Genomic DNA, 55705 nt, shown 5'->3' with positions numbered 1-55705 from the left:
GCGGCGACTGCGGGATCATCACGAACTCGTCCGGCTCGCTCGCGACGATCAAGAAATACGCGAAGTTCAACTTCGGCACCGGCATGATGCCGTACGACGCCAGCGTGAAGGGCGCGCCGCAGAACGCGATCATCGGCGGGGCAAGCCTGTGGGTGCTGTCGGGTAAAGATCCGGCGGTGTACAAGGGCGTGGCGAAGTTCCTGTCTTATCTATCGTCGGCGCCGGTTGCCGCGAAGTGGCATCAGGACACCGGCTATCTGCCGGTCACGACCGCCGCGTATCAACTGACGCAGCAGCAAGGCTTCTACGAGAAGAATCCGGGCAGCGATACCGCGATCAAGCAGATGCTCAACAAGCCGCCCCTGCCGTACACGAAGGGCTTGCGTCTGGGCAACATGCCGCAGATCCGCACCGTGATCGACGAAGAACTCGAACAGGTGTGGGCAGACAAGAAGACGCCGCAACAGGCGCTCGATTCTTCGGTGTCGCGTGGCGACGAGTTGCTGCGCCGCTTCGAGAAAGCCGCTAACTAAGCACTAACTAAGCACTAGCCGGCAAGGTTTCGGTGCGCCCGCACCGAAACCCGTTGTTGCAGCAAAACCTGGGAAACTTCGATGGAAAAGCGCTCTAGCTTCGGCACCAGCGTGCTGCCCTACCTGCTCGTTGCGCCGCAACTTCTGATCACACTGCTGTTCTTTCTGTGGCCGGCGGGTGAAGCGTTGTGGCAATCCACACAGAGCCAGGACGCGTTCGGCACGTCGAGCGAGTTTGTCGGCCTGGCCAATTTCAAGCAGTTATTCGCCGATCCGCTTTATCTGTCGTCGTTCAATACGACGCTGATTTTCTGTGCGCTCGTCACCGTCTGCGGATTGGTGATTTCGCTCTTGCTGGCAGTCTGCGCGGATCGCGTGACCCGCGGCGCCAGGACTTATCAGACGCTACTGATCTGGCCGTATGCGGTCGCTCCGGCGATCGCCGCCGTGTTGTGGTCGTTCCTGTTCAACCCGAGCATCGGCCTCGTCACCTATGCGCTCGCGAAGTACGGCATTGTGTGGAATCACGCGTTGAACGCGGGTCAGGCGATGTTTCTGGTCGTGCTGGCATCCGTGTGGAAACAGGTCAGCTATAACTTTCTGTTCTTTTATGCCGGCTTGCAGGCCATTCCGCGTTCGCTGATCGAAGCGGCGGCCATCGATGGCGCCGGTCCGGTGCGGCGTTTCTTCGGCATCGCGCTGCCGCTGCTCTCGCCGACCAGCTTTTTCCTGCTGGTGATCAACATCACGTACGCGTTCTTCGACACCTTCCCGGTGATCGACGCCGCCACCGGCGGCGGCCCCGCGCAATCGACCCGCACGCTGATCTACAAGATCTTCGCGGAAGGCTTCCAGGGGTTGGACATCGGCAGCTCGGGCGCGCAGTCCGTCATCCTGATGGTGATCGTCGTCGCGTTGACGGTCGTGCAATTCCGCTTTATCGAACGCAGGGTTCAATACTCATGATCGAGAACCGCCGCGGTTTCGACCTCTTCTGCCATGCGGTGCTGATTCTCGGCGTCGTGCTGGTGGTGTTTCCGGTGTACGTCGCATTTTGCGCGGCGACGATGAGCGAGCACGAGGTGTTCAGCGTGCCGCTGTCGCTGGTGCCGAGCACGCATCTGTTCGAAAACATCGCGACTGTCTGGTCGCATGGCAGCGGCAATGCGGCGGCGCCGTTCGGCCGCATGCTGTTCAATAGCCTCGTGATGGCGCTGGTGATTTCGATCGGCAAGATCGCCATCTCAATGATCTCCGCGTATGCGATCGTGTTTTTCCGCTTTCCGTTTCGCAATCTGTCATTCTGGCTGATCTTCATCACGCTGATGCTGCCGGTCGAAGTGCGGATATTTCCAACTGTGCAGGTCGTGTCGTCGATGCATCTGAGCAATACGTACAGCGGCCTGACCTTGCCGCTGATCGCATCGGCCACCGCCACCTTCCTGTTTCGCCAGTTCTTCATGACGCTGCCCGACGAACTGATGGAAGCGGCGCGTATCGACGGTGCCGGCGCAATGCGTTTCTTCTGGGACGTGGTGCTGCCGCTGTCGAAAACGAACATGGCGGCGTTGTTCGTCATCACGTTCATTTATGGCTGGAATCAGTACCTATGGCCGATCCTGATTACGAGCCAGCAATCGCTGACGACAGCCGTGGTCGGCATCAAAAGCATGATCGCATCCGGCGACACCGCAACCGAATGGCATCTCGTGATGACCGCCACGCTGCTCGCCATGCTGCCGCCGCTCGCCGTCGTGCTGACGATGCAGCGCTGGTTCGTGCGCGGGCTGGTGGACTCGGAGAAGTAACTCGCGCAGCTTCGGCGAGCTTCGACGCCGGACATGGAATCAAGAACACCGCGCGCTACGCGGCAAGCAACGAAAAGGCTAAAACGGCATGGCTGCACTGACTCTGCAAAGCGTTAAAAAGACCTACGACGGCAAACAGTTCGTGTTGCACGGCATCGACGTGGAGGTCGCGGACGGCGAGTTCGTCGTAATGGTCGGCCCGTCGGGTTGCGGCAAATCGACCTTGTTGCGCATGGTGGCCGGGCTCGAAGGCATTTCCGACGGCACTGTCTCGATCGCCGGCAAAGTGGTCAATCAACTGGAGCCGAAGGATCGCAACATCGCGATGGTGTTCCAGAACTACGCGCTGTATCCGCACATGAGCGTCGCCGAGAACATGGGCTACGCGCTGAAGATCGCCGGCGTCGATCGTGCGCAGATTGCGAAGCGCGTGCAGGCGGCGGCGCAGATTCTGGAACTGGAAGCATTGCTCACACGCAAACCGCGCGAGTTGTCGGGCGGACAGCGGCAACGTGTCGCGATGGGCCGAGCAATCGTGCGCGAACCAGCGGTGTTTCTGTTCGATGAACCGCTGTCGAACCTCGATGCAAGGCTGCGCGTGCAGATGCGTCTCGAAATCCAGCGCCTGCACGCGCGGCTCGCCACCACCAGCCTGTACGTCACGCACGATCAGATCGAAGCGATGACGCTCGCGCAACGCGTGATCGTGATGAACAAGGGTCACGCCGAACAGATCGGCGCGCCGACGGAGGTCTACGAACGCCCGGCGACGGTGTTCGTCGCGAACTTCATTGGCTCGCCGGGCATGAATCTGCTGGAAGGCCGGGTGTCGGATGACGGTTCAACATTCGAAGTGGCTGGCAACGGGCCGAAGCTGCCGCTGACAGGCGTGGCGGCAATTGGGCGCGAAGTGGCCAAAGGACGCGAATGGACGCTTGGCATTCGTCCGGAGCATATGACGCCGGGGCAAGCGGACGTTGCGCACGCCACGTTGACCGTCGATTCCTGCGAACTGCTCGGCGCGGACAACCTGGCGCACGGCCGCTGGGGCAAACACGACGTGACCGTGCGCCTGCCGCACACGCATCGGCCCGCAGCCGCCGAAACGCTGCAAGTCGCGCTGCCGGCGCAGCATCTGCATTTCTTCGATCCGTCGACAGGGCGGCGAGCAAACTGACGTCACCGCGCCCCCTCTGCCGCCTCACCCCCACCCCGAAGTACAATGCCACCTGATCCACCCGCCCGCGCGCGGGGCGTCGCGAAGTTCGACGCCGAGCTCGACGCCGCGCCGGCCGGCGCCGGGCGCACTGCCCGGCTACAACACCCATTACCCATCCACCCACGACCGCCCGCCCCCACGCGGCCGGCGTCGTCAACGTCTATTGCAAGCAAATGGCCCAATACGTCTTCACCATGAACCGGGTCGGCAAAATCGTGCCGCCCAAGCGTCAAATCCTGAAAGACATCTCGCTGTCATTCTTCCCCGGCGCGAAGATCGGCCTGCTCGGCCTGAACGGCTCGGGCAAGTCGACGCTGATCCGCATCATGGCTGGTGTGGACAAGGACATTGAAGGCGAAGCCACGCCGATGCCGAACCTGAACATCGGCTATCTGCCGCAGGAACCGAAGCTCGATCCGAGCAAGACGGTGCGTGAAGCGGTCGAAGAAGGTCTCGGCGACGTCTTCAACGCGCAGAAGAAACTGGACGAAATCTACGCGGCTTACGCGGAACCGGACGCCGACTTCGACGCACTCGCCGCCGAGCAGGCGAAGTACGAAGCGATTCTGGCCACCACCGACGGCAGCGCGGAACAGCAGATTGAAATCGCCGCGGACGCACTGCGTCTGCCGGCGTGGGATGCGAAGATCGAACACCTGTCGGGTGGCGAAAAGCGTCGCGTGGCACTGTGCAAGCTGCTGCTCGAAAAGCCCGACATGCTGCTGCTGGATGAACCGACCAACCACCTGGACGCGGAATCGGTCGACTGGCTCGAACAGTTCCTCACACGCTTCCCGGGCACGGTCGTCGCCGTCACCCACGATCGCTACTTCCTCGATAACGCCGCCGAGTGGATTCTCGAACTCGACCGCGGCCACGGCATTCCCTGGAAGGGCAACTACAGCAGCTGGCTCGACCAGAAGGAAGAGCGTCTGAAGCAGGAAGAGTCGTCGGAATCGGCGCGTCAGAAGGCGATCAAGAAGGAACTGGAGTGGGTGCGCCAGAACCCGAAGGGCCGTCAGGCGAAGTCGAAGGCGCGTATTGCCCGCTTCGAGGAACTGAACAGCCAGGACTATCAGAAGCGCAACGAAACGTCGGAAATCTTCATCCCGGTCGGCGACCGCCTGGGTAACGAAGTGATCGAGTTCAAGAACGTCACCAAGTCGTATGGCGACCGTTTGCTGCTCGACGACGTCAGCTTCAAGATTCCGGCGGGCGCAATCGTCGGGATCATCGGGCCGAACGGCGCCGGTAAGTCCACGCTGTTCCGCATGCTGACCGGCCGCGAACAACCGGATTCGGGCGAGATCGTGCAAGGCCCGACGGTCAAGCTCGCGTACGTGGACCAAAGCCGCGACGCACTCGACGGCTCGAAGACCGTGTTCGAAGAAATCTCCGGCGGAGCGGACGTGTTGACGGTCGGCAAATACGAAACGCCTTCGCGGGCTTACATCGGCCGCTTCAACTTCAAGGGCGGCGATCAGCAAAAGACCGTCGGCAATCTGTCGGGCGGTGAGCGCGGCCGGCTGCATCTGGCGAAGACGCTGATCGCGGGCGGCAACGTGCTGCTGCTGGACGAACCGTCGAACGACCTGGACGTCGAAACGCTGCGCGCGCTGGAAGACGCGTTGCTCGAGTTCGCTGGCTCCGTCATGGTGATCTCGCACGATCGCTGGTTCCTCGACCGGATCGCGACGCACATCCTGGCGTTCGAAGGCGATTCGCAAATCACGTTCTTCGACGGCAACTACCAGGAATACGAAGCGGATAAGCGCGCACGCCTCGGTGAAGAAGCTGCGCGTCCGAAGCGCCTGCGTTACAAGCCAATCGCGCGATAAATCGCGAGCCCGGTGGCCCGCTCGTTGGCTGATGAGCGGGCTGTTTTGCTGGCCGCTGTGCCGGTCATTTTGCTCACCACAGCGCGCACCGGAAACGCCTGACGTGCACAGGGTGGGCGGTAAGGCACACACATTGCGTCCCACGGACGTGATACACGTCGTCCCGGCCGGATGCACACGTTTCCGGCTTCAAATCAAGCGTCGGTCAAACCGGCGCATGCACGTGCCGATCAATGCCACACCGCGCCCCGCGCGGCGACGAGGAGGCAAGCATGGCGATGTCGAAGGGCAAGCGCTGGGCTATTGCCATAGGTGGCGTGCTGCTGGTGCTGATCGTCGTCGCGGTCGGTGCGCTGCAGTTCGCGCAGCGCGAAGTCAAAGAGCGCGTGATCGCGGCGCTCGGTCCGTTAGGCAGCGCCGAAAGCATCGACGTCGGCCTCACCGCAGTCCATCTCACCAACGTTCTGCTCAAAGCGCCGGCCGGATGGCCCGCTGGCGATCCTTTGCGAGCCGATGAAATTACCATCACGCCCGATATCCGCGATTTGCTCGCGCGGCGCATGCATATTCGTAGCGTGGTGGTGCGCGGCTTCGACATCGCCGTGCTGCGCACCAAGGACGGCACGATCCACCTGGTGCCGAATCTGCGCGAGTCAGTGAACAAGTCCGACGAAGAAGCCGGCGGCGGCGCAGCGACCGCCCCCCGCGAAAAGCTGATCGACCACATCAGCTTCGAGCAAGGCAACTTCCATTTCTACGATATGTCCGTCGGGCCGCCGCCATTCAAGGTGACGGTGAGCCATGCCAACGCGACGGTCGATCACCTGCAACTGCCCGCGCTTACCGAACCGACCAACGTCGACGTCACAGGCTCGATCAAGGGACCGTCGCACACGGGCACGGTCTCGTTCGGTGGCTGGATCAAGATCGCCAGCAAGGATTCGCAGACCACCAGCAAGCTGCGCGGCATCGATGTCGTGATGCTCGATCCTTACCTGCTGAAGAAGGCCGGTGCGAAGACGCAAGTGACAGGCGGCACGGTCGACCTGACCGTCGAATCGACGGTGCGCAACTATCGGTTACACGCGCCCGGCACGGTGACGATCCACCATCTGCAGCTCGCCGACAGCGACAATCCGCTGGACACCTTCATGTCGATTCCGACCAAGGCTGCCATCGCGGCGCTCAAGACGCACAACGGCGATATCACGCTCCATTTCGAGCTCGACGGAGACCTCCGCGACCCGAAGTTTTCAGTGCAGGAGGGGCTGATGAAGCGCCTCGGCGCAGGATTTGCAAATGCGCTAGGCGTGAGCGTCGAAGGCGTGGCAAAGGGCGCCGGGGAAACAGTGAAAGGCTTGGGTAATGCGTTGAAGAATCTGCTCGGGCAGTAGGAGTCGGCGCAAGGCGCCGACTCCTCACCGCTTAAACCGGCAACCCCAGTTCGCGCAATTTAGCTTCGGTTTGCGCGGCGCCCGTGTGATGCACGCCGTGCCAGCCAAGTGCCGTTGCGGCCTCGGCGTTTTTCAGATTGTCGTCGATGAAGACGAGTTCGCCTGGCTGGATGCCCGGCAGTTGCGCCTCGATGCGCTGACGCATGGCCGCGAAAATCGCCGGATCAGGCTTAACCAGCTTCACCCTGCCCGACACAACGATGTCGCGGAAGCGCCGCAGCACCGGGTAATGCTCCCACGCATAGGGAAACGTCTCTGCCGACCAGTTCGTCAGCCCAAACAGCGGCACATCGGCCGCCTCGAGCTTCTCCATGATTGCCACGCCCTCTTCCAGCACGCCGGCTACCATCTCGTGCCAGCGCTCGTAGAACGCGCGGATCAGCGGTTCGTGATCGGGAAACTTCGCGATCAACTCGTCTGTCGCCTCGACGATCGGCTGGCCGCAGTCCTGGCGGATCACCCAATCCATCGAACAGACGTGGGTGAGAAACCAGCGGCGCTCCGTTTCGTCAGGAATCAACTGACGATAGAGGTACTCGGGGCTCCAGTCGATCAGCACGCCGCCGAAATCGAACACGACTGCCTTGATGGCCATGCACGCTCCGTCAGTAAGGTCCTGGCGGCGAGATCAGACAGGTTGCGTACGCAGTTCCAGCCACGCCTTGGCCTCGCCCGAGACATGCGGCGAAAGGCGCATGCGCACCATCTCGTGATACGCGTTGAGCCATGCGCGCTCGTCATCACGCAGCAGCGGCAAGTCGAGGCAGCGCGTGTCGATCGGGCACAGCGTCAGCGTTTCGAACTTGAGGAAATCGCCGAACTCGGTTTTCTCCCCGGGCACGTTCAGCACCAGGTTCTCGATCCGCACGCCCCACTTGCCCGGCCGGTAAATGCCCGGCTCGACCGAGGTGATCATGCCTTCTTCCATCGCCGTCCATGGTTCGGCCGGCGCGTAGTGCGAAATCACCTGCGGGCCTTCGTGCACGTTCAGGAAATATCCCACTCCGTGACCGGTGCCATGACCGTAGTCGGCGCCGGCTTCCCAGATCGGCGCACGGGCGATCGCGTCGAGCATCGGCGAACGAATACCGCGCGGGAATGTTGCGCGCGACAGCGCCATGGTGCCTTTCAGCACGATCGTGAAATCGCGCCGCTGTGCCTCGCTGATGGTGCCGATCGGCACGACGCGGGTGATATCGGTCGTGCCGCTCAGATACTGCGCGCCCGAATCGATCAGCAACAGGCCATTGCCCTCGATCACCGAATGCGATTCCTCGGTCGCGCGGTAGTGCGGCATCGCTCCGTTCGCGTTGAAGCCGGCGATCGTGGCAAAGCTGAGCGACACGAAGCCCGGACGGCGCGCGCGGGTTGCCGTCAGGCGTTCGTCGATCGTAAGTTCGGTGATCGTTTCGCGGCCCAACGCGCCTTCGAACCACGCGAAGAATTCGGCGAGCGCCGCGCCGTCCTGTTCCATCGTCTCGCGCACATGCTCCGCTTCTGCCCCGGTCTTGCGCGATTTGATAAACGTGGACGGATTGACCGCCTCGACCACGTTCACCGTGGACGGCACGGATTGGAGCGAACCATATGTAATGCGGCGCGGGTCGATCAGCAGCGTGCTGCCGGCCGGCAGCGCGGCCAGCGCATCGGCCGCCTTGGCGTACGGCTCGACGCTGATGCCGTCGCGCGCGAGCGCGTCGGCCAACGCTTGCGGCACCTTGCCGTCGGCGACGAAGAGCGACACGCTCTGCGGACCGATCAGCGCGTGCGCCACGAATACCGGGTTGTAGCTGACATCGGCGCCGCGCAGATTCAAAAGCCATGCAAGATCGTCAAGCGTGGAAATGAAGTGCCACTGCGCGTCCTTCTCCGCCATTGCGCGGCGAATCTGCCCGAGCTTTTCCGAACGGGCGACGCTCGCGTGCGGCGCGGCATGCTCAAACACGGCGGCGGCGGGCAGCGACGGGCGCTGCGGCCAGATCGCGTCGAACAGATCGACGTCGGTGCGCAGCTTCACGCCGCGCGCGGTGAGCGCCTGGCTCAACGCACGCGCCGCCGACACACCGACCACGGCACCGTCCACACCGACCGTGGCGCCGGTCGCGACGTTCTGCGCAAGCCATTCGAAATGCGGCGCGGTCTGCTGACCGCCGGTCATCTTCATCAACTGAACACCGGTGCCGGCCAGTTGCGCGTTGGCTTGTTCCCAATAGCGGCTGTCGGTCCACACGCCGGCGAAATCGGCGGTCACGACCAGCGTGCCGGCCGAGCCGGTAAAGCCCGACAACCACTGTCGGCCTTGCCAGCGCCCAGGTAGATATTCGGAAAGATGCGGATCTGCGGACGGCACCAGATAGGCGGCTACGCCTTCACGCGCCATCGCATTGCGCAATGTCGCGAGCCGTTCGGGGATAGAGGAGGTTTCGGGGAGTCGGGCATTCATCGGAGTCACCTGCAAAAATTCATCGACGGGAAAGCAAGCCGACCGTCACGGCAACGGCGACCAGCGCGACGGCGGTACATACCGGCCATTCGAACGTATCGCCATCATGAAAGAGACCAACCACATTGCCGGCCATGCGCGCGACACCCGCGCCCAGCACGCCGGCCAGTAACGCTACCCACCATCGGGCGCGGCTCGAACGGCGCAGCGGATGCAGCAACCAGCCCGCGAGACCGATCCCCGCGCCCAGCACCAGGATTCCAGGCCACCCCATCAGCGGCAGGCCTCGCGCAGTTTCAGATTCGTCTCATGGGCGCAAGAGGCCGGGACAGCTAGCATTTTTGTCTCATTAACTATAGAGGTTCAGCACGGCGCTTTCCGCATAGCGGTTGAGTTTAGGGGTCGGGGTGATGTTAGGCAAGCTGTAAGCCTTACGGAGAAGCCTGGCCCGAGGTAATTGCCAAGCTGAAAGCGTGCCATGCGAATCGCCCTTATCGAGCCGGACCTACGGCACGCCACCCTGGTCGCCCGGCTGATCTTTGCCGGTGGCCATGTGTGCCAGCACTTCTCCGCGAGCGCACCGTTCCTGCGTCGCGCCGCCGACGAATTCTTCGATCTTCTCATCACAGAAAGCTGGGCGGGCGACCATTCCGCCGAAGACGTGATCCCGCGCGCCCGCTCCATCCTGCCGGGCTTGCCGGTGATTGTGCTGCTCTCGGAGCCACGCGAGAGCCAGATCGTTGCCGCGCTGCACGCCGGCGCCGACGACTGCCTCACCAAACCGGTCCGCGGTCCGGAAATGCTGGCCCGGGTAGACGCGCTGCTGCGGCGTGCGGGCCTGCGTCGACTACCCAACCGGCGACGCGACACGATCGGCGGCTATGCGTTCGACGCGGCGCAGTTTGCTGTCACATTCCGTAATCACACCGTCGCCCTGACGCCGAAGGAGTTCCGCTTTGCGCTGCTGCTATTTACCAATCTGTCGCGGCCGGTGTCACGCGCGCATATTCTCGAAACCGTCTGGACACGCCGCCGTGACGTAAGGTCGCGCACTGTCGACACCCATGCATCGCGCGTGCGGACCAAATTGCAACTGCGCCCGGAGCACGGTTATTGCCTGACACCGCTTTACGGCTACGGCTATCAACTCGACGCGGTCCCGCCGGAAGCCGTTGTGGAGGCCGATGACGCGCGCAGAATGAAAGAATCGTGAAAACGCTATAATATTGGGCTAAACCATAGCTCCCCATATGCAGCTTCTAACGATCGGAATCAATCACCACACTGCGCCCGTCGCCTTGCGCGAACGCGTGGCGTTTCCGCTCGAACAGATCAAGCCTGCACTGGACACCTTCAAGAGCGTCTGGCTTGGCCGCACCGCCCGCACGGCGCCGGAAGCGGCGATTCTGTCCACCTGCAATCGCACCGAACTCTACTGCGCGACCGACGACCAGGCCGCGCGAGAAGCCGCGATCGAGTGGTTCTCGAAGTACCACAACCTGCCCGTCAACGAACTTGCGCCGCATGTCTATGCGCTGCCGCAGTCGGAAGCCGTGCGCCACGCGTTCCGCGTCGCATCGGGACTCGATTCGATGGTGCTGGGCGAGACGCAAATCGTCGGACAAATGAAGGATGCGGTACGCACGGCGTCTGAAGCCGGTGCGCTCGGCACCTATCTGAACCAGCTGTTCCAGCGCACCTTCGCCGTTGCGAAGGAAGTGCGCAGCACGACTGAAATCGGCGCGCAGTCGGTTTCCATGGCGGCGGCCGCCGTGCGGCTCGCGCAGCGGATTTTCGACAAGGTGTCGAACCAGCGCGTGCTGTTCATCGGCGCGGGCGAAATGATCGAGCTGTGCGCTACGCACTTCGCCGCGCAGCAGCCACGTGAACTCGTCGTCGCCAATCGCACCGCCGAGCGCGGCACCCGCCTCGCCGAACGCTTCAACGGCCGGGCCATTCCGCTCTCGGAACTGCCCGCGCGCATGCACGAGTTCGACATCATCGTGTCGTGTACCGCTTCCACCCTGCCGATCATCGGTCTGGGCGCGGTCGAGCGGGCCGTGAAAGCGCGCCGTCACCGGCCGATTTTCATGGTCGATCTGGCCGTGCCGCGCGACATCGAACCCGAAGTCGGACAGCTCGAAGACGTGTTCCTGTACACCGTAGACGACCTCGGCGCGCTCGTGCGCGAAGGCAATGCGTCGCGGCAAGCCGCGGTCGCCCAAGCTGAAGCGATTATCGAGACGCGCGTGCAGAATTTCATGCAATGGCTCGACGCGCGCAGCATCGTGCCGGTGATCCGCCACATGCATACGCAGGCCGACGTGCTGCGTCGCGCCGAAGTCGAACGCGCGCAGAAAATGCTCGCGCGCGGCGACGACCCGGCAGCGGTACTCGAAGCGCTGTCGCAATCGCTCACCAATAAATTGATCCACGGGCCGACGCACGCGCTCAATCGCGCGAGCAGCGACAACCGTGACACGCTCATCGAACTGATGAGCGGCTTCTACAAACACTCCGGTTCTTCGGAGCGTTAGCGGCGCAGCCCCCGCCGCGCGGTTCGCGTGCGTCACCCGAAGGTGGCCCGCGACATGCTTCTGACCAGGGCATCTGCCCACTCCTCTAGTTGCCGTCCTTGCCGGAGTCCGCTCCGAAACCCGTCCGATGAAAACGAGCATGCAACGCAAGCTCGACCAGCTCACTACCCGGCTGGCCGAACTGAACGACCTGTTGAGCCGCGAGGACGTCACCTCGAATCTCGACCAATACCGCAAGCTCACGCGTGAACACGCCGAGCTGGGACCGGTCGTCGAGCATTACGCGCTATGGCGCCAGGCGATGAACGACGCGGCGACCGCGCAGGAACTGCTGGCGGACGCATCGATGCGCGACTTCGCGGAAGACGAAATTCGCACGTCGCGCGAGCGGATGGAAAAACTCGGCGCGGAATTGCAGAAAATGCTGCTGCCGAAAGACCCCAACGACGACCGCAACATCTTCCTCGAAATCCGTGCCGGCACGGGCGGCGACGAATCCGCGCTGTTCGCCGGCGATTTGCTGCGCATGTACCTGCGCTTTGCCGAGCGCAATCGCTGGCAAGCGGAGATGATGTCGGCCAGCGAATCGGACCTCGGCGGCTATAAGGAAGTGATCGTGCGGATCGCCGGCGAAGCGGCCTATTCCAAGCTCAAGTTCGAATCGGGCGGCCACCGCGTGCAACGCGTGCCGGCCACCGAAACGCAGGGCCGCATTCACACGTCGGCGTGCACGGTCGCGGTGATGCCGGAAGCGGACGAAATCGGCGAAGTCGAAATCAATCCAGCCGATCTGCGCATCGACACGTTCCGTGCGTCGGGCGCGGGCGGCCAGCACATCAACAAGACGGATTCGGCCGTGCGCGTCACGCACTTGCCGACGGGCATCGTCGTCGAATGTCAGGACGACCGGTCGCAGCACAAGAACAAGGATCGCGCGCTGAAGGTGTTGGCCGCGCGCATCAAGGACAAGCAGTCGCACGAGCAGCAGGCGAAAGAAGCCGCAACGCGCAAGAGCCTGATCGGCTCGGGCGATCGCTCGGAGCGGATTCGCACCTACAACTTCCCACAGGGGCGTCTGACGGATCATCGGATCAATCTGACGCTGTATCGCCTCGACGCAATCATGGACGGCGATCTCGACGAGTTGATCGCAGCCTTGGTCAGCGAGCATCAGGCCGAGTTGCTGGCCTCGCTGGGCGACGCGGACTAAGCACGGATGGATCCGGTCACGCCCGCCGCGCTGTTGCGCGCCTCGCCACTGCCGCCGCTCGAAGCGCGAATTCTGCTCACGCATGTGCTCGGCTGGCGGCATACGCAATTGATTACGCGCAGCGAAGAAGCGCTCAACGGCGCGGTCGTCGAGCGATACCGGACCCTGGAAGTGCGGCGTGTCGCCGGTGAGCCGGTGGCGCAACTGGTCGGCGCGCGCGAATTTTTCGGGCTCGATTTCGAAGTGACGCCGGATGTGCTGATTCCACGTCCGGAAACCGAATTGCTGGTCGAAACGGCGTTGGCGGCGATGGAAGACATCTCGCGGCCACGCGTGCTCGATCTGGGCACCGGCACCGGCGCGATTGCCATGGCGATTGCGTCGATGCGGCCCGACGCGCAGGTTTGGGCACTGGACCGTTCCGCCGAAGCGCTGGCGGTGGCCACACGCAACGCCGCACATCTGCTGGATACCCAACGCCCCGGCGGCGCCGTGGTATTGCAGCAAAGCGACTGGTACGGCTCGCTCGACGCAGCGTTGCGCTTTAACGTAATCGTCAGCAATCCGCCCTATATCGCGAGCGGCGATCCGCATCTGTCGGAAGGCGATCTGCGCTTCGAGCCGCGCGGCGCGCTCACCGACGAAGCCGACGGTCTCAGCGCGATCCGCAAGATTGTCGCGGGCGCGCCCGCACGTTTGACCGCCAACGGCGTATTGTGGATCGAACACGGATACGATCAGGCGGAAGCCGTGCGCGACCTGCTGACGTCGCAAGGTTTTGCACACGTCCGCTCGGAGCAGGATCTTGCCGGTATTGAGCGAATCAGCGGCGGGCAGTTACCCGGCTGACCTCGATGGATGGCCTTAATCGCCGGGGTGGCAAAGCGGCTCTCGGCCGATCTTACCGAAATCCGCTATCATTTCAGCCTATTCCCTACACATAACGGAACCGCAAGGTCAGTCATGGATACGCAACAACGCATCAAGCAAATCGTCGACGAAAACAATGTCGTGCTCTTCATGAAGGGCACCGCCCAGTTCCCGATGTGCGGCTTTTCCGGCCGCGCCATCCAGATTCTGAAGGCGTGCGGCGTCGGCGAAATCAAAACCGTCAACGTGCTCGAAGACGACGAAGTCCGCCAGGGCATCAAGCATTTCTCGAACTGGCCGACCATTCCGCAGCTCTACGTGAAGGGCGAATTCGTCGGCGGCTCGGACATCATGATGGAAATGTACGAATCGGGCGAACTGCAGCAACTGTTCGCAGCGGCCTGAACGTCCGCCGTCCGAACGTTTGTTGTCCTCCGATAAGACGCCGCGAGCCATGGAAACACGTGCTGCGGCGCCACGCCGGCTGATCGTCGCGATCACCGGCGCGACCGGCGCCATCTACGGCATCCGGTTGCTCGAGACGTTGCGCAGGCTCGGCGGCGTCGAGAGCCATCTGCTGATTTCGAGCGCGGGCTGGCTCAATATCCAGCATGAACTCCGGTTGAGCAAAGAAGACGTGCATCCGCTCGCGGATGTCGTCCATTCGGTCCGCGACGTCGGCGCGAGCATCGCGTCCGGCTCGTTTGCCACCGACGGCATGGTGGTCGCCCCCTGCTCGATGAAGACGCTGGCAAGCGTCGCACACGGTTTTTCCGACAACCTGATCACCCGCGCCGCCGACGTCACGCTCAAGGAGCGTCGCCGGCTCGTGCTCCTCGTGCGCGAAACGCCGTTCAATCTCGCGCACCTGCGCAACATGACGGCCGTCACCGAAATGGGCGGTGTGATCTTTCCGCCCTTGCCTGCTTTCTATAACCAGCCGGCGACGATCGACGAAATGGTCGATCACACGGTGGCGCGCGTGTTAGATCTATTCGCGTTGGGACCCGCCATGTCGCCGGCATGGCCAGGATTGCGCGAGAGCGATTAACAACAACTGCGACACAATCAATTCCGCTTTTACCCGTTTATCAAACGTCGGTATGGACCTATATTGATAGCAACCCCACTTCCGCGCCGCGTTCCCGCGGCGGCGTTGCTGCCATGAATCGCTTACCGTCGCTTTTCCTCTCCCACGGCGCGCCTACGCTGCCGATCGACCCTGCCCTGCCGTCCACCGAATTCGGCTCGCTATCGGCGCAATTGCCGCGCGCTGAAGCCGTGCTGATGCTGTCGGCACATTGGGGCACGGCGCAGCCTGTGGCGAGCACGTCCACGGCGCCGGAAACCATCCACGATTTCTATGGGTTCCCGCGTCAGTTGTATGAAATTCAATATCCGGCTCCGGGCGCGCCCGACGTGGCGCGCCGTGCCGCTGTGCTGCTCGGTGAACACGGCATCCTCACCACCACCCAGCCGCATGGGCTCGACCACGGTGCGTGGGTGCCGATGCTGCTGATGTTCCCGGAAGCCGACCTGCCGGTCGCACAGTTGTCGATCCAGCCGCACATCGACGCCGCCCATCACTTCCGTGTGGGTCGCGCGTTGCGCTCGCTGAAAGACGATGGCGTGATGGTGATCGGCTCGGGTCAGATCACGCACAACCTGCGCGCTGCGGATTTTTCCGCGCGCCCCGAAGACGCCGATCCGCGCGTGGCCGAATTCACCGACTGGTTCGAGGCCAGGCTCGCCGCGCATGACATTGACGCGTTGCTCGACTACCGCCGTCAGGCGCCGCATGCGGTGCTGATGCATCCGACCGACGAACACCTGCTCCCCGTATTCGCGGCGCTAGGTGCGGCGGACGATGATTATTCGCTGGCGATCCAGTCGCTCGGAACCTATCAGCGCTCGCTCGCCATGACGAATTACGTGTTCGGCACTGCCTGACTCAACGCCAACCCAACGCCAACCGCAGCGTCGGACCACGATCGAGGCGCAGTAAACAAAGCCGCCTGAGAAATGAACTGCACCCCAAAAGTTGGACACTCGCCCAACGATTTGGGGTGCAGCTCACAACTCAGGCAGGCTTTTTTCGTGCTTTGCCGGACAATGTCGATCCGACTGTCCGACGACCCGGCGCGAGACTCAGCGCAGCAACTTAATGTGCGCCCATGCCCTCGAGCACTTCGTCGTGCGTCTGACGCTCTTCCAGGTATTCCGAGCGATAGCCGCTATTCACGCCCCAGTAGTAGAACACCAGCGAAAACGCGATCACCACCAGCATGTCCCAGCCATACGGCAGAATGCCGCGGCCGCCGAATTCCTTGCTACCGATCAGCGACAGGATCGCCATCACCGGCAGGTAGGCCACGAGCCACCATGCAGCCTTCAGGTCACGTCCCCAGCCGCCGAAACCCGACTTCGCCTGGAAGTAGAAGTAGACCGGCAGCGCGACGACCATCAATAGAATGATTTCGCCCGTCAGCGGCCACTTCGCCCAGTACAGGATCAGCGACGCGCACACGAAAGCGAACGGCGCAATGATCTTCATGCCAACAATGTGCAGCGGGCGCTCCAGATCGGTCGCCGCGCGGCGCAGCGCCATCAGGCTGATCGGGCCAGTCAGGTACGAGATCACGGTCGCGACCGAGATCACCGCCGCCAACGAGCTCCAGCCGCGGAAGAAGAACAGGAAAATGAACGACACCAGCAGGTTGAACCACATTGCCTGACGCGGCACGCCGTAGAACGGGTGCACGTTGCCGAACATCTTCGGCATCGTGTTGTTGCGCTCCATTGCGTAGATCATGCGGGTAGTGGTCGCCATGTAGGTCGTGCCCGTGCCGCTCGGGCTGACGAATGCGTCGACGTACAGCAGGATCGCCAGCCAGTTCAGGTTCAGCGCGATCGCCAGTTCAGCGAACGGCGAGGCGAAGTTGAAGTGGCTCCAGCCCTTCATCACGTCGCTCGGGTTCACCGCGCCGATATACGCGATCTGCAGCAGCACGTAGATCACCAGCGCCAGCAGGATCGAGCCGATCACCGCGAACGGCACGCTCTTCGCCGGATTGCGCGCTTCACCGGCGAGGTTGATCGGGCTCTGGAAACCGTTGAACGCAAACACGATACCGCTCGTCGACACCGCCGTCAGCACCGCCGACCAGCCGTACGGCGCAAAGGTGCTCGCTTCGCCGAAGTTTTCCTTGTGGAAGCCCGTCAGCATCAAGCCGAGGATTGTCGCAGCCGGAATCAGGAACTTGAAGACCGTAATCGCCGAATTGGCGCGCGCGAACAGCTTCACGCCCCAGTAGTTCAGCAGGAAGTAAATGATCACGAGGGCTGCGGACAGCAACAGCCCATTGGTCGTTAATGACCCATCCACGAATAACGCATGCGCCCATGGATACGGCCAGGTGCTCATATATTGAATGGATGCTTCAGCCTCGATTGGAATCACCGAGACAATGGCGATCCAGTTGGCCCATGCACTGATGAACCCAACCAGCGCGCCGTGCGAATAGCGCGCGTAACGCACCATGCCGCCAGACTCCGGGAACATCGCGCCGAGTTCTGCGTAGGTCAAGGCAATCGCGAGAATCACAACCGCGCCGATGATCCATGCACAAATGGCAGCCGGCCCGGCAATTTTTGCAGCCTTCCACGCGCCGAACAGCCAGCCCGATCCGATGATCGAACCCAAGCCGGTCAGCAACAGCGCGACCGGTCCAATGTTCCGTTGTATAGAACTTTTCACATCTTCTCCTGTGTCGACCAGCGTTAGCGCTTTAGCACTTACTCTGGTCCCATACACCGTATGACGACCGGAGCCGGTGCTTTAGCACTGACTCCGATCCCATGCAGATTGCATCATAACCACGTCGGCACCACGTGACATCGCTTGTGGCGCTGGAGACGGGGTGACGCGCATGCATACGCGACGACTCATTCCAATGAGGTGCAACCGACGCGCGGCGCGTAGTTTAACGGTTGCACCCTCACGCTGCAGCGAAACCAAGGGTTCTCCCTGGCAAAATTTTCGGGCGAATAGCAAGCTTTGTAAGCAATTTTTACACCAATCCATCAAAACATTGTAAAAATGGGATAAGAGTGTTGACCTTCGCCCGAAATCGCCGTATAACGTTCGGGCAGGATTTCAAGCGGCGAGTGAATTGGTCTTTCGTAGTTCGCCCATCAACGGTACTCCGGTTGGTCCCATTACCCCCTTCCTTGATTTTCATGCGCACCCATTGGGCTTCGGCCTTATTTACCATCTTTAGGAACAAGTAATATGGAAACCGGTACCGTCAAGTGGTTCAATGACGCAAAGGGCTTTGGCTTCATCACGCCGGACGGCGGCGGCGAAGATCTGTTCGCGCATTTCTCGGAAATCCGCACGGAAGGCTTCAAGACGCTGCAAGAAAACCAAAAGGTTACGTTTGAAGTGAAGACGGGCCCGAAGGGCAAGCAAGCTGCTAACATCAAGCCGGTGTAAGCAAGCACGCTTCCTTCTGGACGCGAAAAACCCCGCCTCGGCGGGGTTTTTTTATATCCGTCGCAACTGAATGGCATCTACATGCGGCGATTATCTTCGCTGTATGCGATTGGTTAGTCTGGTTATCCGAACAGACGGCGCGCGTGAATACCGAGACCTGTCGCGACACTGGCGAGACGGTCTCCGAATACCGCTTTGGCACCCGGAAATGCCGCTGCCAACGCATCTGATAGAAACGCCAATCCGGTCGAGCCACCCGTGAAGTAAATCGCCTCGACGTCGCGCGGGGCTACGCCGGCCGCCTGCACCGTGTCGCGCGCCGCCTGCACGATGCGCTGCGTCTCGTCCTGGCCGGCCTTGATGAGCTGCGCTTCGTCGAATGCGAGGCGCAGGTCGTCTTCTACCTCGTCGAGGTCGATCAGGGTCTCGCCGCCTGCCGCCACGCCGATCTTCGCCTCTTCCGCATGAGCAGCCAATGCATGGCCCAAGCGGCGTTCCACGACGCGCATCAGGCGGTCGTGATGTTTGACCTGGGTAAAGAGATGCCGCATGAGCGCGAGTTCGCTGACGCGCTTCGGGGCGTAGACGGTGTTGATCAGGTGCCAGGTCGCGAGATCAAAATAGATGCGGTTCGGAATCTCGCGGCCTTCAGGGTCGAGCGTCTGATAGCCGAGTTCGCGCAGGATCGTCACCAGTTCGACGCGGCGGTCGAAATCCGTACCCGCGACGTGCACACCGTGGTGGGCCAGCACGTCGTCTTTACGCTCGACGCGCGTCATCCGCTCCGGTCCCACCCGCACCAGCGAGAAGTCCGACGTACCGCCGCCGATGTCGGCCACCAGCACGAGTCCCTCTTCGGTAAGATGCGATTCGTAGTCGAACGCGGCCGCGATCGGCTCATACTGAAAGTGAATTTCCCGCAACCCGACTGAGCGCGCCGCCGCTTCGAGCTGCTGCTGCGCCATCTGGTCCGCGCGCGGATCGTCGTCGACGAAGAACACCGGGCGGCCCAGCACGGCGCGGCTGATCGGACCGCCGGCGCTCTTCTCGGCCGAGCGCTTTAAATGGTCGACGAAAATCGCAATGATGTCCGTGTACTTGATCGCCGAGCCGTCGCCCAGATCGGTCGAATTCTCGGCGAGCGGCGAGCCGAGAATACTTTTCATCGAACGCATCAGACGGCCGTCGAAACCGTCGATGTACGCCGCCAACGCCGCGCGCCCGAACTCGCGGGTGTTCTCGTCGGTGTTGAAAAAGACGGCGGTCGGCAGCGTCGTATAGGCGCCCTCGACCGGCGCAAGCCTAAGCGCAGCGCCGTCAGGGACGGCCACGGCCGAATTGGAAGTACCGAAGTCAATCGCGCAATAGTTCATGGCAGGAATCGCCGCTCACGGCTGGCGCGGACAGAAAGGGGAGCGGCTTTGTATCACGAAAGCCCAATCAGCATCAACTGACGCTTTCAGGACGCCCGCAACACTGTCCAAATCCCGCCCGGCGGAACACAAATTGCTGAATTCGACAGGATACGCCGCCAATTTTCGGTAATCAGGAGACTCACAGCAATGAGCGCGCCGCCTACTGCCGTTATCCACGAGAAAACCGCTGCCGTCATTGACACCGACCTGCCTTCGCGGCTCGACCGTTTGCCGTGGGGACGCTTTCACTCGCTGATCGTCGTTGCACTGGGTGTCACGTGGCTGCTGGACGGTCTTGAAGTGACGCTGGCGGGCGCAGTGGCAAGTGCGTTGAAGTCTAGTCCATCGCTGCACTTTACCAACGCCGACGTGGGCCTCGCCGGCAGCGCTTATATTGCCGGCGCCGTGCTCGGCGCGCTCGGCTTCGGCTGGCTGACCGACCGGCTCGGCCGTCGCAAGCTGTTCTTCATGACGCTCGCGTTGTACCTGGCCGCCACCGCGGCGACCGCTTTGTCGTGGAATCTCGCTAGTTTCCTGCTGTTTCGCTTTCTCACCGGCGCAGGCATCGGCGGCGAATATACGGCGATCAATTCGACCATTCAGGAGTTCACGCCCGCGCGGGTGCGCGGCTGGACCGATCTCGGCATCAACGGCACCTTCTGGGTCGGCGCGGGACTCGGCGCGGCGGGCTCGCTGATCCTGCTCGATCCGAATCTGCTGCCGGGCGACTGGGGCTGGCGCGCCTGTTTCTTCATTGGCGCGGTACTGGCGCTGGGGATTCTGCCGATGCGCATCTGGTTGCCCGAAAGTCCGCGCTGGCTGCTGACGCATGGCGGTGAGCGCGATGCGCGCGCGATCGTCGAGGGCATCGAAACGCGTTTTCGCGACGAAGGCCATACACTCGCCGACGATGACCTCACGCGGCTAAAACTGCGGGCACGCGGACCTACGCCGCTACGCGAGGTGTTTCACACACTGTTCAACGTGCACCGACGGCGCGCGCTGGTCGGCCTGTCGTTGATGACCGCTCAGGCGTTCTTCTACAACGCGATCTTCTTTACCTACGCGCTGGTGCTGACCGATTTCTATCATGTGCCGGGCGACCATATCGGCTGGTATCTGTTGCCGTTCGCGCTCGGCAACTTCCTTGGACCGCTCGCGCTCGGCTGGCTCTTCGACGTAATCGGGCGACGCAAGATGATCGCTGTGACTTACGCTCTGTCCGGCATCCTGCTGACGCTAAGCGGCTACCTGTTCGAGCAGCAGATGCTCACCGTCGTGACGCAGACGATCGCCTGGATGGTGGTCTTCTTCTTCGCCTCCGCGGCAGCGAGTTCGGCGTATCTGACGGTCAGCGAATCGTTTCCGCTGGAAATCCGCGCGCTGGCGATCGCGGTGTTCTACGCGTTCGGCACAGCGCTGGGCGGCATCATCGGCCCGGCGTTCTTCGGCCGGCTGATCGACACGCATCAGCGCAGCGAAGTGTTTTTGGGCTATCTGGTCGGCTCGGGGCTGATGCTAGCCGCTGCGGTAATCGCCGCGATCTGGGGCATCGATGCGGAGCGCAAGTCGCTCGAGAATGTCGCCGCGCCGCTTTCGAGCGTCGCGGACGGCGTGCAATGAACCACGCGCCTTGAGCCTCGTGGGCTGCGGGGAACGAACCACGCGCCTTGTAGCGTCGCGGGCAATGCGGAATAAAAACGCACGGTCAGCACCGCGCGTTTTTATCACCACCAAGGCCGCAAGGCGCTCAGAACGCCTTCTTCCAGCCGCCGCCATAAGCGATGTCGGCAAGCGGCAAACGCTGACGCACCGACTTCTCGCGCTCGCGCAGCACCGGATCGAGCTTGTCGACTTCGCCGTAATGGCCGAGCGAAATGATGGCGATCACGTCGACATCATGCGGCAGCTTGAACGCCGCGCGGAACGCGTTCGGATCGAAGCCGCTCATCTGATGCGCGGCGAGACCGAGCGCATGCGCCTGCAGCACCAGCGCCATTGCCGCGGCACCCGCGTCGTACGGCGCGCAACGGTTCACTTCACCCTTGTTGGTGAGCGTATGCGTGGTCACCGCGATCAGCACCGGCGCCGGTGCATTCCAGCCCTGGTTGAACGGCACCAGTGTGGCGAAGGCCTGCTTGAACGAGACTTCATCGACACGGCGGTCGAATACGAGGAAACGCCACGGCTGCGCGTTATACGAAGACGGCGCCCAGCGTGCCGCCTCGAGCACCGAATGCAGATGCTCGCGGCTCACCGGCTCGCTCGAATACGCGCGCGGGCTCCAGCGACCTGCAATCAGCTCGTGAATGGCAACTGCGGTAGGGGCGGGTTTGTTGGTCATGCGCTTCTCTCGGTCGAAATTCATGATCGACGGGCGGCTGCCCGGGGTTTCATAGCATAACCGGGCTGAGCCGCTCGCGCTCCACCAAGTGCGCTTTAGTTTTCACGTGGGCTGCAATGGCAAACGGCCTCGTATGAGGCCGTTTGCGCTGCTTCGCTTCATTCACCGCGCGCAAGGGCGCAGCTTCATACCGCTTGCGGCTCCGGCACTTTAGCCTGCCGGTTGATCCGCAGCACGATCACGGCAGCACCCAGGCACAGGCCGCCAGAAATCATCGACGCCACCGTGTACGTGCCGAGACTCGCGCGCAGGATGCCCGCGCCGAGCGCCGCGAAGGCCGCGCCGAGCTGGTGGCCGGCGACCACCCAGCCGAACACGACCGGCGCCGCTTCCTCGCCGTAGACATCGGTCGCGAGACGCACGGTGGGTGGCACGGTGGCGATCCAGTCGAGTCCATAAAACAAGGCGAACAACGGCAGGCCGAAAAAATCGATGCCGAACGCGTGCGGCAGATACATCAGCGACAAACCGCGCAGACCGTAATACCAGAACAGCAACACGCGGCTATCGAAGCGGTCCGACAGCCAGCCCGACAGCGTCGTGCCGAACAGATCGAAGATGCCCATGGCGGCGAGCAAAGAGGCGCCCTGCACTTCGGTCATGCCGTAGTCGCCGCACATCGCGATCAGGTGCGTGCCGACGTAACCATTGGTGCTAGCGCCGCAAATAAAGAAGCTGAAGAACAACAGCCAGAAGTCACGGGTCTTGCTCGCCATGGCGAGCGTGCCGAAGGCGATGGCCAGCGGATTTTGCTTCGTCACCGAGGTGGAGACCGGTGCGTCGGCCGGTTCACCGAACGGGCGCAGTTGCATATCCGCGGGCCGCTCCGGGAGTAGAAACGCGACCAGTGGCAAGACGATCGCCGCCGCGCCCGCGACGACCCACACCACCTGGCGCCAGCCGTAATGCTCGGTGATGGCCGCGAGCATCGGCAGGAACACCAGTTGGCCGGTCGCCGAACTGGCGGTGAGAATCCCCATCACGAGGCCACGATGCGTGGTGAACCAGCGCGTCACAACGGTCGCCGACAACGACAGCGCCGCCACCCCGGTCGAGCCGCCCACCAACACGCCCCAAATCAGAACCATTTGCCACGGATGCGTCATCAGCGACGACAGCGCCACGCCCGCCGCCATCGTGCCGAGCGCGGCCAGCAAAGTCGGACGCACGCCAAAGCGCTGCATCGCCGCGGCCGCGAACGGCCCCATCAAGCCGTAGAGCGCGATGTTCACAGAGATGGCGAGCGAAATCGTCGCGCGGCTCCAGCCGAATTGATGCTCCAACGGCACCATCATCACGCTCGGCGTGGCGCGCGTTCCGGCCGCTGCCAGCAATACCAGAAACACCACCGCCACGGTCAACCAGGCGTAGTGGAAACGTCCGCCAATCAGTCTCGCCACCCAGTTCATCGGTTCTCCAATCGACTCCCGCCCCACAGGGCGCGCCGCTCGCATTGCTATGACTTTGGTAAAGGATTTGTGACAGATCAGTCACAATGAGTATTGCGATATTAGTTACTGGTCGGTAACATGTCAAGGCGTCTATTCAATTCAGGTGGCATGCCATGTCCGACAGAGAAACCCTCAAACCAGCCGCGGCACGGCGAGCGCGCGGCGCGCAGACGGCCGGCCCGGAGGCACAGCAGCATCTGTTGCGCGCCGCAGACGAACTGTTTTATCGCGAGGGTGTGCGGGCGGTCGGCGTCGACGCGGTGGTCGAGCGCGCGGGCGTGAACAAGATGAGCTTGTATCGCCAGTTTTCGTCGAAGGACGAACTGGTGATGGCGTACCTGGAGCGCAACGACGCGCAGTTTTTCAGCAACGTAGAGAAGAGCTTTGCGAAGCGTCCAGGCGAGCCGGCAAAACAGCTTCAGCAATATTTCGACGACCTGACGGTGCGCGCATCGATTGACGACTACCGCGGCTGTCCTTTCGTGAATTTATCGGTTGAGTTTCCGGACCCGGCGCATCCGGTGCGGCAATTCGTGTTCCGCACCAAGGAACGGCTGATGGCCCGGCTTCTGGAACTGACGACCGCGGCAGACGCCGATGATCCCGTAGCGCTGGCCAACGGGCTGGGTTTGATGATCGAAGGCGTGTACGCGGCCAGCCAGACCTACGGCCCGGGCTGCGGACCGATTCTTGCCGCACCGAAGGTCGCGGGCCAATTGCTCGCCGCCGCATGCGGCGCGTCACCGGCGCGTTAAGGTTTTTGCCGTCCCCTTGCGGCCAGGCGCGGATCGGTGGCGTTCCGCGCCGTTAGAATGGCGCTTTCCCCCTTTTCGCTGCTTGCCATGTCGTCGCCTGCCGAATCTCACGATGCTGTTATCGCCGCCACACGTCACTGGCTGACAGAGGCCGTGATTGGGCTCAATCTGTGCCCTTTTGCCAAGGCCGTGCATGTAAAGGGGCAGATTCGCTATGCCGTGAGCGACGCGGTGGATATGGAGGGGGTGTTAACCGATCTCGAAACCGAGATTCAGGCGCTCGTCGCGGCGAATCCTGAAGCGGTGGATACCACGCTTCTGGTTTTACCGCAGGCGCTCGGCGATTTTCTCGACTATAACGACTGCCTGTTTTTTGCCGAAAGGATGATCAAGCAACTTCGGCTGGAAGGCATTATTCAGATTGCCAGCTTTCACCCTCATTATCAGTTTGAAGGCAGTGAACCCGACGATATCGAGAATTATACGAATCGGGCGCCCTATCCTATTTTGCATCTGCTTCGCGAGGATAGTATTGAACGGGCGGTTCAGGCTTTTCCCGACGCGGAAGCCATTTATGGGCGGAATCAGGAGACCCTTCGGCGGATCGGTCTTAAAGGCTGGAACGATCTGATGAAAATGTAGTTCGCGCGGTGGCTATCAAAAAGCCACCGCCGCAGAACAGATCAGGCAGAGACAAAAAATCTTTCTTTCAGCTCTTCGATCCCGAGCGTTTCCATCACTTCGTTGAGCCTCTCGGCTGGCCGCCGCCTCGGCAGATCCTTGAACTGAGCAATGATCAGTTCATTCTTCATGGAATGCTCCCACCCGACTAACTCGGTCACGCTCACCTGATATCCATGTGCTTCCAGCTGCAAGCAGCGCAGCACGTTAGTAATCTGGCTTCCAAATTCCCGGGTATGCAGCGGATGCCGCCATATCTCGGTTAAGGCATTTCCCAGCGATTTACCCTTGTTTTGCCGTAGAACCCCCGCCACCTCAGCCTGGCAACACGGCACGACCACGATGTACTTCGCATGCTTTTCCAGAGCAAACCGAAGCGCGTCGTCAGTCGCGGTATTGCACGCATGCAGCGCCGTCACGATATCGATCTGCGCCGGCAAACGATCCGACGTAATCGATTCCGCCACCGACAAATTCAGGAACGACATCCCCTTGAAGCCCAGCCGGTCGGCCAGTTCCTCGGATTTCGTCACGAGATCCTCGCGCGTCTCGATGCCGTATATGTGCGACGCCCCACCAGCGGCGCCCTGAAACTCCTTGAAGAACAGGTCATACAGGATAAAACCTAGGTATGACTTGCCCGCGCCGTGATCGACGAGCGTCACCGCGCCCTGCTGGTCCTTGAGGTCTTTCAGCAGCGGCTCGATGAACTGGAACAGGTGGTAGACCTGCTTTAGCTTGCGGCGGCTGTCCTGGTTCAGCTTGCCGTCGCGCGTCAGGATATGGAGCTCCTTCAACAGCTCGACGGATTGGTTCGGACGGATTTCGTGGGTTTTGCTGGACATCGTGGGGGACCGCCATCGATTGCACCGCGAACGTGCGACAGATGACGGAAAAAAGGAAAAGTTGCTGCCAGTTTACCCAAAGCGCGGGCCGCTCACCTAAGGAGCCGCGTCGACCATGCGAGAAACGCCACAAACCTGGAACACTTCCTGCTCGAAAAGCGGTATGCGGAACGTTTCCGACGTGGCTTGAAAACATCTTGCGGGCCGGCTCAACGATGGCGTAAGCCGTGTCGCGCATAACAACAGGCTGTCGGCCGTGGCGTGGAGCACGTGAACCGAATGCATGTGGGGAAGACGGTCCCGGAACACGGACCGAACGTTACGTAACCGGCAGCGCGCCGCGATCTCAAACGGACGCGCGCCTGGATAATAGAAGAGGCTGCAATGGACACGGTACCCAACGGAAACGTCGAGCAGAAATTTCAGGAAATGCTCGCGAAGCTCACCGCCGCGCCCGCGTGGTCGGAAAAGCAGCAGCTCGAACTGGAGATGGCACGTGACATTTCCACCGAAATGCTGCGGCTGGCCGAAGTCATACGCGATGGCAGCATCGACATGGAAACGTGCCTGACGATGCTCAAGTACGCGAAAGTGCTCGACTTCGTGATGACGACGCTCGCTTCGCGTCGCGACATCAAACCGCAAACGCTGCGGGTCATTTTCAAGCTGGCCGGCCTGAAGGTGGATGAGGCTTACCCCAGCTAAGGACGTCCACGCAACGCCGCGACCCGTTCGAGCGGCTCGACGCAGCTCGAACTGATCAGCCGGCCTCCGTCCTCAGGGAGACGGAAAACAATCACGCGCGCGGCGCCTCAGCCGGCGGCGTGCCATCATGAAACAGCGTCTTGAGTTGCGAGCGCAGTTCCGGCGAGTCCGTATGTTTGTGCACCGTCACGGCATGTTGCACGGCCGCGTCGAGCAATTCGCTCTCGCTGTCGGCGGATAGGGCAACCGTGCAATTCATTTCGCTCGGAAACTCGCGACAGTCGATGTATTTGCGAGTCATGACAGTCTCCTTGATCAAACGTCAAAACATCCAGACAAACAGCAGGCGCGCAAACCACGCCGCCAGCCGCAACGCGGCAGCATTGGCAACGTCGGGCGAAATGAGAGCGGTGGGCTAGTTCGACGCGGGAAGGACGCGGACTACGTCCGATGGAAGGTGTTTGAAAAGTATAGTTCGCGCGGGGGGATTGCAAAGAAACGAGCGCAAACTGGACGGATACGAAACCGCCCGAACCCAGCGTTTTTCAGCCGGCTGATCCCGCATGCGGCCGCCCGTTTGCCCTGCGCTGCCCGCGGTGTGAAAATAGCGCCCTTCGCGCCGCCCGATCGTCAGATCAAGCCGGCGCGCCGCCCCTCCGCTCATCCGCAGGACCGCATGTCATCCTCCTTCGATTCCGCCCGCGTCGCCGTGATCGGCGGCGGCCCCGCTGGCTTGATGGCCGCCGAGGCGCTCGCCCGGCACGGCGTACAGGTCGACGTCTACGACGCGATGCCATCAGTGGGCCGCAAATTCCTGATGGCAGGCAAAGGCGGCATGAACATCACGCATTCGGAACCGCTCGAAGCGTTTCTTGGCCGCTATGGCGCGCGCCGCGAACAGATCGCGCCATTACTCGACACGTTCGGTCCCGACGCCTTGCGAGCATGGTTGCATGGGCTGGGCGTTGAAACGTTCGTCGGCAGTTCGGGACGGGTTTTTCCGACCGATATGAAAGCGGCGCCGATGTTGCGTGCGTGGCTGCATCGGTTGAGAGAAGCCGGCGTGCGCTTTCACATGCGCCACAAGTGGACCGGCTGGGACAACGATGGCGACGGCACCGCCGCGCACACGTTGCGCTTCGCAACACCCGGCGGCGAGCAACGCGTGAGCTGCGAAGCCGTGGTGTTCGCACTCGGCGGCGCAAGCTGGCCGCGGCTTGGATCGGACGCCGCCTGGGTGCCGCTGCTGAGCGCGCGCGAGGTGCCGGTGGCGCCATTGCAGCCCGCGAACTGCGGCTTCGACGCGGACTGGAGCCCGTATCTGCGCGAGCGTTTCGCCGGTCAGCCGGTCAAATCCGTGGCCATCACACTCACCGGCGTAGACAATAAAGTCCACAATCGACAAGGTGAAGCACTTCTGACAGAAACGGGCCTCGAAGGGAGCCTGATTTACGCGCTTTCGGCTGTTATCCGGGAGCGGATTCTTGCCGACGGCGACGTCACCATTGCGCTGGATCTCGCGCCAGGCTTGACGTTGGAGCGTGTCGTGGCCGAGGTCACGCGACCGCGCGGCTCGCGTTCCATGTCGACTCACCTGAACGGCAGAATCGGTATTAGCGGCGTAAAACTGGCCTTGCTGCATGAAATTCTGTCGAAAGAAGCTTTCGCCGATGCGAACGGTCTTGCGCACGCGATCAAGGCGCTGCCGGTGCGGCTCATGCGCGCCCGGCCTATTGCAGAAGCGATCAGCACCGCTGGCGGCATTCCCTTTGAAGCGCTCGACAAGCATTTGATGATCGAGCGTCTGCCCGGTGCGTTCTGCGCGGGCGAAATGCTCGACTGGGAAGCGCCGACTGGCGGTTATCTGCTCACCGCCTGCTTCGCCAGCGGGCTGGCGGCCGGACGCGGCGCACTAGCTTATCTCGAGACGCGCGGCGCGCCGGCTTGACACGCCGAGCTTTAGCGGCGCCTTATTGCGCGCTGTTGCGCATCACTGCGTTCCATCGCGCGTCATCATTAGCGCGCCTTCAGACGCCACAACGACGTCACTTCAGCCACGCGCGCCGTATGCAGGGCGTCGGTTTCATCGGTCGACTTCGGGTGCCGCGGACGGATATCCTCGCGCCCCACCACCATCAGCCCAGCTTTTTCAATGGCGGCAAGCAGCCACTCGCGCGTACGCAAGCCGAGGTGCTCAGCAAAATCCGACATGATCAGCCAGCCTTCTCCGCCTGGCGACAAATGTTCCGCCAGGCCGTTCAGAAAACCGAGCAGCATACGGCTTTCCGAGTCATAGATTGCGTATTCGATCGGTGATGCGGGCCGCGCCGGCACCCACGGCGGATTGCAGACCACCAGCGGTGCGCGGCCTTCCGGAAACAGATCCGCCTGCACGACCTCGACTTGCTGATCGTAGCCAAGACGCGTGAGGTTTTCTCGCGCGCAGGCAAGCGCTCGCGGGTCCTGATCGGTCGCGACGATTTTCTTCACGCCGCGTTTGGCGAGCAGCGCGGCCAGCACGCCGGTGCCGGTGCCGATATCGAACGCCTTGTTCAACGACGGCAACGGCGTGCACGCGACCAGATCCACATATTCGCCGCGCACCGGCGAAAACACGCCGTAGTGCGGATGGACGCGCTCGCCCAGCACGGGAATTTCCACGCCCTTCTTGCGCCACTCGTGCGCACCGATCAGCCCGAGCAATTCGCGCAGCGACACGACCGAGGCTTCGTCGGTCGACGGCCCATAGGTTTCGATGCAGGCCTGCTGCACTTCAGGCGCGCGGCGCAGCGGGATGCCGTAAGCGGCGTCGAGCGGGATCAGAATCATGCCGAGCGTGCGGGCACGTTGCGACTGTGCCTGGCGATGCAGGTTGAACGCGTCGAGCGGCGTTTCGCCCTGCTTGCGCGGCTTGCGCTCCAGCCGGCGCGTGACCGCCTGCAGCAGTTGGCGGGCGTTCTGAAAATCGCCGTTCCACAGCAGAGCCGTCCCTTCGCATGCGAGGCGATAGGCTGAGTCGGCAGTAGTACGGTCGTCCGCGACGACGACGCGTTTAGGTGGCGGCACCGCGGCTTCGGAGCGCCAACGCGCAGTGCGGGGGCCGTCGGCTTCGGGCCAGGTGATGGTTGCGGGGCTGGTCATGATGAAGGTGGGGTCTGTGTTGCGGGAGTGACGCGGTGAAACGTCGCGTCGTCGGGGGGCATTGCCCGCCGGAGTGATTCTTTCGATGCCGACTGACGCCCGAATAGTACCTCTCCCGGCTGGGTTCGCGGGGGCGCAATTCACTATCGTTGCGTGGTCCAGGGGCCCGCTCCCGGCATGCGCTGCGGCGATCAGGCGCAATTGACACGGACGGCGCTCAAAACTACGGTCTGATCGATATCGGACAACGGAGTGTTTATGATCAGCCTGACACCTGAAGATTTGCGCTACCACACCCTGACAAAGGGATTCAATCTGCGCTGGCCTGCCACCGACGCCCAGGCAGCCGCGCGCATCGAATTGTGCGAGAGCATGGAGGACGTTGCCACTGCGTTGCAACGCTGTGTCAACACGGGATCCCGGCCAACGATTCGCAGCGGCGGCCACTGCTACGAAGACTTCGTTTCGAACAATCCCGGCGGCACCGTGCTCGATCTGAGCCTCCTGAGCGGCGCGAGAGTTGACCGGGATGGGAGTTTTCGCATCGCCGCCGGCACGCAAAACTGGAATGGTTATCAGGATCTGTATAAGCGCCACGGTGTCACGCTGCCCGGCGGCTCATGCTATTCGGTCGGCGCAGGCGGACACATCTCCGGCGGTGGCTACGGCTTGCTGTCGCGGCTGCACGGACTGACCGTCGACTGGTTGACGGGCGTGGATATCGTCACCGTCGATGCACATGGCGAAGTCCTGCCACGCAGCGTCGACGCAAAGCGCGATCCGGATCTGTTCCGGGCATGCAGGGGCGCTGGTGGCGGCAACTTCGGCGTGGTGACCGAATACGCGTTTGCACAGCTGCCGCGCGCGCCTTCCGAGGTTGCCATCGCCAGCGTCGCGTTCGATTGGGCGGACATGAACGAGGCGCGCTTCACTGCCTTGTTGCGTGCGTACGGCGAATATTGGGAAACGCGAGGCACCCAACCGGACACGTGGGGCCTGTTCTCATTGCTCACGCTCACCCATCGCTCGGCCGGTCAGATCGTGCTGCTCAGCCAGTTTTGCAACCCGGACGGCACGTGCCGTGACCTCACGGTACTGAACGACTTCCTCGAGCGCTTTCAGGCGTGCGCTCCGGTGCCGATCACCGCCGCGCCGCCCAGCTACGGCACGGCGCACCCGTCGGGCGGACAGCGGTTGTGCTCCCAATCGCACAGCGTGACACGCTATGACTGGCTGACCGCGACGCAGATTCTGAACGGCTCCGGGCCTAACCAACGCGGCAAGTACAAGTCGGCTTATATGAAGCACAACTTCACGGCGCATGAGATCGCGCGCCTGTACACGTGCCTCACGCAAAATGTGGCGGGGCTTGATTTGAGCCAGTCGCTGGTTCAGGTGAATTCGTACGGCGGCGCCATCAACCGCGCCGAACTTGCCGGCACGACCGCTGTTGCACAGCGCGCCTCGATCATGAAACTGCAATATCAGACCTACTGGAGTTCGCCGCAAGACGACGCGGCTCATGTGCGCTGGCTTGGCGATCTGTATCGCGCCGTCTATTCGGCGCAGGACGGTATGGATCGGCGTTATGACGGCACGCCTTATCCGGGCGAGCACTACGAGGGCTGCTATATCAACTACCCCGACGCCGACATGCTCGGGTACCCGTTCTGGCCGCAACTGTATTACGGGGACGGAGGGCTCTATGCGTTTCTGCAAGACGTGAAACGCCGGTACGATCCGAACAACATTTTTCATCACGCGATGTCGATACGGCCGGGCTCCCCCCGGAGAGGATTGCCAGTGCACCTCACCGGCGTGCCAGGTGATCGCCGCGCGACGGATTCGTAGACAAAAATGTCCAACATCGACAAGGTGAAAGAGATCCGGGAAAATGGAGCGCCTTTCACTTCGCATGCGCACGCCGCCGACATGACGGCATGCGTTATGTGGAAACCGTCAAACCCTTGGCTAGCAAGCCGCGCGCGGCATTCCACGTCTCGGCCGCGGCCGTGCTAAAACAATTTTCGAACGCCGATTGCGCTTCAACGCATTGTCCGTCGTGGTGACGGACGTTTTCCGAACGTTTTCCGAATGTTTAACGCGCCCCGACCGTCGCCCGAAATAAAAAAACGGGTTTCTGAAAATTTCAGAAACCCGTTTTCGTACTACTGGTGCCGGCTGCAGGACTCGAACCCGCCACCTCATGATTACAAGTCAAGCGCTCTACCTGATGAGCTAAGCCGGCATGAGGCCGTGATTCTACTTCATTTCACGATCTTAAGGCGAGCCCTTCCGCCGCCTTTCGTTCCATCGTCGTCAGGCTGCGGGCTGTTGGTCGCGCTATCCGCCTTGGCGGAGGCGGCATCAGCAGTGGAAGACGACGTTTCGACCGCACGCGGCGCCACGCTGACGACGGGCGCAGCCGGCGGTTCGGTTTCGTCCGCCAGTTCCGCGTCGGCGCCTGAATCCTGCGCCTCGCCGCCTGCCGACTCGACAGGGAACGCCATGCCCTGCCCATTTTCGCGCGCGTAGATCGCGAGAATATTTGCGATCGGCACTTCGATCTTGTGCGACTTGCCGGAGAAGCGTGCGCTGAACTCGATCCATTCGTTGCCCATCTGCAACTGGCTGGTCGCCTCGAAGCTGATGTTCAACACGATCTCATTATCGCGCACGAACTGACGCGGCACGCGCGTCTGATTGTCGACCCGGACCGCAATATGCGGCGTGTAGCCATTATCCGTGCACCACTCGTACAGCGCGCGCAGCAGATAAGGCTTGGTGGAAGTCTCTTGCATCAACAGTCCTCTTACCGGGTTGGGGCGCACACGGAAAACCATCGAGACGCGGCGCCCTCACCCCAAAGCCAAACTCAACGACGCATCACCTTTTCCGAAGGCGTCAGCGCTTCAATATAAGCCGGGCGGCTGAAAATGCGCTCGGCGTACTTCATCAGCGGTGCAGCGTTCTTCGACAGCTCGATGCCGTAGTGATCCAGACGCCACAGCAACGGCGCAATCGCGACGTCCAGCATCGAGAACTCTTCGCCGAGCATGTACTTGTTCTTCAGGAAGATCGGTGCGAGCTGCGTGAGGCGATCGCGGATCGCGAGACGCGCCTTCTCGTGATTCTTCTCAGCGGCCTTGCCCTTTTCGTTTTCGAGCGTGCCGACGTGAACGAACAGTTCCTTTTCGAAGTTCAGCAGGAACAGACGGGCGCGGGCGCGCTGAACCGGATCGGCCGGCATCAGTTGCGGGTGCGGGAAGCGCTCGTCAATGTACTCGTTGATGATGTTCGATTCGTACAGAATCAGGTCCCGTTCCACGAGAATCGGCACCTGACCATACGGATTCATCACAGCGATGTCTTCCGGCTTGTTAAACAGGTCGACGTCGCGGATCTCGAAGTCCATGCCCTTTTCGAACAACACCAGCCGGCAGCGCTGGGAGAACGGGCAAGTTGTGCCGGAATACAGAACCATCATGTTTACGTTTCCTCAAAAAGCTGAAAGGCCAGCGCGCGGAAAAACCGTTCAACAGGTTTTTCCTGGCGCCGGCCCCACGCCGGGTGACGGCGTGATTATTTGATATGTTTCCAGTACGCGGCGTTCAGTCGCCAGGCGAAAAAGCTCAGAATGCCGAGGAAAAGCAGTACCCACACGCCAAGCTGTTTGCGGGTTTTCTGCGTCGGTTCGGACATCCATGACAGGTACGACACGAGGTCGGCCACAGCAGAATCATAATCTACCGGCGACATCGTCCCCGGCGTGACCTGTTGGTAGCCGACAAATTTGTGCACCGTTTCGCCTGTTTTTTCGTCGGTTTCGTCGCCGAACTTCGCGGTACGTTGCCCCTGAAGCTGCCACAGCGCGTGAGGCATGCTCACGTTTTCATACACCAGATTGTTCCAGCCGGTAGGCCGCGTATTGTCGCGATAGAAGCTGCGCAGATACGTGTACAGCCAGTCCTTGCCGCGCGCCCGCGCTTCCACCGACAAATCCGGCGGACTCGCGCCGAACCACGCTTTCGCGTCGTCCGGGCGCATCGCCACAGTCATGGTGTTGCCAACCTTATCTGTAGTGAACAACAGGTTCGCCTGAATTTCGCTCGGCTTGATGCCGAGGTCGGTCAGCCGGCTGTAGCGCATCAGACTCGCGCTGTGGCAATTCAGGCAGTAGTTTACAAACAATTGAGCGCCGTGCTGCAACGAAGCAAAATTCTCCGCGTTATCGGGCGCGCGGTCGAGAGGGAAATTCTCGTCCGCGTGCGCCGGTCCGGCCAGCACCGCGAGCAGTGTCGCGCCGATCAGCGCGCACGTCGAAAGCAGTTTTTTCATTTTGTGTTCTCCTGGCTCGCGATTAGTGGGGCTTGAACCGCACCCGCTCGGGCGGCTGCTTGAACGTGCCAAGCCGCGTCCAGACGGGCATACCGAGGAAAAACGCGAAGTAGATCAGCGCACACACCTGAGCAATCAACGTCGAGGCGGGCGACGGCGGTTTGGTGCCGAGGAAGCCCAACGTCAGGAAAGCGAGCACGAAGATCCCGTAGAACACCTTGTGAAAAAACGGCCGGTAACGGATCGACTTCACCGGCGAGCGGTCGAGCCACGGCAGGAAGAACAATGAGATCACCGCGCTGCCCATCACCACCACGCCCCAGAACTTCGATTCGGTGAACGCCATGGCCAGCACCACCAGCACCGCGAGCACCGGCAAGCCGAGCTTCCACTTGCCGCGTGCGCGCACCAGGGCAACGAGGCCGAGCAGCGCGACGATGATCATCAGCACGATCTTGAATGGATCGGTGGTGGCGCGCAGCATCGCATAGAACGCCGTGAAGTACCACACTGGCGCAATTTCCTGCGGCGTTTGCAACGGATTGGCAGGAATGAAGTTGTTTGCTTCAAGGAAGTACCCACCCATTTCCGGTGCGAAAAAAATGATCGCGGCGAAAATGATCAGAAACACCGAGACGCCCATGAAGTCGTGCACGGAGTAGTACGGGTGGAACGGAATGCCGTCGAGCGGAATGCCATCCGGCCCCTTCTTCGCCTTGATCTCGATGCCGTCGGGGTTGTTCGAACCCACTTCATGCAGCGCCACCAGGTGAGCAACCACCAGTCCGATCAGCACCAGCGGAATCGCGATCACGTGAAACGCGAAGAAGCGGTTCAGCGTCACGTCCGAGACGACGTAGTCGCCACGAATCCACAGCGACAGATCCGGCCCGATGAACGGAATTGCCGAGAACAGGTTCACGATCACCTGTGCGCCCCAGAACGACATCTGGCCCCACGGCAGCAAGTAGCCAAAGAACGCCTCGGCCATCAGGCACAGAAAGATCGCGCAGCCGAAGATCCAAACCAGTTCGCGCGGCTTGCGGTATGAGCCGTACATCAGCCCGCGGAACATATGCAAATACACGACGACGAAGAACATCGACGCGCCCGTGGAGTGCATATACCGGATCAGCCAGCCCCACGGCACCTCGCGCATGATGTACTCGACCGACGAGAACGCGAGCGTCGCGTCGGGCTTGTAGTTCATCGTGAGGAAGATGCCGGTGACGATCTGATTGACCAGCACCAGCAGCGCGAGCGAACCGAAGAAGTACCAGAAGTTGAAATTCTTCGGCGCGTAGTACTCGGAAACATGCTTTTTCCAAGTGGACGTCATGGGAAAACGGCGGTCGATCCAGCCGGCCAGACCGGTCGTCTCTACTTCGTGTTCGATCGCCATTACGCTTCTCCTTTCTCGTCCTTGCCGATCACGAGGCCGGTGGCCGACGTGAACATGTAGGGCGGGATGTCGAGGTTCTGCGGCGCAGGTTTGTTCTTGAAGACGCGGCCGGCCATGTCATAGGTCGAGCCGTGGCAAGGGCACAGGAAGCCGCCTGGCCAGTCGTCGGGAAGATTGGGCTGCGCGCCCTCCTGGAAGCGCGGCGTCGGCGTACAGCCCAGATGGGTGCACACGGCGACGGCGACGAAAAGGTTCTTGTGGTCGGTGCGCGAACGGAATTCGTTGTTGCAGTACTCCGGCAACGGCATCGAAAAGGGATTCGTGGTGTGGGGATCCGCTACTTCGTTATCGGCTTTCTGGACGTCAGCGAGCATTCTGTCGGTGCGGTTGATGATCCACACCGGCTTACCGCGCCAGGCGACGGTCTTCATGTCGCCGGGCTTCAGATCACTAATATCGACTTCGACCGGGGCGCCTGCCGCCTTGGCCTTTTCAGATGGTGCAAACGAACTAACAAAGGGTACGACAGTGGCAACGCCTCCTATGCCACCTGCTACGGTCGTCGCTATCAGCCAGGTACGGCGGCCGCCGTCGACGCGTTCATCTTCCTTGTCTCGCATTACACGCCCCACTTCTGAGTTGGATTTTTCCTTCACGTCGCTTCTACCGCCGCTAGTTTGCTCGAATGGAGTCGGCATTTACAAGGCCCCATTGCCAAAAACCGTGCGAAGCCCTTGATAAGTCAGGGTTTCTCCGTACGGATCGCAAACTTTTTCGCACCTCCTTTTAAGCACCCTCTACGTTATTCGTGCCTTTTTCTTATCTAATGCCAAGTTTCAATTCAAACGGGATTCGGGATATCGATATACAGGTGTTCGATATCGAACTGCTCGGACAGATGTTTGCCCACCGCCTGCACGCCGAAGCGCTCCGTGGCGTGGTGGCCGGCCGCGAGGAACGCCACCCCGCTTTCCGCCGAGGTATGCATCACCGACTCCGACACTTCGCCGGTCAGGTAGACGTCGGCGCCCGCGTTGATTGCGGCGTCGAACATGCCTTGCGCGGCGCCCGTGCACCAGCCCACGCGGCGCAGTTCGCGATCCGGGTCGCCGAACACGAGCGGCGTGCGGCCGAGCGTGTGCTCGACTTGCGCGGTGAAGTGCGCGAGCGTGATCGGCATCGGGAACGTGGCGAGCCAGCCGAGATCGTTCTCGCCGAAGCGCGCGTCGCTGATCCAGCCCATCTTCTGGCCGATCTGCGCGTTGTTGCCGAACTCGGGATGGTCGTCGAGCGGCAGGTGATAGGCGAACAGGTTCAGGTCGTTGGCGATCAGCAGCTTCAGCCGCGCGTGTTTGCGGCCGGTGATCTGCGGCGCCTCGTTACGCCAGAAGTAGCCGTGATGGACCAGCACCGCGTCCGCGCCCCAGTCGAGCGCGGCCTCGAGGAAGGCCACTGAAGCCGTCACACCGGTCGCGAGCTTATTGATCTTGCGGCGCCCTTCGACCTGCAATCCGTTGGGGCAATAGTCCTTGAAGCGCGCGGTTTCAAGGAGATTGTTCAAGTACAATTCAAGTTCGATCCGATCCATATAAACCTCTAGTCTTCAGATGCTTAGACGCTTTTGGCTGTTCTTTGCCCAAGCGGTGACTGTGCTGTTGGCGCTGATGTTCATCATTGCGACCCTCAAACCGCAGTGGCTCCAGCGTCAAGGGCAATTCGGCAAGCAACTCGCCGAACCGATCGTCGCCCTTAGGGAAGTAGCGCCAGGCATCGGCACTGGCCCAGCACAGGCGTCCTATGCAGACGCCGCGCAAAAGGCCATGCCCGCGGTCGTCAATGTGTTCTCCAGCAAGGATGGCTCACTGCCGCCCGATCCGCGCGCGAAAGATCCGTTGTTCCGCTACTTCTTCGGCGACAAGAACAAAGGCAAGCAGCAGGAGCAACCCGCGTCGAATCTCGGCTCGGGGGTGATAGTGAGTTCGGAAGGTTACATTCTAACGAACCAGCACGTGGTGGACGGGGCCGATCAGATCGAAATCGCGCTCGCCGACGGCCGCACCACCAATGCGAAGGTGATCGGCGTCGATCCCGAGACCGATCTGGCCGTGCTGAAGGTCAACATGACCAATCTGCCCACCATCACGCTCGGCCGCATGGACCAGACACGCGTGGGCGACGTGGTGCTGGCGATCGGCAATCCGTTCGGCGTCGGCCAGACAGTGACCATGGGCATTGTCAGCGCGCTCGGGCGCAATCACCTCGGTATCAACACCTTCGAAAACTTCATTCAGACCGACGCGGCCATCAACCCCGGCAACTCCGGCGGCGCTCTGGTCGACGTGAACGGCAATCTCCTGGGGATCAATACCGCCATCTATTCGCGCTCGGGCGGCTCGCTCGGCATCGGCTTTGCGATTCCTGTCTCGACCGCGCGCAGCGTGCTGGAGAGCATCATCACGACGGGCTCGGTCACGCGCGGCTGGATCGGCGTGGAGCCGCAGGACGTGACGCCGGAAATCGCCGAATCGTTTGGGCTTGAGCAGAAGTCGGGCGCGATTGTCGCAGGCGTCCTGAAGAACGGACCGGCCGACCGTGCGGGCATCAAGCCGGGCGACATCCTCGTGAGCGTGAATGGCCAGGAGATCACCGACACCACGCGCCTGTTGAATGTCATCGCGCAGATCAAGCCGGGCACGGCTGCGAAGGTTCATCTGGTGCGCAAGAGCCACGAGATGGATCTGGAGGTGACGATCGGCAAGCGCCCGCCTCCACCGAAGCAACCGGCGGAGGACAACGGCGGCGGCGATCAGCAGGACGACGACGGCGGTTGAGACGCGATAGATAACGGCCAGTGGTGGTGCACCGCAAAACAAAAAGGGCAGTCCGTGATGGACTGCCCTTTTTGTTTGTCTCTCCGTGCTGCCGTTCAACCCGCCGGACTGTCGTCCGCAATCACAGGTTTCTGCTTGCCGACAATCAACCGCGCCGCGATGATGCCCGCCTCGTACAGCACGATCAGCGGAATCGCCAGAATCAGCTGCGAGAACACGTCCGGCGGCGTCACCACCGCCGAAATCACGAACGCGCCGACGATCACATACGGACGGATCTCCCTGAGCTTCTTGATGGTCAGCACGTTCATGCGGACCAGCAGCACCACGACAATCGGCACTTCGAACGTCACCCCGAACGCGAGGAACATGGTCAGCACGAAACTCAGGTAGTTGTCGATATCGGTGTTCATCTCCGCGCCGAGCGGCGCGTTGTAGTGCGCCATCACGCGGAAGATGGTCGGAAACACCACGAAGTACGCGAACGCCATGCCGCACAGGAACAGCGTGTAGCTGCTGCCCACCAGCGGCCCGACCAGCTTCTTCTCATGCTGGTACAAACCCGGCGCGACGAACGCCCAGATCTGGTACAGCACGACCGGCAGCGCGATCACGAAGGCGACCATCATGGTCACCTTCATCGGCACGAAGAACGAGCCGGTGACGTCGGTGACGATCATCTTGCCGTCCTTCGGCAGATTCTGCATCAAGGGCCGCGCCAGCAGCCGGAAGATGTCCGGCGCCCAATATACGAGCCCGACAAACACCACGATGACGGCAAGGCCGGCGCGGATGATACGGTCGCGCAATTCAACGAGGTGGGAAATGAAGGTCTCTTCAGTGCCTTCGTCCTGGGTTTGCTGGGGGTCGCTCACACCGGCCCTCGGTTAGAGATTGTCGTTCTGATCATCAGAAGAACCGCGTCGGACGACGCATGGAGGCTGGCGTATGCCGCGCCACGCGCGCCGCACCCGACTGCACGCGCGTGCGGCGCGTGGTGGCGCGCTTGTACCAGGTGGGCATGGCGGTCTGCTTGACGCGCCAGTTCTTGCGTTTGGGGCCTGCCGGTGGCGTGCTGGTCTGCCACGGCGAATTGCTGACATCCTCAAGCGCGCCGCCGGCAATGCTCGGCGACACCGACGTGCCGCTATTCCACGCGTCGTTCAGCTCGGCTTCATGCTTGCGCAGATTCTCCTGAACGCTGGTTTCGACGTTGCTCGCCGCCGCTTCGAACTCGGTTTTCATGCGACGCAATTCGTCGAGTTCGATTTCGCGGGTGACCTCGGCCTTCACGTCGTTGATATACCGCTGCGCGCGGCCGAACAGCGCGCCGGCCGTGCGGGCGACGCGAGGCAGGCGCTCAGGCCCGAGTACGACCAGCGCGACGACGCCGATCAGCGCCATCTTGGTTAGACCGAGGTCCAGCATGAAGTGAAGTGTCCGTCAGTAACGCGGTTGGGCCGCGGCTTAGCGGTAATCGCCGGAACGTGGCGTCTTTTCCTTCGCATCCACATCTACCGTGCCATTGCGCGGCAGTTCGCGCTGCTGCGCTTCACCTGGAGGCGTTTCGGCTTCCTTCATGCCTTCCTTGAAGCCCTTCACCGCGCCACCCAGATCGGTGCCGATATTGCGCAGCTTCTTCGTGCCGAACACGAGCGCCACGATCAGCAACACGATCAGCCAATGCCAAATGCTCAACGAACCCATGACTACTCTCCTTAACCCCGACACCGCACTGTGATGCGGCAATAGTCTTGCGCCTTACGGCGTGAATCGAAGCGCGTACGCTCCATCTATACGTTACCGCGAACTGTTCCGGTTCAACCCGCGACACGGTGTGCCATTCTGACCTGACGAGCGCGTGGACGTCGTTACAGTGCAGCCAAAACTACGGCCCCACTATTGTCTGCGACCAAAACTCGCCGCGCGCCTCGCAGCCCGCGGTTGTTTGTGAGCCTGCTCTGTGAGCGCGTTCGTCAGCGCATTCGTCAGCCCATTCGCTGCCACGGACGCGGCCCTGCGAGGATGTGTGCGTGCAGGTGATATACCTCTTGCCCGCCGCCCGGCCCCGTATTGATGACCGTGCGAAAACCGCTGTCGCCACCGGTGTACGCCACGCCCAGCTGCTCGGCCAGACGCGCTACCAGAACAAGCATTCTACCAAGCAGCGGAGCCTCGCTTTCGGTGCAATTCGACAGCGTGGCGACGTGCTTGCGAGGAATCACCAGCACATGCGTTTCCGCTGCCGGGCGGATGTCGCGGAAGGCAACAAACTCTTCGTCTTCATGGACTTTAGTCGACGGAATCTCGCCGGCGGCGATCTTGCAGAAAAGGCAGTTCGGGTCGTGACTCATCGTATTCCTGACACAATATGGCTAGAGCGCAAAACGTGGCGCGGCACGGTTCGTGTCCCGCCCGACCATAACCGGACTCGACTCAAAACCAGCCACGCGGATTCGCAAGCGGCTTGTTATCGTACAGATACAGCCAACCCTTGATAATACGGTACAACATCCAGATGCTGACGGCCCACAAAACCGGAATGCCGATCACCACGAACAGCAGCACGCCGCCGATCGCATAACCCAGCAAGGCCATCCAGAACGAGCGGATCTGCCACTCGAAATGCGCTTCATATGGCGTTCCCACCACATCGGGCCGCTTCACATAGTTGATGATGATCGCGATCAGAATCGTCAGACCACCCGTCAGCCAATGGACCGCATATAGCGCGTACAGCACATGCGTGAGCGTGCGCAGACTGCGTTCGCGCTCGGGTTCGATCGCGTTGCGGTAGACCGGCGGCGGATAATTGCCTTGCGACTGTTCCATGCTTGCGTCCTCCCGAGGATGCGATCCTATGCGTTCAGTGCAATGTGGGTCCCGACGTTCGCCACTTCAAGATGAATGGCGACAAGGCGGCGACACTCAGTCGCCGTTTTCCTCGCGCTCGCGGCTCTTGCGCAGCGCCTTTTCCTCGATGCCCGACAGGCCTTCACGGCGCTCGAGTTCGGCAAGCACGTCCGCCGGGCTCAGGTCGAAATGCGACAGCATCACGAGGCAGTGAAACCAGAGGTCCGCCACTTCGCCGACCAGCGCTTTCGGCGCGCCGCCGTGGCGCGCGTCTTTGGCGGCCAGCACGACTTCGGTGGCCTCTTCGCCGATCTTCTTGAGCACTGCGTCATCGCCTTTGTGGAACAGGCGCGACACGTATGAGACGTCCGGATCGCCGCCCTTGCGGCTGTCGATGACGGCCGCAAGGCGCAGCAGCGTGTCGTTCGTGGACGAAGAGGGTTCCGTGGATTGCGTGGATTGCGTCATTTGTAAATGTGTTCGGGGTCTTTCAACACGGGATCGACGGCGGCCCAGCCGCCATCTTCAACCGTGCCTTCGAATTTCTGGAAAAAACACGAGTGGCGGCCGGTGTGGCACGCAATGCCCGACACCTGCTCGACCTTCAGCAACACGACGTCTTCGTCGCAATCGAGCCGCACTTCATGCACATGCTGCACGTGGCCGGATTCTTCACCTTTGAACCACAGGCGCTGGCGCGAGCGCGAGAAGTACACCGCGCGGCCGGTTTCGACGGTTTTCGCCAGTGCTTCGCGGTTCATCCACGCGAACATCAGCACGTCGTTGCTCGACGCTTCCTGCGCGATCACCGGTACGAGGCCGTTCGCGTCCCACCGGACCTTGTCGAGCCAATCTACTGCAGAGGGATTCACCACGTCACAACCTCACCGAAATGCCTTGATCGGCCATGAAGCGCTTGGCCTCGCCCACCGTGTGCTCGCCGTAGTGGAAGATGCTGGCGGCCAGCACCGCGTCCGCATGGCCGCTCTTGATACCGTCGGCCAGATGCTGCAGCGAGCCGACGCCGCCCGAGGCGATCACCGGAATCGACACCGCGTCGGACACCGCGCGCGTGAGCGCAAGGTCGAAGCCGCTCTTGGTGCCGTCGCGGTCCATGCTGGTCAGCAGGATTTCGCCCGCGCCCAGTTCGGCCATCTTGCGCGCCCATTCGACGGCTTCGAGGCCGGTGGCCTTGCGCCCGCCGTGCGTGAAGACTTCCCAGCGCGGCGCCTCGCCGTCCGCGGAGACGCGCTTCGCGTCGATGGCGACGACGATGCATTGCGAGCCGTATTTGTCCGTCGCGTCGCGCACGAGTTGCGGATTCGCGACCGCCGACGAATTCATGCTGATCTTGTCCGCGCCCGCGTTGAGCAGCCGCCGCACGTCCTCGACAGCGCGCACGCCACCGCCGACCGTCAGCGGAATAAACACCTGAGAGGCGACTGCTTCGATGATCGGCAGGATCAGATCGCGCTGATCGGAGGTGGCGGTAATGTCGAGGAAGGTCAGTTCGTCGGCGCCCTGATCGTCGTAGCGGCGCGCGATTTCGACCGGATCGCCGGCGTCGCGCAGTTCGACGAAGTTGACGCCCTTGACCACGCGTCCAGCCGTGACGTCGAGACAAGGGATGATGCGTTTAGCTAGAGCCATGATCTTGCAATTCTGCCAATACCGCTGATGAGGCCGCTCGCCTGAATCTTCACGAGCGGCACTGTGCCGGCGCGGCTCGCCGCAGGGGTGTCGAACAGAAACACCTGCGGCGCGACGCGCTTTCGGGACGCGCCGTTGCGTCCGCTTTTAGGTTCGCTACTGCGTCGATTCCGGGTCGACAGCGACGCTTCAAGCGGTGAACCTAAGCGTCGTCCGATTCGCGCAGCCGGTCCGCGAGGGTCTGCGCAGCCGCGAAGTCCAGATCTCCCGAGTAGATCGCCCGGCCGCAGATCACGCCTTCGATGCCTTCGTCCTCGACTTCGCACAGCGACTCGATGTCCGCGAGGTTCGACAAACCGCCGCTCGCAATTACCGGAATCTTCACCGCGCGTGCGAGACGCACCGTCGCTTCGATGTTGATGCCTTGCAGCATGCCGTCGCGGCCGATGTCGGTGTAGATGATCGACTCGCAGCCGTAATCCTCGAACTTGCGCGCCAGATCGGCCACTTCATGGCCGGTCAGCTTGCTCCAGCCGTCGGTGGCAACCTTGCCGTCTTTCGCATCCAGCCCGACGATGATATGGCCGCCGAAAGCCGTGCACGCATCCTGCAGGAAGCCCGGATTCTTCACCGCAGCCGTGCCGATGATGACGTACGACAGACCGTCGTCCAGATAGCGCTCGATCGTGTTCAGGTCACGGATGCCGCCGCCCAGCTGGACGGGAATCTCGCCCCCTACTTCCTCGATGATCGCGCGGATCGCGTCTTCATTTTTCGGCTTGCCGGCGAACGCGCCATTCAGGTCGACGAGATGCAGACGCCGGGCGCCGCGGTCGACCCAATGCCGGGCCATCGCCGCCGGTTCCTCGGAAAATATCGTCGCCTGGTCCATATCGCCCTGTTTGAGGCGTACACAGTGACCATCTTTCAGGTCGATGGCGGGAATCAGCAGCATAGCAATCGGGTGTTGTCAGGGAGGTGGTTGAAGGTCGGCGGCAGCGGCTGACAAACCAGCCCGCCACCACGCCGTTTCGCTAGTTTAGTACAACTCTTTCGACGCCCTTGCGGAGCGCCATATTGGAGCGGATGGAGCGAAATCGTCTTACTGCGGTTGTAGCACACGGCCGACGCCCCGCTTGTGGCGGAACGACGCGCGGCAACGGGATGAAGAAAGGCGCTCACGGATTCCAGTGCACGAAGTTGCGATACACGCGCAGCCCCGCTTCGGCGCTCTTTTCCGGGTGGAATTGGGTCGCGAAGATGTTATCCCGCGCCACCGCCGAGGTAAAGGGTACACCGTACACCGTTTCGCCCGACGTATGGGCGGCGTTGTCCGGCACGACGTAATAGCTGTGCACGAAGTAGAAGAACGCATTATCCGCGACGCCGTCCCACAACGGATGCGGCTGCGCCTGGCGCACGCGGTTCCAGCCCATTTGCGGGACCTTGAAGCGCGAGCCGTCGTCCTGCACCTGGCCTTCCAGGTCGAAGCGCAGCACCTTGCCGGGCAACAGGCCGAGACCAGGCGTATCGCCCTCGGCGCTCCAGTCGAACAGCATCTGCTCGCCGACGCAAACGCCCATCAGCGGCTTGTTGCGCGAGGCCTCGATGACCGCTTCCTGCAGGCCGGATTCGGCCAGACTGCGCATGCAGTCGGGCATGGCGCCCTGGCCGGGCAGCACCACGCGGTCGGCCGAACGGATCGCTTCGGGCTGATCGACGATCGCCACGTCCGCTTCCGGCGCGGCTTTGCGCAATGCCTGGGCCACCGAGCGCAGGTTGCCCATTCCGTAATCCACAATCGCTATCGAAGTTTTCATTTCAAGTTAGGCAGCAATGCCTTCAATCCATCGACGATGAATTCCACCGCCAGCGCCGATAACATCAAACCCATGAGCCGCGTACCGATGTTGATACCCGTGCGACCGACCCAACGGGCAATCGGTTCAGCGAGGCGCAGCGAAAAAAAGCAGATCGCCGCCAGCACGGCGCCGATCGCGATCAGGCTCAGCCGGTCGTACCAGTGAGCCGAGCCGGCCGCGTAGATGATCGTGGTGCTGATCGCGCCTGGGCCCGTCAACAGCGGGATCGCCAGCGGCACGACCGCGATGTTGTCCTTCTGCTCGGCTTCGTCGCGCTCTTCCGCCGTCGAACGGCTGTTGCCGATCTGGGCGTTCAGCATGTTGATCGCCATCAGCAGCATGATGATCCCGCCGCCCACTTCGAGCGACCCAACCGAAATGCCAAAGAAGCTGATGATCTGCTGTCCGAGCAGCGTCGTCACCGCAACCACACAGAACACCGAAATCGCCGCGATACGGATGGTTCTGCGCCGCTCGACGTCGCTCTGATGCGCCGTCAGGCTCATAAAGAACGGGATGGCGCCGACCGGGTTGATCAGCGCCAGCAGCGAAATAAACGACTTCAGGATATCCATCGCACACCGGGTGCGCGAGCGCAGCCGGTCCTGGTTCTAAGTCTGGTAAATGAGCTGGTAAATGAGCCGGTAAATGCGCCGGTAAATGCGCGCTTAAAGGCTGCCCTTGGTCGACGGAATCTGTCCCGCCGCGCGTTCGTCCATCTCGACGGCCATGCGCAATGCACGCCCGAACGCCTTGAACACCGTTTCCATCTGATGATGGGCGTTCAGGCCTCGCAGGTTGTCGATATGCAGCGTGACGCCGGCGTGGTTCACGAAGCCGCGGAAAAATTCAATGGAGAGATCGACGTCGAACGTGCCGATGCGTGCACGCGTGAACGGCACATGGAATTCGAGGCCCGGACGCCCGGAAAAGTCGATCACGACGCGCGACAGCGCTTCGTCGAGCGGCACGTAGGAATGACCGTAGCGGCAAATGCCCTTGCGGTCGCCGATTGCCTTCGCGACGGCCTGGCCGAGGGTGATGCCGACGTCTTCGACCGTATGGTGGTCGTCGATATGCAGGTCGCCGTGTGCTTCGATGTCGAGGTCGAACAAGCCATGCCGTGCGATCTGGTCGAGCATGTGATCAAGAAACGCCACACCGGTGGCCAGCTTCTGCTGACCGGTGCCGTCCAGATTGATCTTCACACGGATCTGCGTTTCGCTGGTGTTGCGAACGACTTCCGCAAGGCGCATGGTAATTCCTCGAATCTAGCTAGAAAGCGATAGTAGTGTGGGGTAGAAAAACGGCGGACCGCGCGCGCTTCCCGTGGCAGGGCAAAGCGCTCACGCGGCCATTCGGCACGCCGTTCAGTGCAGCACGAGTTTCAGTCCGGCGATCAATTGGGCGTTTTCTTCGGGCGAACCGACGGTCAAACGCACACAATTGACCAGCAATGGATGCATTTTACTCACGTTTTTGATCAGAACCCGTGCGGCCAGCAGTGTTTCGAACATAACAGATGCGTCCGGCACCCGCACCAGCAGGAAGTTGCCGGCGCTCGGGAATACTTCGGCGCCCGGCAATTGGGCCACGGCTTGCGCGAGTCTCGTGCGTTCTTCGCGCAATTGCGCGGCCTGGGTGTCGAGCACGTCGACGTGGTCGAGCAGGAAATCGGCGGCGGCTTGCGTAAGCACGTTGGTGTTGTAGGGCGGGCGCACCTTGTCGAATTCGGTGAGCCAGGCGGGCTTGCCGACCAGATAACCCAGGCGGATGCCGGCCAGGCCGAGCTTGGACACGGTACGCATCACGACGACGTTGTCGAACTGATCGGCACGCGGCAACCAGCTTTGCTGCGCAAACGGCTGGTATGCCTCGTCGATCACCACCAGGCTTTTATTCGCCGCGGCGATGACGCGCTCCATGTCCGCATCGTCGTACAGCGTGCCGGTCGGGTTATTCGGATAGGCCAGATAGACGATCGCCGGTTCATGCTCGGCGATCGCCGCGAGCATCGCTTCGGTGTCGAGCGTGAAATCGGCCTTCAGCGGCACGCCGATGAATTCCAGATTCGCCAGCTTCGCCGACATCTGATACATCACGAAACCCGGTACCGGTGCGAGCACCTTGGCGCCCGGCTTCGCGCACGCCACCGACATCATGCTGATGATTTCATCCGAGCCGTTGCCGAGCAGCACATCGCAACACGCGGGCACGCTCATCACGCGCTTGATCTTTTCGATCAGCGCTTCCGGGCGCGGCGCCGGGTAGCGGTTCAGCGCCACACCGGCCAGATGCTCGCCCAGATGGGCGGCGAGCACCGGTGGCAGCGGAAACGGATTTTCCATCGCATCGAGCTTGATATAGCCCGTGGCGTCCGGAACCGGATAGCTCGTCATCGCGAGCACGTCGCGGCGGATGATGTCTTGAGGTGTCGTCATAAGTCAGTGGACCTGCCCGCACGGGAGACGCCGGCCGGGTATCGGCGGCTTGCGGACGGCCCCAGGTTGGTCTGTATTGTCGTTATTTAACGGGAAACCGCGCGAAATCCGTCGGTAAAGTTCGCACGCATCGGTTCGATGCCCGCCTGCTCCGTGTTCAGGCTCGCCGCGTCCGGCCTCGCTTAGCCGTTCTGCCGCATCCGGTATTCTGCGCTGCGGGCGTGCGCCTGCAGGCCTTCGCCGTAAGCGAGTTCGGCGGCGATCTCGCCGAGCGTCTGCGCACCTTCCGCACTGACCTCGATCACGCTCGAACGCTTGAAGAAATCGTAGACGCCCAATGGCGACGAAAACCGTGCGGTACGCGAAGTAGGCAGCACATGATTCGGCCCCGCGCAGTAATCGCCGAGGCTTTCGCTGGTGTAGCGGCCGAGGAAGATCGCACCGGCATGGCGGATCAGCTGACCCCACTGATGCGGTTCCAGCGCCGAGATTTCGAGGTGTTCAGGGGCAATGTCGTTGGCGATCGCGCAGGCCTCGGCCATATCGCGCACCTTGATCAACGCACCGCGGCTTTCGAGCGACGCGCGGATCACATCCCGGCGCGGCATGCTCGGCAGCAGTTCGTTGATCGCGTCGCGCACGCGGGCGATGAATGCATCGTCCGGGCACAGCAGGATGGATTGCGCGAGCTCGTCGTGCTCGGCTTGCGAGAACAGATCCATCGCGATCCAACGCGGGTCCGTCGTCCCGTCGCACAGCACGAGAATTTCCGACGGCCCAGCGATCATGTCGATACCGACCGTGCCGAACACACGGCGCTTGGCCGACGCGACATAGGCGTTGCCCGGGCCGCAGATCTTGTCGACTGCGGGCACCGTTTCCGTGCCGTACGCCAATGCGCCCACCGCCTGCGCGCCGCCGATCGTAAACACGCGATCCACGCCGCCCAGCAAGGCGGCCGCCAGCACCAGAGGATTCTTCACGCCGTCCGGCGTGGGCACGACCATGACGATTTCGCGCACGCCGGCCACGCGCGCCGGAATCGAGTTCATCAGCACCGACGACGGATACGCCGCCTTGCCACCCGGCACATAGATACCCGCACGATCCAGCGGCGTCACCTTCTGCCCGAGCACGGTGCCGTCTGCTTCCGTGTACTGCCAGCTATGGCTGCCGCACTCGATCCTCTGCTTCTCGTGGTAACCGCGCACACGCGCCGCCGCCGCTTCGAGCGCCGCACGGCGCTTAGGCTCGAGGCCTTCGAGCGCCGCCTCGAGTTCGGACATCGGCAACTCGAGCGCCTCGACGCTCTTCGCCTCGACACGGTCGAAGCGGTTCGTGTACTCGAGCACCGCAGCGTCGCCGCGTGCCTTCACGTCATTCAGAATCTGCGCGACCGAGCGCTCGATTGCTTCGTCTTCGCTCGCCTCGAACGCGAGCACCGCGTGCAGCGCCTTGTGAAAGTCGGGCGCGCTGGAATCGAGTTTGCGAATCTTGATAGACATACGGATATCCGTTTCGGTAAGGCGCGCGTTAAAAGTTTGACCACTCGCGTGGTCAAACTATTCAGGCCACCGCAGTGCCGGCCTTCGACGCGCGTTCGAACGCGTCGAGGATCGGCCGCAGCGCGGCGCGCTTGAGCTTCAGCGCTGCCTGGTTCACAACGAGGCGCGACGAAATCTGCATGATCTCCTCCACCTCGACAAGATTGTTGGCGCGCAAGGTATTGCCCGAACTCACCAGGTCGACGATTGCGTCGGCGAGGCCGACCAGCGGCGCCAGTTCCATCGAACCGTACAGCTTGATCAGGTCGACGTGCACGCCCTTGGCGGCAAAATGCTCGCGCGCGGTTTCCACGTACTTGGTCGCCACGCGCAGGCGTGCGCCTTGGCGCACCGCGTTCGCGTAGTCGAAACCGGCCGCCACCGCGACCGACATCCGGCAACGCGCAATGTCCAGGTCGACCGGCTGATACAGCCCGCTGCCGCCGTGCTCGAGCAGCACGTCCTTGCCTGCCACGCCGAAGTCGGCTGCGCCGTATTCGACGTAGGTCGGCACGTCTGTGGCGCGCACGATGATCACCCGCAGGTTCGCGTCCGTCGTGGGCAGAATCAGCTTGCGCGAGGTTTCCGGATCTTCGGCCACTTCAATGCCGGCTGCGGCGAGCAGCGGCAGCGTCTCTTCGAAGATACGCCCTTTCGACAACGCCAGCGTAAGCGGTGCGCTCACGGCCGGCGAAGACGACGTTTGCGGCATCGAACTCATGCCTGGCTCCCGGCGACGCGGCGCACCTTGGCGCCGATGGCGTTGAGCTTGGTCTCCATCCGGTCGTAACCGCGATCCAGGTGATAGATACGGTCGATCAGCGTTTCGCCTTCGGCACGCAGCGCAGCGATCACGAGGCTCGCCGAAGCACGCAGGTCGGTCGCCATCACCTTCGCGCCGGACAGCTTCTCGACGCCTGTCACGAGCGCGGTGTTGCCATCGATCGTGATGCTCGCGCCGAGACGGTTCAATTCCTGCACATGCATGAAGCGGTTCTCGAAGATCGTCTCGACAGCTTGCGAGGTACCCTCCGCGATCGTGTTGAGCGCCATGAACTGCGCCTGCATGTCGGTCGGGAACGCCGGGTATTCGGACGTGCGGAAGCTCACCGCACTCGGACGCTTGTCCATCCGCACGCGCATCCAGTCTTCGCCTTCTTCGATCGTGACGCCGGCTTCACGCAGCTTTTCGGTGACGGCCTCAAGGATCAGCGGACGCACGCGGCGCAATGTGACATCGCCACCGGCAGCCGCGACCGCGCACAGGAACGTGCCGGCTTCAATGCGATCCGGAATCACCCTATGCTTTGCGCCATGCAGCTTGTCGACACCCTGAATCACCAGACGGTCGGTGCCGATGCCTTCGATCTTCGCGCCCATCTCGACCAGCAGATGCGCGAGGTCACCGACTTCCGGCTCACGCGCGGCGTTCTCGATGACCGTCTCGCCTTCGGCAAGCACCGCCGCCATCAGCAGGTTTTCGGTGCCCGTCACCGTAATCACGTCGGTCACGATGCGCGCGCCCTTCAGACGCTTCGCACGCGCTTCGATGTAGCCATGCTCGATCGTGATCTCGGCGCCCATTGCCTGCAGACCCTTGATGTGCTGATCCACCGGACGCGCGCCGATTGCGCAGCCACCCGGCAGCGACACCCTGGCGTGGCCGAAGCGCGCCACCAGCGGGCCAAGCACCAGGATCGACGCACGCATGGTCTTCACGAGTTCATACGGCGCGACGAGGTTATCGACCTTCGACGCGTCCAGCGACACGCGCCCTTCGCCGCTCTCGATGCGCACGCCCATCTGGCCAAGCAGCTTCAGCATCGTGCGCACGTCCTGCAAGTCGGGCACGTTTTCCAGATGCACCGGTTCCGCGCTGAGCAGACTCGCGCACAGGATCGGCAACGCCGCGTTCTTCGCGCCTGAGACGACAACTTCACCCGACAGCGGGTAGCCACCTTCAATGATGAGTTTATCCATGCCTGTCAGTTCCTGATCGACCCGGACTTCAACCGGGACTGCTTTGACTGTGTTCGGCGCGCCGCTGCCGGCGTCGCGCCCTTCCTGAGTAATTCGCACTAAATTTCCAGATTACGCGGTCTGCCATTCGGCGGGCGTCAGCGTCTTCATGCTGAGCGCGTGGATTTCTTCGCGCATGCGGTCGCCGAGCGCCGCGTACACGAGTTGATGGCGCTGGATCAGACGCTTGCCTTCGAAGCTCGGCGAAACGATGGTCGCAAAGAAATGCTGACCGTCGCCCTCGACTTCGAGATGCTGGCAAGCGAGCCCAGCCGCGATGTATTGCTTGACCTGCTCTGGAGTCGGCAACATGAGAGAAGCTCCTGATCAGTGGCGCAGTTTGTAGCCGGAGGCGAGCATGCGCATCGCCACCACGGCCAGCACCACAAAGAAACCGGCAACGATCGCAAGGCTCACGAGCGGATTGATATCCGACACCCCGAAGAAACCATAGCGAAAGCCGTCGATCATGTAGAAAAAGGGATTGAGCCGCGACACTTCGCGCCACACCGGTGGCAGCGTATGCGTCGAGTAGAACACGCCCGAGAGGAACGTGAGCGGCATAATCAGAAAGTTTTGAAATGCGGCAAGCTGATCGAATTTTTCGGCCCAGATGCCGGCGATCAAACCGAGCGTGCCCAGGATCGCCGCGCCGAAAATCGCGAACACGATGATGTAAAGCGGCGCGCTGAAGCTGATCGGCACGAACCAGATCGTCACGATGAACACGCCGAAGCCGACCGCCAGACCACGTGCCACGGCAGCGAGCGCGTACGCACTGAACATCTCATAGTGCGAGAGCGGCGGTAGCAGCACGAACACCAGGTTGCCGGTAATCTTCGACTGGATCAGTGAGGACGAGCTATTCGCAAAGGCGTTCTGCAACACGCTCATCATCACGAGGCCGGGAACCAGGAAGCTCGTGTACTCGACGCCCGGATAGACCTGAACGTGACCGCGCAACGCGTGGCCGAAAATCGTCAGATACAGCAGCGCGGTGATAACCGGCGCCAGCACGGTCTGAAACGACACCTTCCAGAAACGCAGGATTTCCTTGTAAAACAGCGTGCGAAAGCCGCTCATGCCAGCCCCTCGATCACTTCTGGACCGTTCATCACCTGAACGAACACATCTTCGAGGTCGGCTTTGCGGACCTCGATTTCTTCGAATGTGCAGCCCGCTGCGCGGCACTGCGCGAGAATCCGCTCGACGTCGTCGTAGCTCACGAGCCGCAGCAGATGCTGACGACCGTTGCCGTTGCCCACGCCGCTTTCCACTTCGAGCGGACGCAACTCCGCCGGCAATACGCCTTGTGCAAAGCGCAGGAACAGCTGCATGCCGGCAAAGCGCTGCAGCAGCGTGCTGGTGCGCTCGAGCGCGACAACTTCGCCGCGCCGTAACATCGCGATGCGGTCGCACAGCGATTCGGCTTCTTCCAGATAGTGGGTGGTCAGCACGATCGTGTGCCCTTCGCGATTCAGGCGCGAGATGAATTTCCACAAGGTTTGACGCAACTCGACGTCGACGCCGGCAGTGGGCTCATCCAGCACGATCACCGGCGGCCGGTGCACCAGCGCCTGCGCCACGAGCACGCGGCGCTTCATGCCGCCCGACAGCGCGCGCATGTTGACGTCGGCTTTTTCGGCGAGATCGAGATTGGCCATGATCTCGTCGATCCACGCGTCGTTATTGCGCAGCCCGTAGTAGCCGGACTGGATGCGCAAGGTTTCGCGCACGGTGAAGAACGGATCGAACACGAGTTCCTGCGGCACCACGCCGAGCGCGCGGCGCGCGCCGCGGAAATCGCTGACTACGTCGTGCCCGCGAACCGCGATGCTGCCTTCATCGGCGCGCGCGAGACCGGCGAGGATGCTGATGAGCGTCGTCTTGCCCGCGCCGTTCGGACCGAGCAGTCCGAAGAACTCGCCTTCTTCTACCGCGAGGCTGACGCCCTTGAGCGCCTGCAAGTCCTTGTAGCGCTTCTTGACGTTACGAATTTCTATGGCTGACATGACTGTGGGCCGCCTGCGGAGCGGCGCCTAAAGGAGCCCTGAGGGGGCGCAAAAGTGCTGGAAGGGACGAAATTGGGGCCGGTTATATGCCCCGAAAAACGTTTGATTATAGGGCAAAAATCGACAGCCCCGCCTGAGCCGGGGCGATTGGAAGTGACGCTATGGGAGCGTCAATGTCGGGGCGCGCAGCAAACATGCTGCGGGGGGCCGGAGTAGCGCGCTAAAGCGCGAACTCTGGTCGACAGCTAAAGCGCTAACTCCGGTCGACTGCGTTGCATGGGACCGGAGTAAGCGCTAAAGCGCTAACTCCGGTCGACACAGCAGGGTGTCGACGCCGTAGGCTTGGGCGAGGCTGGCGAGACCAGCCGGCAGGTTGACGATCTCGAACGCCATGCCGCGTGCCTGAGCAGCACGCTCCCACGCAAGCAGGACAGCAAGCGCGGACGAGTCGAATTGCGCGAGCGGCGCGCAATCCACGCCCGTTGCGCCCGCGGCGATACGCTGCAAACCCGCCTCGAACGCGGCTTTCGCGCTCTCATGGGTCAGCGTCGCGCCGCTTTCGAAGCGGCTTGCGACGGCGTTCAGCACTTCGCTCACGACTGCTTGCCCGCGGCGAGTTGCTGGTTACGCTGCGTGAGGAACTGGATCAGTCCGTCCACGCCCTTCTGCTGGATCTGCTCGTTGAACTGCTGCTGATACGCCTGGATCAGCCACGCGCCGAGCACGTTGATGTCATACACGCGCCAGCCGTTCGGCGTCTTGTACAGACGGTAGTCGAGTTCGATCGGCGAGCCGTTGTTCATCACCACCGAGCGCACCACCGTGTCGGTGTCGTCTGGGTTCATGCGGAACGGCTTGTACTGGATCTGCTGGTCGCGGACCTGGGCGAGCGCGCCCGAGTACGTGCGGATCAGCAGCATCTTGAACTGCTCGACCACGGCGTCTTGCTGCTCCGGCGTGGCGGTGCGCCAGTTGCGGCCCATCGCCAGTTGCGTGGTGCGGCGGAAGTCGGTGTACGGCAGGATCTTTTCGTTGACGAGCCTGGTGATGTGGGTGATGTCGCCTTGCTGGATCGACTTGTCGGCGTGGATCGCGTCGACCACCTGCTGGGTGACGGTCTTAACCAGCGTATCGGGCGAACTCGAGTCGACAGTTTGTGCCGATGCACCAGCACTAGCGAACGAGAACAGCGCAGCAAACAACGGAATCAGGAAGAATTTTTTCATATCGAGCCTTGCCTTAAAAATAGTGCAACCGTTTGAGGCGACATTAACACGCGAGTTCAGCAGCAATCCATGCGCAAACTGCGAGAGTCGTATCGAGGTGTTACGGCTGCACAATTAACGCAATTTAAATGACGGAAAGTTGAAACGCGTCGGCGGGACCAGTTGACCGGCCGGGATCTGTGTGGTTTCCGGACCGCCGTTCAGATCGAGCGGCGGCGTTTCGGCGCTGCCGGAGGCGGCTTCCGGCGCAGCAGCCGTGCCGGTTGCACCCGTGGTGGCGCCAACCGCCGAAGCAGCTTGCGGCGGCGTTGCGGCGGCCGCACCGGACGCAGCCGGTGCTTTCGCGGCAGCACCCGGCGTGCCTGCCGGGGCAGCAGCCGCACCACCTTCCCCCTCGTCGTACTTCGGCAGCGGAGCTTCATCGCCGTAGTTCGGCAGCGCCTGCGATTGCTTACTTTCCGACAGCAGATACTGGCGGCGTTGCAGATACGCATTACGCACGAACGAGTACTTGTCGAGCGCGGCGCCTTCCAGCACATCGCTCGCGCCCAGCAGATTGGCACGCGTGTTGATCACATTCAGGCCGTACAGCGCCCAGCTCAGACCATCCGGGTGAATATAGCTGAGCGGATTCACATAGTAGTTGCCGATCGAGCCTACCGCGTCGCGCACCGTGCTCGGCCCGAACAGCGGCAGCACGAGGTACGGGCCCGCCGGCACGCCGTAGTGGCCGAGCGTCAGGCCGAGGTCGTTGTCGTGCTTGGGCAGCTTGGCGAGCGTGGCCACATCGAACAGACCGCCGACACCGAACACCGTGTTGATCACGATCCGCATGATGTCTTCGACGCCATCGGTGATCTTCAACTGCAGCAGGTTGTTCGCCGCGATGTAGACGTCGCCGATGTTCGAGAAGAAGTTGGTGACGCTGTCGCGCACCGGTTGCGGCGTCGCCCAGACATAGCCCTTCGCGACTGGCTTCAGCGCGTACTGGTCGAGCTTGTCGTTGACGGTGAAGATCGTGCGGTTCAAACCCTCGAGCGGGTCGCCCTTGGTCGGCGTCTGCACGGTCGAGCAGCCAGCGAGCGTAGCGGCCGCGAGCGCGAACGTCGCGATCTGGACGGTGCGCACGCCTCGTTTGCCTGGGGTCTGCATTTTTATTCTCCTCATTGACCGGCCGCGCCGGAGGCGGGCGAAGTCGGCGCCGCCGGCGCGGGCGCCGTGGCGGGGGCAACAGCAGGTGCAGATGCAGCCGAAGCCGCGCCCGGCTTGGATGCGCCCGAGTCCGCGGCCTTGCTATACAGGAATTGTCCGATCAGGTTTTCCAGCACGATCGCCGATTGTGTCATCGAAATCGTGTCACCCGCTTTAAGCATCTCGCTGTCGCCACCGGGTTCGAGCCCGATGTATTGCTCGCCCAGCAGACCCGAGGTCAGGATCTTCGCCGAGGTGTCTTTCGGAAACGAATATTGCTTGTCGATGTCGATCGTGACGACAGCCTGATACGCATTACTGTCAAAGCCGATCGAGGCAACCCGGCCGACCGTCACGCCCGCGCTCTTCACCGGTGCGCGCGCCTTCAGTCCGCCGATATTGTCGAACTTGAGCTTGACCGGGTAGGTTGCCTGAAACGACAACGAGCTCATGTTGCCGGCCTTCAGCGCGAGAAACAGCAGCGCCACGAAACCCAGCACTACGAACAGGCCGACCCAGAAGTCGAGAACAG

At 62.0% G+C, this 55705-nt stretch carries 60 protein-coding genes and 1 tRNA gene (2 of these 61 running past the window's edge); 21 read left to right on the top strand and 40 right to left on the bottom strand.

Annotated features, from left to right (window positions below):
- The 6 genes from ugpB to P3T22_RS25600 form a co-directional block, all read left to right on the top strand.
- Window positions 1–533 carry the end of a sn-glycerol-3-phosphate ABC transporter substrate-binding protein UgpB gene (gene ugpB, locus P3T22_RS25625; protein ID WP_063497460.1) on the top strand. The gene continues 793 nt to the left of window position 1, outside the view, so 533 of the gene's 1326 nt are visible here — the last part of the coding sequence; the start codon falls outside the window, past its left edge; the stop codon is at window positions 531–533.
- An 81-nt stretch (window positions 534–614) separates the two neighbouring features.
- Window positions 615–1499, top strand: coding sequence for a sn-glycerol-3-phosphate ABC transporter permease UgpA (gene ugpA, locus P3T22_RS25620; protein ID WP_429326506.1), 885 nt, complete (start codon window positions 615–617; stop codon window positions 1497–1499).
- Window positions 1496–2341 carry a sn-glycerol-3-phosphate ABC transporter permease UgpE gene (gene ugpE, locus P3T22_RS25615; RefSeq protein ID WP_063497462.1) on the top strand — a complete coding sequence of 282 codons (846 nt, stop codon included), beginning with the start codon at window positions 1496–1498 and terminating at the stop codon, window positions 2339–2341. The genes ugpA and ugpE overlap by 4 nt, the downstream gene beginning before the upstream one ends.
- Before the next feature lie 88 nt (window positions 2342–2429).
- On the top strand, window positions 2430–3518 hold the full coding sequence (locus P3T22_RS25610; RefSeq protein ID WP_429326505.1) for a sn-glycerol-3-phosphate import ATP-binding protein UgpC: 1089 nt from the start codon (window positions 2430–2432) through the stop codon (window positions 3516–3518).
- 215 nt (window positions 3519–3733) lie between these two features.
- The gene (gene ettA, locus P3T22_RS25605) at window positions 3734–5398 is read left to right on the top strand and encodes an energy-dependent translational throttle protein EttA (RefSeq protein ID WP_063497464.1); all 1665 of its coding nucleotides are present in this window, start codon (window positions 3734–3736) and stop codon (window positions 5396–5398) included.
- Window positions 5399–5670: 272 nt separating this feature from the next.
- Window positions 5671–6792, top strand: a complete 1122-nt coding sequence (locus tag P3T22_RS25600) for a DUF748 domain-containing protein (protein WP_429326504.1) — start codon at window positions 5671–5673, stop codon at window positions 6790–6792.
- Between the two features lie 31 nt (window positions 6793–6823).
- Here P3T22_RS25600 and P3T22_RS25595 read toward each other — a convergent pair whose 3' ends face one another.
- From P3T22_RS25595 to P3T22_RS25585, 3 genes are read right to left on the bottom strand one after another with little or no spacing between them, the layout of a single operon-like run.
- The gene (locus P3T22_RS25595; protein ID WP_429326503.1) at window positions 6824–7447 is read right to left on the bottom strand and encodes an HAD family hydrolase; all 624 of its coding nucleotides are present in this window, start codon (window positions 7445–7447) and stop codon (window positions 6824–6826) included.
- Window positions 7448–7480: 33 nt separating this feature from the next.
- Window positions 7481–9295 (bottom strand): M24 family metallopeptidase, encoded by a 1815-nt coding sequence (locus tag P3T22_RS25590; RefSeq protein ID WP_429326502.1) that lies wholly within the window; start codon window positions 9293–9295, stop codon window positions 7481–7483.
- A 19-nt stretch (window positions 9296–9314) separates the two neighbouring features.
- Window positions 9315–9569 (bottom strand): hypothetical protein, encoded by a 255-nt coding sequence (locus P3T22_RS25585; RefSeq protein ID WP_063497468.1) that lies wholly within the window; start codon window positions 9567–9569, stop codon window positions 9315–9317.
- A 204-nt stretch (window positions 9570–9773) separates the two neighbouring features.
- Between P3T22_RS25585 and P3T22_RS25580 the strand changes: the two genes are divergently transcribed.
- From P3T22_RS25580 to P3T22_RS25550, 7 genes are all read left to right on the top strand, one after another.
- A complete protein-coding gene (locus P3T22_RS25580) occupies window positions 9774–10508 on the top strand; it encodes a response regulator transcription factor (protein ID WP_429326501.1) in 735 nt (244 codons plus the stop codon).
- A gap of 37 nt (window positions 10509–10545) precedes the next feature.
- Window positions 10546–11832: a glutamyl-tRNA reductase gene (hemA, locus tag P3T22_RS25575; protein ID WP_429326500.1), complete on the top strand. Its 1287-nt coding sequence runs from the start codon at window positions 10546–10548 to the stop codon at window positions 11830–11832.
- Window positions 11833–11959: 127 nt separating this feature from the next.
- Window positions 11960–13042 carry a peptide chain release factor 1 gene (prfA, locus tag P3T22_RS25570; protein WP_063497471.1) on the top strand — a complete coding sequence of 361 codons (1083 nt, stop codon included), beginning with the start codon at window positions 11960–11962 and terminating at the stop codon, window positions 13040–13042.
- Between the two features lie 6 nt (window positions 13043–13048).
- Window positions 13049–13891, top strand: a complete 843-nt coding sequence (prmC, locus tag P3T22_RS25565) for a peptide chain release factor N(5)-glutamine methyltransferase (RefSeq protein ID WP_063497472.1) — start codon at window positions 13049–13051, stop codon at window positions 13889–13891.
- A 114-nt stretch (window positions 13892–14005) separates the two neighbouring features.
- Window positions 14006–14317 carry a Grx4 family monothiol glutaredoxin gene (gene grxD, locus P3T22_RS25560; RefSeq protein ID WP_063497473.1) on the top strand — a complete coding sequence of 104 codons (312 nt, stop codon included), beginning with the start codon at window positions 14006–14008 and terminating at the stop codon, window positions 14315–14317.
- A gap of 49 nt (window positions 14318–14366) precedes the next feature.
- Entirely contained in the window at window positions 14367–14963 is a 597-nt protein-coding gene (locus P3T22_RS25555; RefSeq protein WP_063497474.1) for a UbiX family flavin prenyltransferase, read from the top strand.
- A 113-nt stretch (window positions 14964–15076) separates the two neighbouring features.
- Window positions 15077–15862, top strand: a complete 786-nt coding sequence (locus tag P3T22_RS25550; protein WP_429326499.1) for a DODA-type extradiol aromatic ring-opening family dioxygenase — start codon at window positions 15077–15079, stop codon at window positions 15860–15862.
- 211 nt (window positions 15863–16073) lie between these two features.
- On the opposite strand, the gene P3T22_RS25545 is transcribed toward P3T22_RS25550, so the two are convergent.
- Window positions 16074–17669, bottom strand: coding sequence for an APC family permease (locus P3T22_RS25545; RefSeq protein ID WP_063497476.1), 1596 nt, complete (start codon window positions 17667–17669; stop codon window positions 16074–16076).
- Window positions 17670–18203: 534 nt separating this feature from the next.
- Between P3T22_RS25545 and P3T22_RS25540 the strand changes: the two genes are divergently transcribed.
- Complete coding sequence (locus P3T22_RS25540; protein WP_007180251.1) at window positions 18204–18407, top strand: cold-shock protein; 204 nt, start codon at window positions 18204–18206, stop codon at window positions 18405–18407.
- Window positions 18408–18529: 122 nt separating this feature from the next.
- Here P3T22_RS25540 and P3T22_RS25535 read toward each other — a convergent pair whose 3' ends face one another.
- A complete protein-coding gene (locus P3T22_RS25535) occupies window positions 18530–19780 on the bottom strand; it encodes an Hsp70 family protein (RefSeq protein ID WP_063497477.1) in 1251 nt (416 codons plus the stop codon).
- Window positions 19781–19969: 189 nt separating this feature from the next.
- Between P3T22_RS25535 and P3T22_RS25530 the strand changes: the two genes are divergently transcribed.
- Window positions 19970–21445, top strand: coding sequence for an MFS transporter (locus tag P3T22_RS25530; protein ID WP_429326498.1), 1476 nt, complete (start codon window positions 19970–19972; stop codon window positions 21443–21445).
- Window positions 21446–21572: 127 nt separating this feature from the next.
- Here P3T22_RS25530 and P3T22_RS25525 read toward each other — a convergent pair whose 3' ends face one another.
- Together P3T22_RS25525 and P3T22_RS25520 are read right to left on the bottom strand one after the other, a co-directional pair.
- On the bottom strand, window positions 21573–22166 hold the full coding sequence (locus P3T22_RS25525) for a nitroreductase family protein (RefSeq protein ID WP_181448383.1): 594 nt from the start codon (window positions 22164–22166) through the stop codon (window positions 21573–21575).
- Between the two features lie 185 nt (window positions 22167–22351).
- Window positions 22352–23635 carry an MFS transporter gene (locus tag P3T22_RS25520; protein ID WP_063497480.1) on the bottom strand — a complete coding sequence of 428 codons (1284 nt, stop codon included), beginning with the start codon at window positions 23633–23635 and terminating at the stop codon, window positions 22352–22354.
- A gap of 155 nt (window positions 23636–23790) precedes the next feature.
- Here P3T22_RS25520 and P3T22_RS25515 point away from each other — a divergent pair, with 155 nt between their 5' ends.
- Both P3T22_RS25515 and P3T22_RS25510 read left to right on the top strand, forming a co-directional pair.
- Complete coding sequence (locus P3T22_RS25515; protein ID WP_429326497.1) at window positions 23791–24432, top strand: TetR/AcrR family transcriptional regulator; 642 nt, start codon at window positions 23791–23793, stop codon at window positions 24430–24432.
- 87 nt (window positions 24433–24519) lie between these two features.
- Complete coding sequence (locus P3T22_RS25510; RefSeq protein ID WP_429326522.1) at window positions 24520–25074, top strand: DUF1415 domain-containing protein; 555 nt, start codon at window positions 24520–24522, stop codon at window positions 25072–25074.
- Window positions 25075–25115: 41 nt separating this feature from the next.
- On the opposite strand, the gene P3T22_RS25505 is transcribed toward P3T22_RS25510, so the two are convergent.
- Window positions 25116–25958 (bottom strand): class I SAM-dependent methyltransferase, encoded by an 843-nt coding sequence (locus P3T22_RS25505; protein WP_063497482.1) that lies wholly within the window; start codon window positions 25956–25958, stop codon window positions 25116–25118.
- Window positions 25959–26342: 384 nt separating this feature from the next.
- Between P3T22_RS25505 and P3T22_RS25500 the strand changes: the two genes are divergently transcribed.
- The gene (locus P3T22_RS25500) at window positions 26343–26663 is read left to right on the top strand and encodes a hypothetical protein (protein WP_063497483.1); all 321 of its coding nucleotides are present in this window, start codon (window positions 26343–26345) and stop codon (window positions 26661–26663) included.
- A gap of 91 nt (window positions 26664–26754) precedes the next feature.
- Here P3T22_RS25500 and P3T22_RS25495 read toward each other — a convergent pair whose 3' ends face one another.
- The gene (locus P3T22_RS25495; RefSeq protein ID WP_063497484.1) at window positions 26755–26964 is read right to left on the bottom strand and encodes a DUF1059 domain-containing protein; all 210 of its coding nucleotides are present in this window, start codon (window positions 26962–26964) and stop codon (window positions 26755–26757) included.
- Between the two features lie 375 nt (window positions 26965–27339).
- Here P3T22_RS25495 and P3T22_RS25490 point away from each other — a divergent pair, with 375 nt between their 5' ends.
- Window positions 27340–28611, top strand: a complete 1272-nt coding sequence (locus P3T22_RS25490) for a TIGR03862 family flavoprotein (protein ID WP_429326496.1) — start codon at window positions 27340–27342, stop codon at window positions 28609–28611.
- Window positions 28612–28679: 68 nt separating this feature from the next.
- Here P3T22_RS25490 and P3T22_RS25485 read toward each other — a convergent pair whose 3' ends face one another.
- Entirely contained in the window at window positions 28680–29804 is a 1125-nt protein-coding gene (locus P3T22_RS25485) for a methyltransferase (protein ID WP_429326495.1), read from the bottom strand.
- A gap of 258 nt (window positions 29805–30062) precedes the next feature.
- Here P3T22_RS25485 and P3T22_RS25480 point away from each other — a divergent pair, with 258 nt between their 5' ends.
- Window positions 30063–31655, top strand: a complete 1593-nt coding sequence (locus P3T22_RS25480) for an FAD-binding oxidoreductase (protein ID WP_429326494.1) — start codon at window positions 30063–30065, stop codon at window positions 31653–31655.
- A 321-nt stretch (window positions 31656–31976) separates the two neighbouring features.
- On the opposite strand, the gene P3T22_RS25475 is transcribed toward P3T22_RS25480, so the two are convergent.
- The 7 genes from P3T22_RS25475 to P3T22_RS25445 form a co-directional block, all read right to left on the bottom strand.
- Window positions 31977–32052 (bottom strand) — tRNA-Thr (locus P3T22_RS25475).
- A 19-nt stretch (window positions 32053–32071) separates the two neighbouring features.
- Window positions 32072–32605 (bottom strand): ClpXP protease specificity-enhancing factor, encoded by a 534-nt coding sequence (locus P3T22_RS25470; protein WP_063497487.1) that lies wholly within the window; start codon window positions 32603–32605, stop codon window positions 32072–32074.
- 74 nt (window positions 32606–32679) lie between these two features.
- A complete protein-coding gene (locus P3T22_RS25465) occupies window positions 32680–33291 on the bottom strand; it encodes a glutathione S-transferase N-terminal domain-containing protein (protein WP_006052302.1) in 612 nt (203 codons plus the stop codon).
- Window positions 33292–33386: 95 nt separating this feature from the next.
- The gene (locus P3T22_RS25460) at window positions 33387–34142 is read right to left on the bottom strand and encodes a cytochrome c1 (protein ID WP_429326493.1); all 756 of its coding nucleotides are present in this window, start codon (window positions 34140–34142) and stop codon (window positions 33387–33389) included.
- 22 nt (window positions 34143–34164) lie between these two features.
- A complete protein-coding gene (locus tag P3T22_RS25455) occupies window positions 34165–35544 on the bottom strand; it encodes a cytochrome b (RefSeq protein WP_429326492.1) in 1380 nt (459 codons plus the stop codon).
- Window positions 35544–36164 (bottom strand): ubiquinol-cytochrome c reductase iron-sulfur subunit, encoded by a 621-nt coding sequence (petA, locus tag P3T22_RS25450; RefSeq protein WP_063497490.1) that lies wholly within the window; start codon window positions 36162–36164, stop codon window positions 35544–35546. The genes P3T22_RS25455 and petA overlap by 1 nt, the downstream gene beginning before the upstream one ends.
- 221 nt (window positions 36165–36385) lie before the next feature.
- The gene (locus P3T22_RS25445) at window positions 36386–37132 is read right to left on the bottom strand and encodes a Nif3-like dinuclear metal center hexameric protein (protein WP_063497491.1); all 747 of its coding nucleotides are present in this window, start codon (window positions 37130–37132) and stop codon (window positions 36386–36388) included.
- A 19-nt stretch (window positions 37133–37151) separates the two neighbouring features.
- Between P3T22_RS25445 and P3T22_RS25440 the strand changes: the two genes are divergently transcribed.
- On the top strand, window positions 37152–38375 hold the full coding sequence (locus P3T22_RS25440) for a Do family serine endopeptidase (RefSeq protein ID WP_054036636.1): 1224 nt from the start codon (window positions 37152–37154) through the stop codon (window positions 38373–38375).
- A 95-nt stretch (window positions 38376–38470) separates the two neighbouring features.
- Here P3T22_RS25440 and tatC read toward each other — a convergent pair whose 3' ends face one another.
- The 23 genes from tatC to mlaD form a co-directional block, all read right to left on the bottom strand.
- Complete coding sequence (gene tatC / locus P3T22_RS25435; protein WP_429326491.1) at window positions 38471–39250, bottom strand: twin-arginine translocase subunit TatC; 780 nt, start codon at window positions 39248–39250, stop codon at window positions 38471–38473.
- Between the two features lie 34 nt (window positions 39251–39284).
- Window positions 39285–39803, bottom strand: coding sequence for a Sec-independent protein translocase protein TatB (gene tatB, locus P3T22_RS25430; RefSeq protein ID WP_063497493.1), 519 nt, complete (start codon window positions 39801–39803; stop codon window positions 39285–39287).
- Between the two features lie 39 nt (window positions 39804–39842).
- The gene (tatA, locus tag P3T22_RS25425) at window positions 39843–40082 is read right to left on the bottom strand and encodes a Sec-independent protein translocase subunit TatA (protein WP_063497494.1); all 240 of its coding nucleotides are present in this window, start codon (window positions 40080–40082) and stop codon (window positions 39843–39845) included.
- A 281-nt stretch (window positions 40083–40363) separates the two neighbouring features.
- A complete protein-coding gene (locus P3T22_RS25420) occupies window positions 40364–40729 on the bottom strand; it encodes a histidine triad nucleotide-binding protein (protein ID WP_063497495.1) in 366 nt (121 codons plus the stop codon).
- An 82-nt stretch (window positions 40730–40811) separates the two neighbouring features.
- Entirely contained in the window at window positions 40812–41207 is a 396-nt protein-coding gene (locus P3T22_RS25415) for a DUF4870 family protein (RefSeq protein WP_063497496.1), read from the bottom strand.
- A 96-nt stretch (window positions 41208–41303) separates the two neighbouring features.
- Window positions 41304–41696 carry a phosphoribosyl-ATP diphosphatase gene (locus P3T22_RS25410; protein ID WP_063497497.1) on the bottom strand — a complete coding sequence of 131 codons (393 nt, stop codon included), beginning with the start codon at window positions 41694–41696 and terminating at the stop codon, window positions 41304–41306.
- Complete coding sequence (hisI, locus tag P3T22_RS25405; protein ID WP_429326490.1) at window positions 41693–42103, bottom strand: phosphoribosyl-AMP cyclohydrolase; 411 nt, start codon at window positions 42101–42103, stop codon at window positions 41693–41695. The genes P3T22_RS25410 and hisI overlap by 4 nt, the downstream gene beginning before the upstream one ends.
- A gap of 1 nt (window position 42104) precedes the next feature.
- Window positions 42105–42878: an imidazole glycerol phosphate synthase subunit HisF gene (gene hisF / locus P3T22_RS25400; protein WP_063497498.1), complete on the bottom strand. Its 774-nt coding sequence runs from the start codon at window positions 42876–42878 to the stop codon at window positions 42105–42107.
- 202 nt (window positions 42879–43080) lie between these two features.
- Window positions 43081–43833: a 1-(5-phosphoribosyl)-5-[(5-phosphoribosylamino)methylideneamino]imidazole-4-carboxamide isomerase gene (hisA, locus tag P3T22_RS25395; protein ID WP_054036624.1), complete on the bottom strand. Its 753-nt coding sequence runs from the start codon at window positions 43831–43833 to the stop codon at window positions 43081–43083.
- A 223-nt stretch (window positions 43834–44056) separates the two neighbouring features.
- Window positions 44057–44698: an imidazole glycerol phosphate synthase subunit HisH gene (hisH, locus tag P3T22_RS25390; RefSeq protein ID WP_063497499.1), complete on the bottom strand. Its 642-nt coding sequence runs from the start codon at window positions 44696–44698 to the stop codon at window positions 44057–44059.
- Entirely contained in the window at window positions 44695–45315 is a 621-nt protein-coding gene (locus P3T22_RS25385) for a YchE family NAAT transporter (protein WP_063497500.1), read from the bottom strand. Before P3T22_RS25385 ends, hisH begins: the two co-directional genes overlap by 4 nt.
- 93 nt (window positions 45316–45408) lie before the next feature.
- Window positions 45409–45996, bottom strand: a complete 588-nt coding sequence (gene hisB, locus P3T22_RS25380) for an imidazoleglycerol-phosphate dehydratase HisB (protein ID WP_063497501.1) — start codon at window positions 45994–45996, stop codon at window positions 45409–45411.
- A gap of 114 nt (window positions 45997–46110) precedes the next feature.
- Window positions 46111–47181 carry a histidinol-phosphate transaminase gene (gene hisC / locus P3T22_RS25375; protein ID WP_063497502.1) on the bottom strand — a complete coding sequence of 357 codons (1071 nt, stop codon included), beginning with the start codon at window positions 47179–47181 and terminating at the stop codon, window positions 46111–46113.
- A 182-nt stretch (window positions 47182–47363) separates the two neighbouring features.
- Window positions 47364–48686, bottom strand: a complete 1323-nt coding sequence (hisD, locus tag P3T22_RS25370; RefSeq protein ID WP_063497503.1) for a histidinol dehydrogenase — start codon at window positions 48684–48686, stop codon at window positions 47364–47366.
- A gap of 61 nt (window positions 48687–48747) precedes the next feature.
- Entirely contained in the window at window positions 48748–49446 is a 699-nt protein-coding gene (hisG, locus tag P3T22_RS25365) for an ATP phosphoribosyltransferase (RefSeq protein WP_063497504.1), read from the bottom strand.
- On the bottom strand, window positions 49443–50705 hold the full coding sequence (murA, locus tag P3T22_RS25360) for a UDP-N-acetylglucosamine 1-carboxyvinyltransferase (RefSeq protein ID WP_063498101.1): 1263 nt from the start codon (window positions 50703–50705) through the stop codon (window positions 49443–49445). The genes hisG and murA overlap by 4 nt, the downstream gene beginning before the upstream one ends.
- Window positions 50706–50816: 111 nt before the next feature.
- Window positions 50817–51056 carry a BolA family protein gene (locus tag P3T22_RS25355; protein WP_063497505.1) on the bottom strand — a complete coding sequence of 80 codons (240 nt, stop codon included), beginning with the start codon at window positions 51054–51056 and terminating at the stop codon, window positions 50817–50819.
- A 15-nt stretch (window positions 51057–51071) separates the two neighbouring features.
- Window positions 51072–51827, bottom strand: a complete 756-nt coding sequence (locus P3T22_RS25350; protein ID WP_429326489.1) for an ABC transporter permease — start codon at window positions 51825–51827, stop codon at window positions 51072–51074.
- Window positions 51824–52756, bottom strand: coding sequence for an ABC transporter ATP-binding protein (locus P3T22_RS25345; protein WP_429326488.1), 933 nt, complete (start codon window positions 52754–52756; stop codon window positions 51824–51826). Before P3T22_RS25345 ends, P3T22_RS25350 begins: the two co-directional genes overlap by 4 nt.
- Before the next feature lie 294 nt (window positions 52757–53050).
- Window positions 53051–53353: an STAS domain-containing protein gene (locus P3T22_RS25340; RefSeq protein WP_429326487.1), complete on the bottom strand. Its 303-nt coding sequence runs from the start codon at window positions 53351–53353 to the stop codon at window positions 53051–53053.
- Window positions 53350–53982, bottom strand: coding sequence for an MlaC/ttg2D family ABC transporter substrate-binding protein (locus P3T22_RS25335; RefSeq protein WP_063497509.1), 633 nt, complete (start codon window positions 53980–53982; stop codon window positions 53350–53352). The genes P3T22_RS25340 and P3T22_RS25335 overlap by 4 nt, the downstream gene beginning before the upstream one ends.
- A gap of 114 nt (window positions 53983–54096) precedes the next feature.
- Window positions 54097–55134 carry an MlaA family lipoprotein gene (locus tag P3T22_RS25330; RefSeq protein WP_063497510.1) on the bottom strand — a complete coding sequence of 346 codons (1038 nt, stop codon included), beginning with the start codon at window positions 55132–55134 and terminating at the stop codon, window positions 54097–54099.
- 11 nt (window positions 55135–55145) lie between these two features.
- Window positions 55146–55705, bottom strand: partial view of an outer membrane lipid asymmetry maintenance protein MlaD gene (mlaD, locus tag P3T22_RS25325; protein ID WP_429326486.1) — the 3' portion only. 10 nt of this gene lie beyond the right edge of the window; only the last 560 of its 570 coding nucleotides appear in the window; its start codon lies beyond the right edge, outside the window; its stop codon occupies window positions 55146–55148.

The sequence above is a fragment of the Paraburkholderia sp. GAS348 genome, assembly GCF_050434205.1.
GTDB lineage: Bacteria > Pseudomonadota > Gammaproteobacteria > Burkholderiales > Burkholderiaceae > Paraburkholderia.
The sequence above is the reverse complement of the archived record's forward strand: the minus strand, read 5'-3'. Positions and strand labels throughout refer to the sequence as shown.

Bases quoted from the DNA above. Each gene is read 5' to 3' on its own strand.
- ugpA (WP_429326506.1), top strand. From the start codon at position 615: ATGGAAAAGCGCTCTAGCTTCGGCACCAGCGTGCTGCCCTACCTGCTC.
- ugpE (WP_063497462.1), top strand. From the start codon at position 1,496: ATGATCGAGAACCGCCGCGGTTTCGACCTCTTCTGCCATGCGGTGCTG.
- P3T22_RS25610 (WP_429326505.1), top strand. From the start codon at position 2,430: ATGGCTGCACTGACTCTGCAAAGCGTTAAAAAGACCTACGACGGCAAA.
- ettA (WP_063497464.1), top strand. From the start codon at position 3,734: ATGGCCCAATACGTCTTCACCATGAACCGGGTCGGCAAAATCGTGCCG.
- P3T22_RS25600 (WP_429326504.1), top strand. From the start codon at position 5,671: ATGGCGATGTCGAAGGGCAAGCGCTGGGCTATTGCCATAGGTGGCGTG.
- P3T22_RS25595 (WP_429326503.1), bottom strand. From the start codon at position 7,447: ATGGCCATCAAGGCAGTCGTGTTCGATTTCGGCGGCGTGCTGATCGAC.
- P3T22_RS25590 (WP_429326502.1), bottom strand. From the start codon at position 9,295: ATGAATGCCCGACTCCCCGAAACCTCCTCTATCCCCGAACGGCTCGCG.
- P3T22_RS25585 (WP_063497468.1), bottom strand. From the start codon at position 9,569: ATGGGGTGGCCTGGAATCCTGGTGCTGGGCGCGGGGATCGGTCTCGCG.
- P3T22_RS25580 (WP_429326501.1), top strand. From the start codon at position 9,774: ATGCGAATCGCCCTTATCGAGCCGGACCTACGGCACGCCACCCTGGTC.
- hemA (WP_429326500.1), top strand. From the start codon at position 10,546: ATGCAGCTTCTAACGATCGGAATCAATCACCACACTGCGCCCGTCGCC.
- prfA (WP_063497471.1), top strand. From the start codon at position 11,960: ATGAAAACGAGCATGCAACGCAAGCTCGACCAGCTCACTACCCGGCTG.
- prmC (WP_063497472.1), top strand. From the start codon at position 13,049: ATGGATCCGGTCACGCCCGCCGCGCTGTTGCGCGCCTCGCCACTGCCG.
- grxD (WP_063497473.1), top strand. From the start codon at position 14,006: ATGGATACGCAACAACGCATCAAGCAAATCGTCGACGAAAACAATGTC.
- P3T22_RS25555 (WP_063497474.1), top strand. From the start codon at position 14,367: ATGGAAACACGTGCTGCGGCGCCACGCCGGCTGATCGTCGCGATCACC.
- P3T22_RS25550 (WP_429326499.1), top strand. From the start codon at position 15,077: ATGAATCGCTTACCGTCGCTTTTCCTCTCCCACGGCGCGCCTACGCTG.
- P3T22_RS25540 (WP_007180251.1), top strand. From the start codon at position 18,204: ATGGAAACCGGTACCGTCAAGTGGTTCAATGACGCAAAGGGCTTTGGC.
- P3T22_RS25535 (WP_063497477.1), bottom strand. From the start codon at position 19,780: ATGAACTATTGCGCGATTGACTTCGGTACTTCCAATTCGGCCGTGGCC.
- P3T22_RS25530 (WP_429326498.1), top strand. From the start codon at position 19,970: ATGAGCGCGCCGCCTACTGCCGTTATCCACGAGAAAACCGCTGCCGTC.
- P3T22_RS25525 (WP_181448383.1), bottom strand. From the start codon at position 22,166: ATGACCAACAAACCCGCCCCTACCGCAGTTGCCATTCACGAGCTGATT.
- P3T22_RS25520 (WP_063497480.1), bottom strand. From the start codon at position 23,635: ATGAACTGGGTGGCGAGACTGATTGGCGGACGTTTCCACTACGCCTGG.
- P3T22_RS25515 (WP_429326497.1), top strand. From the start codon at position 23,791: ATGTCCGACAGAGAAACCCTCAAACCAGCCGCGGCACGGCGAGCGCGC.
- P3T22_RS25510 (WP_429326522.1), top strand. From the start codon at position 24,520: ATGTCGTCGCCTGCCGAATCTCACGATGCTGTTATCGCCGCCACACGT.
- P3T22_RS25505 (WP_063497482.1), bottom strand. From the start codon at position 25,958: ATGTCCAGCAAAACCCACGAAATCCGTCCGAACCAATCCGTCGAGCTG.
- P3T22_RS25500 (WP_063497483.1), top strand. From the start codon at position 26,343: ATGGACACGGTACCCAACGGAAACGTCGAGCAGAAATTTCAGGAAATG.
- P3T22_RS25495 (WP_063497484.1), bottom strand. From the start codon at position 26,964: ATGACTCGCAAATACATCGACTGTCGCGAGTTTCCGAGCGAAATGAAT.
- P3T22_RS25490 (WP_429326496.1), top strand. From the start codon at position 27,340: ATGTCATCCTCCTTCGATTCCGCCCGCGTCGCCGTGATCGGCGGCGGC.
- P3T22_RS25485 (WP_429326495.1), bottom strand. From the start codon at position 29,804: ATGACCAGCCCCGCAACCATCACCTGGCCCGAAGCCGACGGCCCCCGC.
- P3T22_RS25480 (WP_429326494.1), top strand. From the start codon at position 30,063: ATGATCAGCCTGACACCTGAAGATTTGCGCTACCACACCCTGACAAAG.
- P3T22_RS25470 (WP_063497487.1), bottom strand. From the start codon at position 32,605: ATGCAAGAGACTTCCACCAAGCCTTATCTGCTGCGCGCGCTGTACGAG.
- P3T22_RS25465 (WP_006052302.1), bottom strand. From the start codon at position 33,291: ATGATGGTTCTGTATTCCGGCACAACTTGCCCGTTCTCCCAGCGCTGC.
- P3T22_RS25460 (WP_429326493.1), bottom strand. From the start codon at position 34,142: ATGAAAAAACTGCTTTCGACGTGCGCGCTGATCGGCGCGACACTGCTC.
- P3T22_RS25455 (WP_429326492.1), bottom strand. From the start codon at position 35,544: ATGGCGATCGAACACGAAGTAGAGACGACCGGTCTGGCCGGCTGGATC.
- petA (WP_063497490.1), bottom strand. From the start codon at position 36,164: ATGCGAGACAAGGAAGATGAACGCGTCGACGGCGGCCGCCGTACCTGG.
- P3T22_RS25445 (WP_063497491.1), bottom strand. From the start codon at position 37,132: ATGGATCGGATCGAACTTGAATTGTACTTGAACAATCTCCTTGAAACC.
- P3T22_RS25440 (WP_054036636.1), top strand. From the start codon at position 37,152: ATGCTTAGACGCTTTTGGCTGTTCTTTGCCCAAGCGGTGACTGTGCTG.
- tatB (WP_063497493.1), bottom strand. From the start codon at position 39,803: ATGCTGGACCTCGGTCTAACCAAGATGGCGCTGATCGGCGTCGTCGCG.
- tatA (WP_063497494.1), bottom strand. From the start codon at position 40,082: ATGGGTTCGTTGAGCATTTGGCATTGGCTGATCGTGTTGCTGATCGTG.
- P3T22_RS25420 (WP_063497495.1), bottom strand. From the start codon at position 40,729: ATGAGTCACGACCCGAACTGCCTTTTCTGCAAGATCGCCGCCGGCGAG.
- P3T22_RS25415 (WP_063497496.1), bottom strand. From the start codon at position 41,207: ATGGAACAGTCGCAAGGCAATTATCCGCCGCCGGTCTACCGCAACGCG.
- P3T22_RS25410 (WP_063497497.1), bottom strand. From the start codon at position 41,696: ATGACGCAATCCACGCAATCCACGGAACCCTCTTCGTCCACGAACGAC.
- hisF (WP_063497498.1), bottom strand. From the start codon at position 42,878: ATGGCTCTAGCTAAACGCATCATCCCTTGTCTCGACGTCACGGCTGGA.
- hisA (WP_054036624.1), bottom strand. From the start codon at position 43,833: ATGCTGCTGATTCCCGCCATCGACCTGAAAGATGGTCACTGTGTACGC.
- hisH (WP_063497499.1), bottom strand. From the start codon at position 44,698: ATGAAAACTTCGATAGCGATTGTGGATTACGGAATGGGCAACCTGCGC.
- P3T22_RS25385 (WP_063497500.1), bottom strand. From the start codon at position 45,315: ATGGATATCCTGAAGTCGTTTATTTCGCTGCTGGCGCTGATCAACCCG.
- hisB (WP_063497501.1), bottom strand. From the start codon at position 45,996: ATGCGCCTTGCGGAAGTCGTTCGCAACACCAGCGAAACGCAGATCCGT.
- hisC (WP_063497502.1), bottom strand. From the start codon at position 47,181: ATGACGACACCTCAAGACATCATCCGCCGCGACGTGCTCGCGATGACG.
- hisD (WP_063497503.1), bottom strand. From the start codon at position 48,686: ATGTCTATCAAGATTCGCAAACTCGATTCCAGCGCGCCCGACTTTCAC.
- hisG (WP_063497504.1), bottom strand. From the start codon at position 49,446: ATGAGTTCGATGCCGCAAACGTCGTCTTCGCCGGCCGTGAGCGCACCG.
- murA (WP_063498101.1), bottom strand. From the start codon at position 50,705: ATGGATAAACTCATCATTGAAGGTGGCTACCCGCTGTCGGGTGAAGTT.
- P3T22_RS25355 (WP_063497505.1), bottom strand. From the start codon at position 51,056: ATGTTGCCGACTCCAGAGCAGGTCAAGCAATACATCGCGGCTGGGCTC.
- P3T22_RS25350 (WP_429326489.1), bottom strand. From the start codon at position 51,827: ATGAGCGGCTTTCGCACGCTGTTTTACAAGGAAATCCTGCGTTTCTGG.
- P3T22_RS25345 (WP_429326488.1), bottom strand. From the start codon at position 52,756: ATGTCAGCCATAGAAATTCGTAACGTCAAGAAGCGCTACAAGGACTTG.
- P3T22_RS25335 (WP_063497509.1), bottom strand. From the start codon at position 53,982: ATGAAAAAATTCTTCCTGATTCCGTTGTTTGCTGCGCTGTTCTCGTTC.
- P3T22_RS25330 (WP_063497510.1), bottom strand. From the start codon at position 55,134: ATGCAGACCCCAGGCAAACGAGGCGTGCGCACCGTCCAGATCGCGACG.